The 47,526-nt window shown below is 69.5% G+C and carries 45 protein-coding genes and 2 pseudogenes (1 of these 47 only partly in view); 19 read left to right on the forward strand and 28 right to left on the reverse strand.

The window, feature by feature from the left end; genetic code table 11:
- On the forward strand, positions 1–318 hold the end of the coding sequence (locus tag ACZ6DT_RS27020; RefSeq protein WP_465600175.1) for a DUF2203 family protein. It extends 678 nt beyond the left edge of the window; the window shows 318 of its 996 coding nt (coding positions 679–996); its start codon lies off the left edge, out of view; the stop codon is at positions 316–318.
- A gap of 63 nt (positions 319–381) precedes the next feature.
- On the opposite strand, the gene ACZ6DT_RS27025 is transcribed toward ACZ6DT_RS27020, so the two are convergent.
- Positions 382–885 (reverse strand): Lrp/AsnC family transcriptional regulator, encoded by a 504-nt coding sequence (locus tag ACZ6DT_RS27025; RefSeq protein WP_465600178.1) that lies wholly within the window; start codon positions 883–885, stop codon positions 382–384.
- A gap of 46 nt (positions 886–931) precedes the next feature.
- On the opposite strand from ACZ6DT_RS27025, the gene ACZ6DT_RS27030 reads away from it, so the two are divergent.
- Positions 932–1,792 (forward strand): NAD-dependent epimerase/dehydratase family protein, encoded by an 861-nt coding sequence (locus ACZ6DT_RS27030; protein WP_465600180.1) that lies wholly within the window; start codon positions 932–934, stop codon positions 1,790–1,792.
- A gap of 4 nt (positions 1,793–1,796) precedes the next feature.
- Positions 1,797–2,621 carry an aldo/keto reductase gene (locus ACZ6DT_RS27035; RefSeq protein ID WP_465600183.1) on the forward strand — a complete coding sequence of 275 codons (825 nt, stop codon included), beginning with the start codon at positions 1,797–1,799 and terminating at the stop codon, positions 2,619–2,621.
- Here ACZ6DT_RS27035 and ACZ6DT_RS27040 read toward each other — a convergent pair whose 3' ends face one another.
- A complete protein-coding gene (locus ACZ6DT_RS27040; protein WP_465600186.1) occupies positions 2,622–3,236 on the reverse strand; it encodes a LysE/ArgO family amino acid transporter in 615 nt (204 codons plus the stop codon).
- Between the two features lie 66 nt (positions 3,237–3,302).
- On the opposite strand from ACZ6DT_RS27040, the gene ACZ6DT_RS27045 reads away from it, so the two are divergent.
- Both ACZ6DT_RS27045 and ACZ6DT_RS27050 read left to right on the forward strand, forming a co-directional pair.
- On the forward strand, positions 3,303–4,181 hold the full coding sequence (locus tag ACZ6DT_RS27045) for a LysR family transcriptional regulator ArgP (RefSeq protein WP_465600188.1): 879 nt from the start codon (positions 3,303–3,305) through the stop codon (positions 4,179–4,181).
- Positions 4,182–4,219: 38 nt separating this feature from the next.
- The gene (locus ACZ6DT_RS27050) at positions 4,220–4,807 is read left to right on the forward strand and encodes an HhH-GPD-type base excision DNA repair protein (RefSeq protein ID WP_465600191.1); all 588 of its coding nucleotides are present in this window, start codon (positions 4,220–4,222) and stop codon (positions 4,805–4,807) included.
- Here the strand turns inward: ACZ6DT_RS27050 and ACZ6DT_RS27055 are convergent, their stop codons facing one another.
- The 3 genes from ACZ6DT_RS27055 to ACZ6DT_RS27065 form a co-directional block, all read right to left on the reverse strand.
- Positions 4,808–5,374, reverse strand: a complete 567-nt coding sequence (locus tag ACZ6DT_RS27055) for a GNAT family N-acetyltransferase (protein WP_465600193.1) — start codon at positions 5,372–5,374, stop codon at positions 4,808–4,810.
- A 152-nt stretch (positions 5,375–5,526) separates the two neighbouring features.
- Positions 5,527–6,171: a spermine/spermidine synthase domain-containing protein gene (locus tag ACZ6DT_RS27060; RefSeq protein WP_465600196.1), complete on the reverse strand. Its 645-nt coding sequence runs from the start codon at positions 6,169–6,171 to the stop codon at positions 5,527–5,529.
- Positions 6,172–6,193: 22 nt separating this feature from the next.
- The gene (locus ACZ6DT_RS27065) at positions 6,194–6,880 is read right to left on the reverse strand and encodes a TrmH family RNA methyltransferase (RefSeq protein ID WP_465600199.1); all 687 of its coding nucleotides are present in this window, start codon (positions 6,878–6,880) and stop codon (positions 6,194–6,196) included.
- Between ACZ6DT_RS27065 and ACZ6DT_RS27070 the strand changes: the two genes are divergently transcribed.
- Positions 6,815–7,003 carry a DUF1918 domain-containing protein gene (locus ACZ6DT_RS27070; protein WP_465600202.1) on the forward strand — a complete coding sequence of 63 codons (189 nt, stop codon included), beginning with the start codon at positions 6,815–6,817 and terminating at the stop codon, positions 7,001–7,003. The two genes, ACZ6DT_RS27065 and ACZ6DT_RS27070, sit on opposite strands and share 66 nt — an antisense overlap.
- A gap of 3 nt (positions 7,004–7,006) precedes the next feature.
- On the opposite strand, the pseudogene ACZ6DT_RS27075 reads toward ACZ6DT_RS27070, so the two are convergent.
- A pseudogene (locus ACZ6DT_RS27075) lies at positions 7,007–7,331 on the reverse strand (MFS transporter); the annotation flags it as partial.
- A gap of 4 nt (positions 7,332–7,335) precedes the next feature.
- On the opposite strand from ACZ6DT_RS27075, the pseudogene ACZ6DT_RS27080 reads away from it, so the two are divergent.
- Positions 7,336–7,596 (forward strand): annotated as a pseudogene (locus tag ACZ6DT_RS27080) (ArsR/SmtB family transcription factor); the annotation flags it as partial.
- 130 nt (positions 7,597–7,726) lie between these two features.
- Positions 7,727–8,899, forward strand: coding sequence for an MFS transporter (locus ACZ6DT_RS27085; protein ID WP_465600205.1), 1,173 nt, complete (start codon positions 7,727–7,729; stop codon positions 8,897–8,899).
- A gap of 6 nt (positions 8,900–8,905) precedes the next feature.
- On the opposite strand, the gene ACZ6DT_RS27090 is transcribed toward ACZ6DT_RS27085, so the two are convergent.
- Positions 8,906–9,205, reverse strand: coding sequence for a DUF3017 domain-containing protein (locus tag ACZ6DT_RS27090; protein ID WP_465600207.1), 300 nt, complete (start codon positions 9,203–9,205; stop codon positions 8,906–8,908).
- 154 nt (positions 9,206–9,359) lie between these two features.
- Here ACZ6DT_RS27090 and ACZ6DT_RS27095 point away from each other — a divergent pair, with 154 nt between their 5' ends.
- Complete coding sequence (locus ACZ6DT_RS27095) at positions 9,360–12,017, forward strand: TNT domain-containing protein (protein WP_465600210.1); 2,658 nt, start codon at positions 9,360–9,362, stop codon at positions 12,015–12,017.
- A 70-nt stretch (positions 12,018–12,087) separates the two neighbouring features.
- Here ACZ6DT_RS27095 and ACZ6DT_RS27100 read toward each other — a convergent pair whose 3' ends face one another.
- The 9 genes from ACZ6DT_RS27100 to ACZ6DT_RS27140 form a co-directional block, all read right to left on the reverse strand.
- Entirely contained in the window at positions 12,088–12,675 is a 588-nt protein-coding gene (locus ACZ6DT_RS27100; RefSeq protein WP_465600213.1) for a pentapeptide repeat-containing protein, read from the reverse strand.
- A gap of 22 nt (positions 12,676–12,697) precedes the next feature.
- Positions 12,698–13,723, reverse strand: coding sequence for a reverse transcriptase family protein (locus tag ACZ6DT_RS27105; RefSeq protein WP_465600217.1), 1,026 nt, complete (start codon positions 13,721–13,723; stop codon positions 12,698–12,700).
- A 181-nt stretch (positions 13,724–13,904) separates the two neighbouring features.
- Positions 13,905–14,387 (reverse strand): VOC family protein, encoded by a 483-nt coding sequence (locus ACZ6DT_RS27110; protein WP_465600220.1) that lies wholly within the window; start codon positions 14,385–14,387, stop codon positions 13,905–13,907.
- Between the two features lie 67 nt (positions 14,388–14,454).
- A complete protein-coding gene (locus tag ACZ6DT_RS27115; protein ID WP_465600223.1) occupies positions 14,455–14,964 on the reverse strand; it encodes a hemerythrin domain-containing protein in 510 nt (169 codons plus the stop codon).
- 106 nt (positions 14,965–15,070) lie between these two features.
- Positions 15,071–18,424: an error-prone DNA polymerase gene (locus ACZ6DT_RS27120; RefSeq protein WP_465600225.1), complete on the reverse strand. Its 3,354-nt coding sequence runs from the start codon at positions 18,422–18,424 to the stop codon at positions 15,071–15,073.
- Positions 18,425–18,427: 3 nt separating this feature from the next.
- The gene (locus ACZ6DT_RS27125) at positions 18,428–18,580 is read right to left on the reverse strand and encodes a hypothetical protein (RefSeq protein ID WP_465600228.1); all 153 of its coding nucleotides are present in this window, start codon (positions 18,578–18,580) and stop codon (positions 18,428–18,430) included.
- Between the two features lie 2 nt (positions 18,581–18,582).
- Entirely contained in the window at positions 18,583–20,190 is a 1,608-nt protein-coding gene (locus ACZ6DT_RS27130) for a DNA polymerase Y family protein (protein WP_465600231.1), read from the reverse strand.
- Positions 20,187–20,861, reverse strand: a complete 675-nt coding sequence (locus ACZ6DT_RS27135; protein ID WP_465600571.1) for a hypothetical protein — start codon at positions 20,859–20,861, stop codon at positions 20,187–20,189. The genes ACZ6DT_RS27130 and ACZ6DT_RS27135 overlap by 4 nt, the downstream gene beginning before the upstream one ends.
- Positions 20,862–21,269: 408 nt before the next feature.
- Positions 21,270–21,767 carry a pyridoxamine 5'-phosphate oxidase family protein gene (locus ACZ6DT_RS27140; protein ID WP_465600234.1) on the reverse strand — a complete coding sequence of 166 codons (498 nt, stop codon included), beginning with the start codon at positions 21,765–21,767 and terminating at the stop codon, positions 21,270–21,272.
- Positions 21,768–21,949: 182 nt separating this feature from the next.
- Here ACZ6DT_RS27140 and ACZ6DT_RS27145 point away from each other — a divergent pair, with 182 nt between their 5' ends.
- Complete coding sequence (locus ACZ6DT_RS27145) at positions 21,950–22,654, forward strand: SRPBCC family protein (RefSeq protein WP_465600237.1); 705 nt, start codon at positions 21,950–21,952, stop codon at positions 22,652–22,654.
- Here the strand turns inward: ACZ6DT_RS27145 and ACZ6DT_RS27150 are convergent.
- From ACZ6DT_RS27150 to ACZ6DT_RS27190, 9 genes are all read right to left on the reverse strand, one after another.
- Entirely contained in the window at positions 22,651–23,412 is a 762-nt protein-coding gene (locus tag ACZ6DT_RS27150; RefSeq protein ID WP_465600240.1) for a hypothetical protein, read from the reverse strand. The two genes, ACZ6DT_RS27145 and ACZ6DT_RS27150, sit on opposite strands and share 4 nt — an antisense overlap.
- Positions 23,413–23,638: 226 nt before the next feature.
- On the reverse strand, positions 23,639–25,201 hold the full coding sequence (purH, locus tag ACZ6DT_RS27155; protein ID WP_465600243.1) for a bifunctional phosphoribosylaminoimidazolecarboxamide formyltransferase/IMP cyclohydrolase: 1,563 nt from the start codon (positions 25,199–25,201) through the stop codon (positions 23,639–23,641).
- Positions 25,198–25,815 (reverse strand): phosphoribosylglycinamide formyltransferase, encoded by a 618-nt coding sequence (gene purN, locus ACZ6DT_RS27160; RefSeq protein WP_465600246.1) that lies wholly within the window; start codon positions 25,813–25,815, stop codon positions 25,198–25,200. The genes purH and purN overlap by 4 nt, the downstream gene beginning before the upstream one ends.
- 76 nt (positions 25,816–25,891) lie before the next feature.
- The gene (locus ACZ6DT_RS27165) at positions 25,892–27,337 is read right to left on the reverse strand and encodes a cell division protein PerM (protein WP_465600248.1); all 1,446 of its coding nucleotides are present in this window, start codon (positions 27,335–27,337) and stop codon (positions 25,892–25,894) included.
- 142 nt (positions 27,338–27,479) lie between these two features.
- A complete protein-coding gene (locus ACZ6DT_RS27170; RefSeq protein WP_465600250.1) occupies positions 27,480–28,322 on the reverse strand; it encodes a DUF5336 domain-containing protein in 843 nt (280 codons plus the stop codon).
- Between the two features lie 346 nt (positions 28,323–28,668).
- Positions 28,669–29,556 (reverse strand): succinate--CoA ligase subunit alpha, encoded by an 888-nt coding sequence (sucD, locus tag ACZ6DT_RS27175; RefSeq protein ID WP_465600253.1) that lies wholly within the window; start codon positions 29,554–29,556, stop codon positions 28,669–28,671.
- A 1-nt stretch (position 29,557) separates the two neighbouring features.
- Entirely contained in the window at positions 29,558–30,727 is a 1,170-nt protein-coding gene (gene sucC / locus ACZ6DT_RS27180; protein ID WP_125796400.1) for an ADP-forming succinate--CoA ligase subunit beta, read from the reverse strand.
- A gap of 117 nt (positions 30,728–30,844) precedes the next feature.
- On the reverse strand, positions 30,845–31,204 hold the full coding sequence (locus ACZ6DT_RS27185) for a hypothetical protein (protein WP_465600256.1): 360 nt from the start codon (positions 31,202–31,204) through the stop codon (positions 30,845–30,847).
- On the reverse strand, positions 31,201–33,114 hold the full coding sequence (locus tag ACZ6DT_RS27190; protein WP_465600259.1) for a hypothetical protein: 1,914 nt from the start codon (positions 33,112–33,114) through the stop codon (positions 31,201–31,203). The genes ACZ6DT_RS27185 and ACZ6DT_RS27190 overlap by 4 nt, the downstream gene beginning before the upstream one ends.
- Before the next feature lie 619 nt (positions 33,115–33,733).
- Here ACZ6DT_RS27190 and ACZ6DT_RS27195 point away from each other — a divergent pair.
- Entirely contained in the window at positions 33,734–34,420 is a 687-nt protein-coding gene (locus ACZ6DT_RS27195) for a M23 family metallopeptidase (RefSeq protein WP_465600262.1), read from the forward strand.
- A gap of 686 nt (positions 34,421–35,106) precedes the next feature.
- Here the strand turns inward: ACZ6DT_RS27195 and pcrA are convergent.
- Positions 35,107–37,530: a DNA helicase PcrA gene (pcrA, locus tag ACZ6DT_RS27200; protein ID WP_465600264.1), complete on the reverse strand. Its 2,424-nt coding sequence runs from the start codon at positions 37,528–37,530 to the stop codon at positions 35,107–35,109.
- A 90-nt stretch (positions 37,531–37,620) separates the two neighbouring features.
- Between pcrA and ACZ6DT_RS27205 the strand changes: the two genes are divergently transcribed.
- From ACZ6DT_RS27205 to ACZ6DT_RS27235, 7 genes are all read left to right on the forward strand, one after another.
- A complete protein-coding gene (locus ACZ6DT_RS27205; protein ID WP_465600266.1) occupies positions 37,621–38,040 on the forward strand; it encodes a DUF1707 SHOCT-like domain-containing protein in 420 nt (139 codons plus the stop codon).
- A 168-nt stretch (positions 38,041–38,208) separates the two neighbouring features.
- Complete coding sequence (locus tag ACZ6DT_RS27210; RefSeq protein ID WP_465600269.1) at positions 38,209–38,499, forward strand: chorismate mutase; 291 nt, start codon at positions 38,209–38,211, stop codon at positions 38,497–38,499.
- A 244-nt stretch (positions 38,500–38,743) separates the two neighbouring features.
- The gene (locus tag ACZ6DT_RS27215; RefSeq protein ID WP_465600272.1) at positions 38,744–39,049 is read left to right on the forward strand and encodes a hypothetical protein; all 306 of its coding nucleotides are present in this window, start codon (positions 38,744–38,746) and stop codon (positions 39,047–39,049) included.
- Between the two features lie 338 nt (positions 39,050–39,387).
- Positions 39,388–40,641: a hypothetical protein gene (locus ACZ6DT_RS27220; RefSeq protein ID WP_465600274.1), complete on the forward strand. Its 1,254-nt coding sequence runs from the start codon at positions 39,388–39,390 to the stop codon at positions 40,639–40,641.
- 255 nt (positions 40,642–40,896) lie between these two features.
- Positions 40,897–41,742 (forward strand): hypothetical protein, encoded by an 846-nt coding sequence (locus tag ACZ6DT_RS27225; protein ID WP_465600277.1) that lies wholly within the window; start codon positions 40,897–40,899, stop codon positions 41,740–41,742.
- A gap of 219 nt (positions 41,743–41,961) precedes the next feature.
- Positions 41,962–43,578, forward strand: a complete 1,617-nt coding sequence (locus tag ACZ6DT_RS27230; protein WP_465600280.1) for a serine/threonine-protein kinase — start codon at positions 41,962–41,964, stop codon at positions 43,576–43,578.
- Between the two features lie 12 nt (positions 43,579–43,590).
- Positions 43,591–44,643, forward strand: coding sequence for a serine/threonine-protein kinase (locus tag ACZ6DT_RS27235; RefSeq protein WP_465600282.1), 1,053 nt, complete (start codon positions 43,591–43,593; stop codon positions 44,641–44,643).
- Between the two features lie 51 nt (positions 44,644–44,694).
- Here ACZ6DT_RS27235 and ACZ6DT_RS27240 read toward each other — a convergent pair whose 3' ends face one another.
- Both ACZ6DT_RS27240 and ACZ6DT_RS27245 read right to left on the reverse strand, forming a co-directional pair.
- Positions 44,695–45,363, reverse strand: coding sequence for an alpha/beta fold hydrolase (locus ACZ6DT_RS27240; RefSeq protein ID WP_465600284.1), 669 nt, complete (start codon positions 45,361–45,363; stop codon positions 44,695–44,697).
- A gap of 71 nt (positions 45,364–45,434) precedes the next feature.
- The gene (locus tag ACZ6DT_RS27245) at positions 45,435–46,367 is read right to left on the reverse strand and encodes a LysR family transcriptional regulator (protein ID WP_465600287.1); all 933 of its coding nucleotides are present in this window, start codon (positions 46,365–46,367) and stop codon (positions 45,435–45,437) included.
- Positions 46,368–46,469: 102 nt separating this feature from the next.
- On the opposite strand from ACZ6DT_RS27245, the gene ACZ6DT_RS27250 reads away from it, so the two are divergent.
- The gene (locus ACZ6DT_RS27250) at positions 46,470–47,408 is read left to right on the forward strand and encodes a DMT family transporter (protein ID WP_465600290.1); all 939 of its coding nucleotides are present in this window, start codon (positions 46,470–46,472) and stop codon (positions 47,406–47,408) included.
- The last annotated feature ends 118 nt before the right edge of the window (positions 47,409–47,526 follow it).

Raw genomic sequence — 47,526 nt, forward strand, 5'->3', positions numbered from 1 at the left:
GTGGAGGACGAAGGCGTGGACGCCGTACTGTGCGCGTCTTCGCTGCACTTCCTCGGCGCGGCCGCGCTCCGCGATTGGCTGCGGGCGCTGCGCCCGGGCGGCAGGGCGGGTTTCAGCCTGCCGCTCGCGTCGGCGTTCCGGCCGTCGGAGGCGTTCGCCGCCATCGTCCCCTCTGACCTGAAGCTGCCGGAAACCGAGGAAGAGGCGGCGGAACTGGCCTCCGAGGCGGGTTTCACCGAGGTGAGCGTGAAACGCCTCGACATCGAAACGCCGGACCGGATCCGGTCGGTGTTCGTGGTGCACGCGACCAGGCCCTGATATCTACGGCGGCCCGCGCTTCGGCAGTCGTTCCAGCCGCTCGACGACGTCGCTTCCGACGGATCACAAGGGCAGCAGCACGCGCCGCTCGATCGGGCTGGACATGACGATCGACGTCGTCGTGGCGCCCAGCGTGGACAGATCCTCCAGCAGGTCTTCCAGGTGCGTGGTGTCGCGCACGGCGATCTTGAGGATCCAGCAGTCCTCCCCCACCACATGGTGCAGTTCGAGGATCTCCGGCCGGTCCATGATCTTCCGGGTGCGCGGATGCCGGACGGTGAACCCGCTGTGCGGTGCCATCCGCACGAACGCCCGCAGTCCGAGGCCGATCCCGGAGGGCGAGACGAGCGCCGCGTAGCCGATGATCGTGCCGTCGGCTTCGAGCCGTTTGACGCGCTCGCCGACAGCGGCTGGACTCAGCGAAACGCGACGTCCGAGCTCGCTCAAGGTGATGCGGCCTTCCTCCTGGAGGAGTTCAAGGAGTCGCCGGTCGATCACATCCAGTGAGCTTTCCGTGAAACCGTGATTCGGCCGAGTTTCTTTCAGCGTTCCGGCTGATTCACCCATGGTTTCCCCTTCTAGAGCCCGGATCGCCACCGTAACACTGGTGGGCATGAAGAAAGTGCTCATTCTGGGCGGAAGCCGGTACTTCGGCCGGGAGGTGGTCGAGCGGCTGCGCGACGCCGGGCTGGACGTCACCGTCCTCAACCGCGGCTCCACCCCGGCGCCCGTCGGCGTCGCCCACCTGATCGCCGACCGCGACGACGAAGCCGGGCTGAGGGCCGCGCTGGGTCCTCGTTCCTTCGACGTCGTGCTGGACCAGGTCTGCTACACCCCGGTCCAGGCGGCGATCGCACGCCGCGTCCTCCGCGCGGAGCGGTACGTGATGACGTCCACGATCGAGGTCTACGACCAGGTCCGGACGGAGACCCCGATGGCCGAATCGCTGGTTTCCCACTCGACGGCGGAGCTCGGGCTTCCTTGGCACGACGAGGATTTCCTGGAAGCGCATTACGGCGAAGGCAAGCGGCAGGCCGAGACGGTCTTCGCGGCGGCAGACACGCCGTTCGCCTCGGTGCGGGTCGCGCACGTCGTCGGTGACGACGACTTCACCGGACGGCTGCGGCATTACGTCGAACGGCTGGACGCTGGGGAACCCGTGGAGATCCACGCGAACCCGCGGCCGTCCACGTTCATCCACGCGCGGGAGATCGCGGAGTTCCTGACCTGGACCGTGCTCGCGGACTTCACGGGTCCGGTCAACGCCGGTTCGCACGGCGAGGTTTCCGCCGTGGACATCGCCCGTGCGATTTCGGTCGAGCCCCGGTTCCGGATCGTCGAGCGGAACGCCTCGCCGTTCTCCTTCGACCGGTACGCCGTCCTGGACACCTCGCGCGCGACCGGTCTCGGTTTCACCTTCTCCACCACCACCGATTGGTTCAGTGAAGCCGTCGAAGACGCCAGAAAGGCCTGAGCACATGCGTTACCGCACCATCGGAGACGTCGAGGTGAGCGCGATCGGACTGGGCGCGATGCCGCTGTCGATCGAGGGCCGTCCGGACCGCGACCGCGCGATCGCCACGATCCACGCCGCGCTCGACGCCGGTGTCACGCTGATCGACACGGCCGACTCCTACCACTGGCACGCGGGCGAAACCGGGCACAACGAGGCGCTGATCGCCGAAGCGCTGGCGGGCCACAGCGGCTCGGACGCGGTGCTCGTCGCGACCAAGGGCGGCCGCGGCCGTCCCGGTGACGGCTCGTGGACCGTCACCGGGACACCCACGCACCTCAAGAACGCCTGCGAGGGCTCGCTGAAACGGCTCGGCGTCGACGCGATCGGGCTCTACCAGCTGCACAAACCCGACGAGAACGTGCCGTGGGCGGAATCCGTCGGCGCGATCAAGGAACTGGCCGGCGAAGGCAAGATCCGGCTCGCCGGACTGTCCAATGTGTCCAGTGCGCAGATACTGGAAGCACAGGAAATCCTCGGCGGGACACTCGTTTCGGTGCAGAACGAGCATTCGCCCGCGCAGCGGGCGCACGAACCGGAACTCGCCCTGTGCACCGAACTCGGACTCGCCTATCTGCCGTGGGGCCCGCTCCGCGGGATCGGCGGCGAGTTCCTTTCCGTGGCCGAAGAAATCGGTGTCAGCCGGCAACGGGTGTGCCTGGCCTGGCTGCTCGCGAAGTCGCCGTCGATGATCGCGATCCCCGGTTCGACGAGGTCGGCGACGATCCGTGACTCGGCGGCCGCGGCCGATCTCGTGCTCAGCGCCGAAGTGCTGGCCCGGCTGCCGTGATCAGGCGCTGATCACCAACGTCACACCGAGGGCGATCATCGTCGCGGCGACCAGGCCGTCGAGCACCCGCCACGACGACGGCTTGCGGAAGACCCCGCTGAGCAGCCGCGCGCCGAAACCGAGCGCGAGGAACCAGAGCACGCTGGCCGACACCGCGCCCACGCCGAACGCCCACCGGTCGCTGCCGTGGCCGGCCGCGATCGCGCCGAGCAGGAGAAGGGTGTCGAGGTAGACGTGCGGGTTCAGCCAGGTGATCGCCAGCGTGGTCAGCACGATGCGGCGCAGCGATCCGCCGGTCTCCGGACCACCGGTTTCCAGCGCCGCCGGCTTGAACGCGCGACGGGCCGCGAGAGCGCCGTAGCAAAGCAGGAAAGCGCCACCGACCAGGGCGACGATGGTCAGCGCTTCGGGTGAGGTCCCCACCAGGGCGCCGACTCCGCCGACGCCGAGGCTGACCAGGATGGCATCCGAGAAGATGCAGATCAGCACCACGACGAGTACCGCTTCGCGCCGGATGCCCTGCCGCAGCACGAAGGCGTTCTGCGCGCCGATCGCGACGATGAGGGCCATGGTCGCGCCGAACCCGGCGACCGCGCTGAACAGAACGTCTCCCATGTCGACCACGGTAGAAATCCAGGAGTCAACAGTACAGCTAAAGATTCTTACGTAACATTAGCGTTCGTGATGACAGATCTGCCCCTCGACCTGGTCCGCACGCTGCTGGCCGTCGCCGACGAAGGCACGTTCGACGCGGCGGCCTCGGCCCTGCACGTGACGCCGTCGGCGATCAGCCAGCGCGTCAAGGCACTGGAACAGCGCACCGGCCGGGTCCTGCTGATCCGCACGAAACCGGTGCGCCTCACCGATTCCGGGCAGGCCGTCGTGCGGTTCGGTCGTCAGCTGGCGCTGCTGGAGGCCGACACGCGGGCCGAACTCGGCCTGACCGCGGGCGACGAACCGGTCCGGCTGCCGATCGCGGTGAACGCCGATTCGCTGGCGACGTGGTTCCTGCCGGCGCTCACCCGGGTGCCGCCCGAGCAGAAGATCTGCTTCGAACTGCACCGCGAGGATCAGGACCACACCACGACCCTGCTGAGGGAGGGCCTGGTGATGGCCGCCGTGACGTCGTCACCCGATCCGGTCGCGGGGTGTTCGGTGCACCGGCTCGGGCACATGCGTTATCTGGCCGTCGTGAGCCCGGCCCTCGGCACGGACCTCGACCTCGCCGAAGCACCTGTCGTCGTCTTCGACCGCCGTGACGATCTCCAGGACCGCTTCGCCCGCGAGCGCGGCACGATCGCGCGCCCCCTGCGGCACTACGTTCCCTCGTCCGAAGGATTCTTCGACGCCGTCGCGGCCGGGATGGGCTGGGGCATGGTGCCGCTCGCGCAGATCGGCGACCGCCTGCGGGACGGCACGTTCGCCTCTCTCGACCCGGGTCACCCGATCGACGTGCCCCTGTTCTGGCAGCAGTGGAAACTCGACTCCCCCGCGCTTGCGGTGGTGTCGGCCACCATCACCACGGCGGCCGCGGACCTGCTGGTCGATCCGCACGGATGAGGGGGCGCGCGGCGGCCCGGTCGTGAGATCCTGGGCGCATGACGCGCGCATTGCACCTGGTCGGGGACGAGGAAGCGGACCGGCTGCTGACCGAAGACCCGTTCGCGCTGCTCGTCGGGATGCTCCTCGACCAGCAGTTCCCGATGGAACACGCGTTCCGGGGTCCGCAGAAGATCGCGGACCGGATGGGCGGTTTCGACCTCGAGAAGATTTACGCGATGGACACCGAGGCCTTCGTCGAGCTCTGCGTGGTCCCGCCCGCGATCCACCGCTACGGCGGCTCGATGGCCCGGCGGGTGAAGGATCTCGCCCAGCACGTCGTCGAGGTCTACGACGGTGACGCGGCGGGGATCTGGACCGCCGGCCGTCCCAAGCCGGACGGCCCCGAAGTCCTCAGGCGGCTCAAGGCGTTGCCCGGCTTCGGCGACCAAAAGGCCGCGATCTTCCTCGCGTTGCTCGGCAAGCAGCTCGGCGTTCAGCCCAAGGGCTGGCGCGCGGCCACCGGTTCGTACGGCGACCGCGGCTCACGGCGTTCGATCGCCGACGTCGTGGACGCGAAAACCCTCGGCGAGGTGCGGGCGTTCAAAAAGGCGGCGAAGGCCGCTGCCAAGGCTCCCGCGAAGTAGCTACTTCTTCGCGGCTCCCGGCCACGGTCCCGGCGTCTCGGCGGGCAGTTCGGCCTGCTCGACCTCGGTGCGGATCAGCCGGAAGCCGCGTGCCTGGTAGTTCTTGGGCGCAGCGGGGCCGTCCGTGGTGCAGGTGTGGACCGTGACGCGGCGCGTCGTCGCCTTGCCCGGCCAGCGCTCCGCGAGCGCCCACGCCTCCCGCAGCGCGACGGTCAGCAAGTGCCCGCCGACGCCCTTGCCGACGAAGGACGACATCAGGCCGAAGTAGGCGAGCTCGACTTCGCCATCCGTAGCTCCGTCGAGTTCGAAGTAGCCGCACGGTGTCCCCTGCGCGTACGCCACCCAGGTCTCGACGCCCGGCCTGTCCAGCCACTCGGTCCACTGCGTCCACGTCCAACCGAGCCTGTCGATCCAGAACCAGTCGCCGCCGACGGCGGTGTAGAGGTAGCGGTTCAACTCCGGGCTGACCAGCTCGGCGCGGGTGACCGTCACCGGGACGGAGGGCGGTTTCGCCGCGCTCAGGTCGTCCGGCGAGGTCTGTTCGAGGTGCCAGGTGGTGATCTCCATGCGGCGATCATTTCAGCCAGACGCGCAGCGGCGGCCGAGGTCGCGCCGCGCCACGCGGGTACAGCGGCGGCGTCCGGTGTGCCGACTTCCAGACCCGGCCGGTGAAAGTGCCGGCCCGGCACACCAGCGGGCATTGTCCCGTGCCGCGTCCGCTACACCCGCGCGAACCACAGCACGTCCGGTTCTCCTTGCGGTACCGGGACCTTCAGCTCCCGCACCTCCCCGAACCGCCCCCGCAGCCGCTTCGCGAACGACGGCACCGACTCGGCGCTCCACACCCCGAGCACGCCGCCGGGCCGCAGCCGCGCGGCGAGCAGGTCTAGCCCGTCGTTCAGGTACAGCTTCGCGTTGCCGTCGGTGACCGTCCACTCAGGACCGTTGTCGATGTCGAGGCACAGCGCGTCGAACCGTTCTTCCGTACGGCGCAACCACTTCACCAGATCGGCCTCGACGACGGTGACCCGTTCGTCGGACAACGCGTCGCCATGCACGTCCTTGAGTGGCCCCTCGCGGTTCCACTTGAGCACGGCAGGCTCGCGCTCGACGACCACGATCTCGCCGACACCGGGGTGGTCGAGCGCGGCGCGCAGCGAATAGCCGACACCGAGACCACCGATCAGCGTCCGCGCCTTGCCCGGCACCAGATCGGCCGCCACCGAGACGAGCAACCGTTCGGATTCACCGTTCCGGGTGTCCATCAGGAAGACGCCGTTGGCGATGACCTCGAAGTCTTCCCCGGCCCGTCGAAGCACCAATTCGCCGCTTCGCCCGGCCACCTTGTCGAGTACGTCGGTCATCCGGCCAGCCTATCGGCGACGGTCACAGCAGGCCCGCCAATTTGTACAGGACGAGACTGCCCGCGACGGCGACGTTGAGACTCGCGCCAGTACCCACCATCGGAATTTCGACGACGGTGTCGAGAAATTCGAGCGCTTCCGGTGGGATGCCCTGTCGCTCATGGCCGAGCACGGCGATCGCGCGGCCCCGTGCGGCCGGGAGATCGGCGAGGCGCACCGATTCGTCGGCGAGTTCGGCACCGACGATCGCGGTGCCCGCCGCCCGCTCCCGCGCCAGCCAGCCCGGCGGGTCGTGAACCCAATGCACACAAGCCGGGCGCCGCAACGTGTTCCCGCGGCGCAAGGCTTCCGGCACCCAGGGAAACCTCGGTACGGCAAGACAGGCACCCACCGCGTCGCAGGTCCGCAGGAGGGTGCCGAGATTCGCGCCGTGCTGCGGCCACAGTGGTGCCGCGACGAGATGTCCCCAGCAGGAGTGGGATTTCCTTCTTCTGGCCGCACGCAATTCCGAAGGCGTGCGGACCCGGATCGACGGGCTCACCGGACGTGAGGCGTCGCGCCTCCAAGGATTTCGAGGATCATGACGACACTGTAGCGGGATCGCTCCGACGCTTCTAACCTTGAAGCTTCGGAGGTGGTTCTCATGCAGGCGACCGTCGGAGACGAGATCCACGTGCACGGACGCACGGTCGGCTCGGCCGGACAGCACGGCGAAATCCTCGAGGTACGCGGTGAACACGGTGCCCCGCCGTATCTCGTCCGGTTCGCGGACGGGCACGAAGGGCTGGTCTTCCCCGGCCCCGACTGCGAAGTCCAGACTCGCGCCGAATAGGCGTCATTCGGTCAGCGCGGGCTGCTTCACGCGGCTCCGCCACCCCGGCCGCGACCACGGCCGCGCCGAGCGCGGTCGGATCGCCGCGATCTCGGGCAGCAGACGGGGGCCGCCGCTGAGCACGGCTCCCCCGACCACGCCGAAGAGACCGACGCCGAGTTAGCTCGCGGACGCGTTGAGTGAGAGGACGAGCCCGGCGTTCTGGCGGGAAAGCTCGATCAGCCGGTGCTGGATCGGCGGGTTGACCGGCCAGGTCGCCAGCCCCCAGCGGAAGAGGACGACGGCCGCGGCCGCGGGCGGTGGTCGCCACCAGCGGCAACAGCGCGAGTCCGGCCGATTCCGGCACCGAGATCTCGTGCAGCGGTTTCGACGTCGCCGTGACCAAGTGCACACTCACCCATCACCTGCGCACCCTGCGCGAAGCAGGCGTCATCATGGGCCGCCAGCAGGGGACCACCCGCTACAACTCCTTACGCCGCAACGATCTCGACGAGCTCTTCCCCGGGCTGCCCCAGGGAGTGCTCGCCGCGCGCCGCCGAGCGTGGGCAGCCTCACCCGAAACCGGGATGACAAAGGCCCCCTCAGTCGGTTGAACTGGACGCAGGACAGCGAGGCCGCACGCGCTGTCTTCTTTTATGTTTGAGACCTAAATCGATTCAGCTCCCCATCCGCGACGCTGGGGTGAGTAATCGTTTACCCAAGTACGACCCCGGAAGGAGAGCCGTGCCCGTCGCGCTGCTCGCGCTCGCCATCGGTGCCTTCGGCATCGGGACCACCGAATTCGTCATGATGGGCGTGCTGCCCGAAGCCGCCGCCGATTTCGGCGTGTCGATCCCGTCCGCCGGCTACCTCATCTCCGGCTACGCCCTCGGCGTCGTCGTCGGCGCCCCGCTGCTCACCGCCGCAGCGGTCCGGCTGCCGCGCAAGACGATGCTGCTGGCGATGATGGGGCTGTTCACGCTCGGCAACATTCTCTTCGCGCTCTCGCCGAACCAAAGTTTCGGCGTCGCCTTCCGCTTCCTCGCCGGCCTGCCGCACGGCGCGTTCTTCGGCGCCGGCGCGGTCGTCGCGTCCAGCCTGGCCAAGCCGGGCGAACGCGCGAAGGCCGTATCGATGATGTTCATGGGCCTGACGCTGGCCAACGTCGTCGGCGTGCCGCTGGGGACGCTGCTCGGCCAGAAGGTCGGCTGGCGCGCGACCTTCGGTGTCGTGGCCGTGATCGGCCTGGTCGCCATGGCCGCGATCGCGAAACTGGTCCCCCACCAGGGCAAACCGGTCGAGCCGTCGCTGCGTGGCGAACTCGGCGCCTTCCGCCGCCCGCAGGTGTGGCTCGCGCTCGCGATCGTCACCTTCGGCCTCGGCGGCGTGTTCGCCTGCCTGTCCTACATCGCGCCGATGCTGACCGACGTCACCGGTTACTCGCCGTCGCACGTCACCCTGTTGCTCTCGCTGGCCGGGGTCGGCATGACGATCGGCAACTACCTCGGCGGCAGGCTCGCCGACAAGGCGCTGATGCCGAGCCTCTACGTCTCGCTGATCGGGCTCGCTTCGGCGCTGGCGATCTTCACCTTCACCGCGAACGGCAAGGTCGGAGCGGCGGTGACGATCTTCTTCGTCGGCCTCGCCGGGTTCATGATCGGCCCGATGATGCAGGCCAGGATCATGGAGAAGGCGGGCGGGACGCCGTCGCTGGTCTCCGCCGCCGTGCAGTCGGCGTTCAACATCGCGAACTCCATCGGCGCCTACCTTGGCGGCCTGGTGATCGCCGGCGGACTCGGCCTGGTCGCGCCCAACTGGGTCGGTGCGTCGCTGGCCGTCCTGGGGCTCTCGCTGGCCGTGGTGTCCGGCGGCCTGGACCGCCGCGAAGCCCGGCTCAGCCCCGCCATGGCGTCCTGAGCCGAGTCAGGACAGAGGACCGCCGGTGATCGTGAACGCGATGAACAGGATCAAGACGGACAGCGCGCCGTAGGTCAGGACGTCGACCGGCTTGCCCCGGATCGCCAGCAGCCCGGCCTTCGCCTCGGGCAAGGCCGCCCGGAGCAGACCGGCGAGCAGCAGCGCGCCGCCGATCAGCGCGGCTCCCTGTCGCCAGTGGTACTGGCCGATCCGCAGGGCGGCGACGGCCATCACCAGCATCACCACCAGGAACGGCAGGTGATGGAGCAGTGCCCCACGGTCACGCCGCTGTCCGGCCACCGCCATCAGTCCTCGTCCTTCACGGTCTCGCGGGCAGATCGATTCACGCCGTCAGTATCCCGGGTGAGTGAGCCGGCACCAGGTCAGGGCGACTTCTGGAGGAGTCAATAGCGGCAAAACCCACATGCGGGGTGCACACGGGCGCGGATACGGTCAAAATGTGACCGTGGCACAACCGACGACTCAGCTGAACGCGACCGAGCAGGACACCCTGGTCAAACAGATCGGCCTCGCCCTGCTGCGGGCCGCGCCGCGTGATTGGCGGAAGGTGACCGCCGAGTACCGAGCCGTCGGCAGGTACCACGAAATGACCGGCGAGATCATCACCGAGGACGGCACCGCGCACGAGTGGGTCGCGACCCATGACATCGCGACGCTGTTCGGCAGGCTCCGTGCCGGCATGTATCGCGACGGCCGCGGCACCTGGTTCAACGCCCGTTACCAGCTGGATCACCCGTCCAGCTACAACCTCGAGTACAACCGCGACGAGCCCCAGTGGCGCCTCGCGCCGCCTCCGCAGGCACTCTCCGACGAACTTCGCATGTTCCCCCGCTCCGAGGAGAACGTGCCCGAATGGCTGATCCGGCGCATGTCCGGCCTCGGCCCCGAGCAGCCCGGACCGCATTTCCGCATCGCCCGCATCTTCGACACCATCGGCCCGGCCGGGCGTCCGGTGATCAACCGGCCCGACCTGGAGATCGAGGAGCAGGACAGGCTGCTCGACTACCTCGACCGCGCGCCGCTGGTGGTCACCGAACGCGGTTACGACATCGACAGGCTCGCGCAGACCCCCGAGGCCACCGTCCCGGTCGCCTTCCACAGCGACGGACAGTGGATCTGGCCCGCCGCCGTGAACTTCTACCTGCGCGAGTACGGCGTCTCACCGGAACTCGATCTGATCGACCACGTCCGGCAGAACGAGTTCACGCTGCCCGAGGTCGACGCCCCGACGCTGCAGGCCGCGGCGGGATACCTCACCCGGGGGAATCAGCCCCCGCAGCAGCGCCCCAACGGCCCGGGTGGCCCCAATGGCATGCCCGCGGGCCCGCCTCCGCAGGGTCCGCCGCAGAACGGCCCGGTGCCGCCTCAGCAGGCCGGCCAGGGCGCTCCCGGACAGCCCGGTCCCGCCGGGCCCGGTCCGAACCAGGCCGCTCAGCCGCCCGTCCCGGCGCCGCACCAGCAGGGTCCGGAGCAGGCCGCGGCGGCCGCGGCCGCGGCGGCACCGATCGCGGCGGCCGCGGCCATCCCCGCCGCCGAGTCCACCGTTCCCGATCAGGCCGAGCAGGCCCAGCGGTACGAAGAGACTTACCACACCCAGGACTACCAGGCGCAGGACTTCCACGAGGCCGCCGCCGAGCAGCAGTACGAAGGCCGCTACGAAGACCCGTACGCGCACGACGAGGCGCAGTTCCACGAGTCCGAGCAGGACGCCTACGCCGACGAGGCCCGGCAGGACGAGGCGTCGCATCAGCACGCCGAACCCGCGCCGGAACCGCGGAGGGCCGACCCGGAAGCCACCACGTACGCGCGGCCCGCGCAGGTCGACGCCTACGAGCAGCCTCACGTGGCGGAGCAGGACGCGTACGCCCGGCAGGAAGAGGACCAGCCGTACGCGCCCCCCGAGGAAGAGGCGACCACCGGTTACACCCCGGTCGAGCAGGCCGACGCCGGTCCTGAGCTGCCCCTCCTCACCCACGACGCGGAGCCGGACGTGCCGCCGCCGTCGGACAACGAGGTCACGCAGGTCGACACCCCGCCGCCGGTGCCCGTGTCCCGCCCCGAACCCGAGCCGCGGCGTGAGGAAGCCCCGCGCCGCGTGGTCCCGGAACGGCCGCGGCGCGCCGAGCACCCCGTGCCGGTGCTGAACGAGCTGCAGGCGAAGTTGGACGACCTCGACGTGCCCGAAGACGTCTACCGCATCGGCTCCTCCACTGAGCACGGCTGGAGCGTCGAGCAGGTCGACGGCGGTGGCTGGCGGGTCGGCTGGTACGACGGGAAGCTGGCCAACCCGGCGGTGTTCGGCGACGCCGAAGACGCGGCCGCGTTCATGCTCGGCAAGGTCCTGCTGAACCCGAACGGCGCTCCGCCTCCCGAGGAACAGCCCGCTGTCGAAGAGCGGGCCGTGGAGGAGCAGGCTCCGGCGCCGCCCGTGCTGGCGACGCTCTCCCCCGAGGTCGCGACCGGTTCGCATCCGGTGCCGCCGCGGGAGTCGATCCCGGCACAGGAGCAGACGGCGTTCACGACGGCCGAGGAACTGCTCGGCGACGATGTGGACGACGAGCCCGCCCCCGCACCGGTCCCGCCCGCGCCCCCGGTGCGGCCGAACCCGGTGCTGGCGAGCCCGCCGCCCCCGCCGCCGCGACGTGAACCGCCGGTGACGCCGCCTCCGCCGCCGATGCGGCGCGAGGAACCGCCCCGCCCGCCGGCCGCGGTGAACGCCGCCGGGGCGCCCGACGCCAAGCAGAACTGGCCGATCTCGCCGCTCAACGGCGAGCCGCCGCTGACGCTGTTCCGCGGCAAGGAGCTGCGTGAGCTGCCCGCGGGCAGCGAGCTGGACCGCTTCGGCGGCCCGACCGGCAACCTGACCTACGCGGCCGGGACGCCGTTCGAGGAGCGCTCGCTCGTGCCGGAGTGGGTGAACCGGCCGTACCACGTGTACCGCGTGCAGCGTCCGCTCGAGGCTCTCGCCGGGGTCGCGATCCCGTGGTTCAACCAGCCCGGTGGTGGATCCGCGTATCTGCTGCCGGCGTCCATCGAGGAGCTGCTCGCCGAGGGCGACCTCATCGAGCTGGACCCGGGCGAACCGCCGATCGACTAGCCCGCGAGCGCCATGAACGGTCCGTTCCTTGCAAATTTCGCAAGGAACGGACCGTTCCTCGCACGCGGGGTCAGTGGATGACGAGGCCGTGCGCGGCGGCGTAGGCCACCGCGGTCTCGGTGTCGACGTGGACGCCCGCGAGGTTCGCCTGCACCAGGCCATTGGCGTCGAGCCGCGCGCCGCGCAGGTCCGCGCCCTCGAGCTTCGCGCCCGCCAGCCGGGCACCGGTGAGATCCGCGCCGCGCAGGTCGGCACCGGTCAAGTCCGCTTCGAGCAGGTTCGCCTCACGCAGCCGCAGCCCACCGAGGTCCACTTTGGACAAACGCGCCTTGCTGAGCGAGACCAGCGACAGATCGCATTCGGTGAAGACGATCTTCTGGAACCGGCAGTCCACAAAGGACGATCCCAGCATCGAGCAGGAGCTCCACCGCGTGCTCGCCAGTACGCTGCGGTCGAAGGTACACGAGCGGAACGCGGACGCCTCGTGGCGAGAACCTTCGAAGTCGGCCTTGGTGAAGTCGCACTGGTCGAAGGTGCAGCCCTGGGTGCGCAGCCCGCGCAGGTCGGCTTCGGTGAAATCACAGCCGACGAAACTGCGTTTTTCCCACCATTGCTGGGAAAGGACGGCTTCTCGGTAGTCCTCGGCAGTTTCGATCACCCGTCCAGGATCGCATACCCGCTTAAGCCCAGGTGATCCCGCCGAACAAGTCGCGCAGCTTCGCGGCCCGATGCCCCGACGACGCGGCGATCCAGCCGATCCGGCCGAGCAGATGGGCGCGGAAGTCCGGATGCGCGATCCGGTTCTGCTCCTCCGGGCCGGTTCGGACGCAGTTGTGCAGCAGCGCGCGCAGGGCGTCGTAGTCGGCTCGTGCCGCGGCGGGCGCGCTGTTGACCACCAGGCCCGCGACCCGTTGCCGCTGGTGCGCTCCGGCGATCGACGTCTTGTCGTCTCGCAGCCGGAACCCCTCGTCGGTCACGATCCGCCGCACACCGGGCAGCAACCGGTGCAGCGGCAGGGAATCCCCCGAGAACGCCAGATCGTCGGCGTACCGCGTGTAGGCGGCGCCCAGTGAACACGCGAGGCCGTCGAGCCGCCGGTCGAGAGGGTGGGTGACCGCGTTCGCGACCGAGGGCGAGGACGGCGCGCCCTGCGGCAGATGCGTGGCCGCCAGGTTTCTCAGCAGCCGCACGCGCGCAGGATCCCGCCGCCCCCCGGGCACGGTGGCGAGGACATCGGGCGGAACGGCCGTGGTGAGCACGCCCGCCAGCGCCTCCGCCACGGCGGGTGGATAGCCCGCGAGAGCGAGCAGCGCCGAGATCCGGCGCGCGGACACCGTCGGGAAGAACCCTTCGAGGTCCATCCTGACCACGGTTTCCCGGCCGGTGTGCGGCGCGGCGCAGGACATCGGCGAACGTCCACGCCGGAATCCGTGCGCGGCCTCGTGCACCGGCAGCGCCTCGACGACGTGCCGCACGATCCTGCGTTGCAGTTCGGCGATCCGCGGCTTCGGCCGCTCGATGAGCCGCACGCCGCCCGAAGCGGTCGGGATCCAGCGGTAGGTGTAGTGCCGGATCGGCTCGGCCGCCCGCCTGTTCCAGCCCTTCGCGTCGGCGAACCACGAGAGTTCACCGGGCGTCAGGTCGAGCGCGGCGGCGCAGTCGTCGAAGGTCGCCCAGCGGGCCACCCGCCACCGCCAGACCGGCATGGGTTCGAGAAGCGACGCTGAGGTGACTTTTTCTCCTGTCATCCGCGCGGACCCGTACGCGAAGCATGCCGCTCTCGCGCGGGGCGCCTTGTCTCGCTGTCCTCGTACTCCCCGGGGTTGCCCCGGAGTGGGTGGTGCTCCACCGGCTCACCTCCGCGTCGCGGTCACCACCTTACCGAATTCAGCGGCTCGGGATGATCTCCGCGCTCGCCACGTAGTTCATGGCTTCGATGAACTTCGGATCGTTCATCCGGCGCTCCATCTCCGGATAGTCGAGGTCGACCACCCGGGTCTGGATCCACCACAGGTTGCCGAACGGGTCGCGGACCCGGCCGACGCGGTCGCCGAAGAAGAGTTCGGTCTGCCTCGTCACCTCTTCGGCGCCCGCCTCGATCGCCCGGCGCTGCGTCTCCACGCTGTCCTCGACGTAGAGCCGCAGGTACGCGGGGGTGTCGACCCAGTCTTCGCGCGCGTCGAACAGCATGACGACCGAATCGCCGATCCGGACCTCGGCGTGCCCGATCTTCCCGCCCTCGACGTACACCGGTTCGCCCAGCGGCTCGGCGTCGAAAACGCGCTCGAGGAAGTCGATCACGCCCGCGGAGTCGCGCGAGATGATCCACGGGGTGACCGAGTTGTAGCCGTCGGGGATCGGGTTGCTCATCGAGTTCTCCTCAGTCGTCGTGGTGCGATGAGAAGAACGATAAAGCCCATATAGGACAGATCGTGTCCTAATGGGATTTGAGCAGGAAAGGCGGCTTCTTCTCCTGCCACTCCGGCATGTCCAGCGAGTTGAGCGCCTCGACGATCCGCTTCTCCTCGTACCGGAAATGCGTCTCCATGATCGCCGTGAGCCCGTCCAGTTCCCGCTGGACATACAGGATCTCGTCCTGACTCGACTCCGGGCCGACACCGGCGACCAGCTCTTCGAGCCGCTCGAGGATCCCGCTCACGACGTCGTGGTCGTGCGCGAGCTCTTCGAGCGCGGGGCGCAGTTGCGGGAATTTCTCCGCCAGCACGAGGAAAGCGCCGCCGTCCTCCCCGGTGTGATGCCTGGTCAGCGCCGAGCAGAAGGTGAGGCAATGCGCCCGGAGATCGCGTAGCCGTTCGGCACGCCCCGCCGCGACCGACCCGAGGTCGTCGTGCAGCCTGGCCAGCTCTTTACGCAGCCAGTCGTGAACCTGAATGAGTTGATTTCCGAACGCCGTCAACCGGCCGTTCGTCCGAGAGGGGGTTTCCATGATTTCCCATGGTCCGGCGCCTCCATGCCCGCGACGGTCTCTTTGCCGGGTGCACTGCGACGCTGGAACAACTTCAGCACGACTTTCCGATGATCGTCAAGAGGGTTCAGTGGAAGTCACGGGACTTGGCGGTGATCCGCAGCGGCAGATGCCGGATCTGTTCGGCGAGGACGTTCACCACCTCGCCGGTGCGCTCGACCACACCGCGGATCAGCAGCGCGGGACTGCCGCGGGCGACGCGGTGATAGCGCTGCCACACCCCCATCGTGCAGATGACGTTGATCATCCCCGTCTCGTCTTCGAGGTTCAGGAAGGTGACGCCGCCCGCGGTCGCCGGCCGCTGGCGATGGGTCACCGCGCCCCCGGTCAGCACCCGGGTGCCGTGCGGGACCTCGCGCAGGCCCGCCGCCGTGACGACGCCGAGTCCGTCGAGGTGCTCCCGGATGAACTGGGTCGGGAAGCTGTCCGGTGACAGCCCGGTGGCCCAGACGTCCGCGGCCGCGACGTCGATTTCGTCCATTCCCGGCAGCATCGGGGCCTTGACCCCGGTGGTGAGCCCTGGCAGTTTCTCCAGGCTTTCGCCGGCGACCGCGCCCGCCGCCCAGAGCGCGCTTCGCCTGGTCTCCCCGAAACAACCGAACGCGCCCGCCGCGGCCAGCGCCTCGACCTGCGGTTTGGTCAGCCGTACGCGCCGGGCGACCTCGGCCAGATCCGCGAACGGGCCTTCGCGTTCCCGTTCCTCGACGATCTTCTTCGCCAGCTTCTCGCCGATCATCCGCACGGTGGACAGGCCACCCCGCACGGCGAGCAGCTCTCCCCCTCCCGGCAGGGGTTCCAGCGTCGCGTGCGGGAGGCTCGCGTTGACGTCCGGGCCGAGCACCCGCACCCCGTGCCGCCGCGCGTCGGCGACCAGCGATTGCGGCGAATAGAACCCCATCGGCTGCGCGCGCAGCAACCCCGCCAGGAACGCGTCCGGGTGGTAGTGCTTGAAGTACGCGCTCGCGAACACCAGCAGGGCGAAACTCAGCGCGTGACTCTCCGGGAAACCGAAGTTCGCGAACGCCTTGAGCTTGCCGAAGATCTTCTCGGCGAGCTCTCCCCCGATGTCGTTCTTCGCGGCGCCTTCGAGAAAACGTCGTTTGAGCCGTTCCATCTTCTGTTCGGAACGTTTGGCCCCCATGGCGTGCCGCAACTGATCCGCCTCGGCCGGGGTGAAATCGGCGACGTCGAGGGCGATCTGCATCATCTGTTCCTGGAACAACGGTACGCCGAGGGTCTTCTTCAGCGCTTTCTCCAGCGTCGGATGGTCGAAATCCCATTTCTCCTGGCCACTTTTCCGCCGGATGTAGGGATGCACCGAACCACCCTGGATCGGGCCGGGCCGGATGAGCGCGACCTCGACAGCCAGGTCGTAGAACTTCTTGGGACGCAAGCGAGGCAAGGTGGCCAGCTGCGCGCGGCTCTCCACCTGGAAGACGCCGATCGCGTCGGCCCGGCAGAGCATTTCGTAGACGTTCTGATCCTTGAGATCCAATTCGGAGATGTCGACCTCTTCCCCTTTGTGGTCACGAACCAGGTCGATCATATAATGCAGGGCCGACAACATTCCGAGGCCGAGTAGATCGAATTTGACCAGCCCCGCGGCGGCGCAGTCGTCCTTCTCCCACTGCACGACACTGCGATTCTCCATCCGGGCCCATTCGATCGGGACGACCTCGCTCACCGGCTGCTCGCAGATCACCATCCCGCCGGAATGGATACCCAGATGCCGCGGGAAGTCCTCAAGCGCGCAGGCGAGTTCCACGACCTCCTCGGGGATGTCGTGATCGTGGTCCTTCTCCGTGGCGCGCAACGCTCCCCAGCGGTCGATCTGCTTGCTCCACGCGTCCTGCTGGCCGGGCGAGTACCCCAGCGCCCGCGCCGCGTCCCGGACCGCGGACCGGGCCCGGTAGGTGATCACGTTCGCCACCTGCGCGGTGTTCAGCCGCCCGTACTTCTCGTAGACGTACTGGATCGCCTCCTCACGGCGGTCGGATTCGATGTCGAGGTCGATGTCCGGGTAGCCGTCGCGATCCGGCGCGAGGAACCGTTCGAAGAGCAGGCCGTAGCGCACGGCGTCGACCTTGGTGATGCCGAGCGCGTAGCAGACCGCCGAGTTCGCGGCCGATCCGCGGCCCTGACAGAGGATGTCCTTCTCCCGGCAGAACCGCACGATGTCCCAGACGATCAGGAAATAGCCGGGAAAGCCCAGTTCTTCGATGATCTCCAGTTCGTGGTCGATCAGCTTCCCGGCTTTTTCGCGGTACTCCTCGTCCTTGTTCTTCTCGTGCTCCTTCGCGCCTTTCTTGGTGAGGTACCGCAAGTAGGACGCTTCGGTGTACCCCTCCGGCACGTCGAACGGCGGCAGTTTCGGCTCGATGTGGTGGAGTTCGAACGCGCACTCCCGGCCGAGCAACGCCGCCCGCTGCACCGCGCCCGGGTACCGCGCGAAGATCTCGGCCATCTCCTCCCCCGATCGCAGGAACGCCGTCCCCGCGGCGGGCAGCCAGCCCTCCATGTCCTCCAGGCCTCGCCGGGCGCGGATGGCGCTGAGCGCGTCGGCGAGCGGGGCTCGCTCCGGCCGGGCGTAGTGCGCGGCCGTGGTCGCCACCGTCGGGAGCCCGAACTCCTCGGCCATTTCGCTCAACAGGTCGTTGTGCGTGCTGTCCAAGGGAAGGCTGTGGTCGATGAGCTCGACATAGACGTTTTCGCGGCCGAAGCAGTCGATGAGTTCCTTCAGTCTCTCGACGGCCGCGGCGGGGCCTTCGGTGACGAGCGCCTTGCGCACCGCGCCCTTACGGCAACCGGTGAGCACGACGCACTTCCCGCGGACCTCTTCGGCGACCGCGCGCAGGTCGTAGACCGGCCTGCCCTTCTCCGCCCTTTCCTTCGGGGACAACGACTGCCTGTCGAAGCCGTACAGCTGACCGGCGGTGATCGCCCGGTTGAGGCTCAGATAGCCGTCCTGTTGCTTGGCCAGCAAGAGCAGGTGCTCACCCTCGGGATCGGCGAACCCGTTCTGCGGCCCGGACAGGCCGAAACTGAGCTCCGTGCCGAAAACGGTGTGCACGCCCAGTTCCCGCGCCGCTTCGGCGAACCGCACCACGCCGTACATGCCGTCGTGATCGGTGAGCGCGATCGCGTCCAGGCCCAGCCGCGCGGCCTCCTCCACCAGTTCCTCGGGATGGCTCGCCCCGTCGAGGAAGCTGAAGTTCGAATGGCAGTGCAGTTCGGCGTACGGCACCCGGCGCGCGGTGGCCCCGTCGTCGTCACCGATCAGCCCGGACAGGTCCGCGGGCGGCTGATAACCCTCACGTTTGGCACTCCACGCGGGGCTGTCCCCGCCGTCACCGGGCGGGACCTCGCCGGCGAGCTCGCGGGCGAGGTCCTTCCACGGCCGCGGAGGGTTGTTCCAGCCCATCGGTCACCGATTCTCGGTCGAGCTTCTCGGGGCGGGGACGAACACTTCCGCGCGCGGAACGCACGCCGCCCAGGCGGTGTCCAGCTCGGCACGCTGTACCGGGATGGCCGGTTCCTCCAGCCAACGTCGCACCAGCCACGTGTACTCCTCGTCCATGTTCAGTCGTACTTCCCTTCCAGTGTCCACATCGGATTCTTGTGGTGTTCGAAGCGGAGCAGCACCGCTTCCTCTGCGTCGGCCCCGTCGGCCAGCAGCACCTGCAACCGCATCCGGGTTCCCGACCGCGCGTGCCCCGCCCCGGCCCGGACGCCGACGAACCACGGCCCCGCCCAGGCGAGGACCTCGCGTTGCTCACCCTCGAAGCTCACGAGGAACGGCACGGCGCTGACCCGGCGCCGCGCGGTGATCTCCACGGCGCGCCCGTTCTCGTCCAGTACCTGAGCGGAAACCGGCGGCACGAACACCGTGGCCGGAGAAGGTGACGGGAGCCTCCCGGCCCAGTTCGCGTCCGCCTGCGCCGACTTCTCCCGCCTGTCGCCCCACGGCACCAGCCGGACACGCTCGGCGGGAGCTCGGCCGCCGTCGAGCACCGCGGTGAAGACGCTCTCCGGGCCGAGCAGTCCCTGCACCCGCACCAGCGCGCGGCCGGCACGTTCACCGGACAGGCCTTCGTCCTCTGTGGACGGACGCAGCACGCCCGCCGCGCCCGCCTGCCACAACCCGAGCTGCAGCGACCGGCCTTCGACGGTCTCCTCCGGCTCCAGCCGCAGCCGCACCACCCCGGAATGGGGGCGGTCCTTGGCTTTCAGCCAGCCTTCGAACTGCCAGCGCACCCTGTCCGCGACACCGAGCGGGGTCAGCGGTTCGGCGCACCGCCACACCCGGCCGAGTTGTTCCCCGGTCTCGGTGATGGCGTAGATGCCGAGCCGGGTGCAGGCCAGCCCGTGTGCGGCGAGCCCGGCGTGGAAGCGTTCGCCGAGTCCTTTCGCCACGAACGCGGCGGCGTCGACCCGGTCGATCGGCGGGTCGAACGCCTTCGCGAGCGAGAGTTCCGGCGGCGGACGGCGGCGTGACGGCGGACGTTCGGACCGTCCTCGTGCCAGCCGGTGCGCGAGCACACCCTCTGTTCCGAAACGCGCGGAGACGTCGCTTTCTTCAAGCGCCGCGAAGGCGCCCAGCGTGCGAAGGCCGAGCTGCTTGAGCAAGGTGACCAGCTCGGTCCGGCCCGCTTCGGGCTGGTCGAGTTCGCGGATGGGCAGCGGCGCCAGGAATTCCGCCGTCTTACCGGGCTCCACCAGCGTCGAACGACGGGCGGCGAGCGTCGCGGCGAACAGGCCGTCGGCGACGCCGACCTGGCTTTCCACCCCCGCCGCCACGGACACCTCGTCCACCAGCCGTTCCAGGAGACCGTGCTCACCGCCGAAGTAACCGGCCGCGCCGTCGACCGGAACGGCGACGACCCCGGGGCGCACCACCTCGACGCCGACGGCCAGCTCCTCCACCGCCCGTGCGACGGACTCGAAGAGCCGGGCGTCACGGCCGTCGTCCTCACCGAAGACCGCCAGATCCGGGCAACAGGACTGGGCCTCGCGCCGCCGCATCCCGCGGCGGACCCCGTATCCCCTGGCCACCGCGGTGCACGCGACCACGCGGTTCGCCGAGAAGACCGCGGCCGGGCGGCCGACGGGTTCGCCCGCGACGGCCGCGGCGGCGACCGCCGGCCAGTCCGGGCACCACAGCACCAGCATGCGCACAGGTGGGTTCATGCCGTCCCCCACCTGGTCGCGGGGAAATCGGCTCGCTCGACTTCGCCCTCGCCGGGAAAGCGCAGCAAGGCCGACATCGGCCGGGCGGCCGCGCCCCGGCCACCGGCCCGCACCTCGACCTCACGGGCGCGCAGATGACCCGCGCCACCTCCCTCGAAGCCCGTCCAGCGCGAGCGACGGCAACTCAACTCGACCTCCGCACCGGGCCAGGAACCCAGCGAAAGCAGGACCGAACCACGATTACGCGCGCGGGCGGACAGCCGCCTCGCCACGTCGGGCCGGGCCGGGCCCGGACCGACGACCACGAGATCGAAGCCGTCGAGCAGAGCCGCGGTCACCGCCGGGAACTCGGCACCGGGACGGGGGACCAGCGCCAGCCTGCCCACCTCGACCCCGAGTTCCGCGGCGGCGACCACCCCGAGCGCGGGCAGGCCGACCGCGACCGCCCACGCACCGCCGGCGGTCGCGGCGGCCAGCAGGGTGAGCATCAGTGACGTGGACCCCAGCACCGAAACGGTGCTCCCGCGCCGGAGCCCCGCGGCGGGCAGCAGACCGGACAACGCCGGGGACACCGGGAGCACCCTTCCCGTCGTCCTCGCGTGTTCGGCCGCGGAAGCCACGCCACTGGCCGTGCTCACTCCTGGCAAAGCCGCCAGCCTCGCCAACGGCAAGGCCCGTGCCTCGACCACCTCCGCTGTCAACGGACCCGCCTCCCCACGACATCTGGACCGTCCTTTGTGGACGGCGCCGGACGCGCCGCGGGGAAGGCGGCACTTCGAACGCTTGTTCGATGGCTCCAGTAGACCGGGTGGCACAGCGGTTGTCAAGCGAGCCGGGAACGATCACCGGACCTGCCCCGTCCGGGGCCGGGAACCTAGTGGTACACGGCTGGAAACTCGCCACGCTCAAGGTTGCGAAGGCGGCTTTCGCGAGTGGCGGATCGGGTACCGGTCAGCGTCCCCAATGTCGCATCAGGGACATCAGGGACATTAGGGACATCGGACCGGCAGCGGCGAACCCACGTCACAAGGAACGCGCCGAGAACACGAAGGCGTGTTCATCGACAGGCGCGGAAGGGTTCAGGCACTCTGACGCGCTGCCTGCCGTCGCAGGAGCTCTTCGACGGCGGAGGGCAGGGTGGTCTCGAAGTCGATGAGCTTGACCCAGGTCGGTGTCACGACGACGCGGACCATGCTGTCGTAGAGCGACCGCACGTTTTCCTCCCACTCGACCCGCTGCTCGGGCGGCATTTCATAGGTGCCGTTCCACTGCAGGTACTCGTCGGGGATGCCGTCGACGTGGTCCAGTTCGACGGTGCCGCGGATGAGCAGGATCTTCGGCGGGTGGGATTCGGTGTCGATCGTCAGCGCGACGGCGGGATCGCGACGAAGCGCCGGCAACTTCTGCGCGTTCGTCGGGGTGCACAGGACGATCTCCTTGCCGTTCCAGTGGATGCCGATCGGGATCGACCGCGGCGTGCCGTCGAGCGCGGTGTAGGCCAGCCGGGCCAGGTCACGAGCCAGGAGCTCCTGGCTGAGGGGGCGGTTCAGGATCTCGTCGATCGTGCTCTGCTGCATGTCGCTCTCCTCGGGTCGCCGCCTTCGCGGACACGCCAGGGACGCCGCCGTCCCCCAGATCTCGACCTCCTCCGAATGTGACCTGCGCCACGTCGCCTTTAGCGGGCTAAACGCGATCTGTTTGTCGAAACGGCCCCCGGCCAGGCGTCGCTCTCATGAAGGCATACGAGAGAGGAACAGTCATGGCGAAGGAATCCGAGGTCCGCTTCGAGGGCTTCCTGTCCACGACACCCGCCGACACCTGGGCCGCGATCACCACGGGCAGCGGCGGCTGGCTCTGGCCGATCCGGTACGAACCCCGCGACGGTGGTGCCGAGTCCGGCCTCACCCCCAACGGCGGCATGGTGACCGTCTGGAAGCCGTCACAGCACTTCGTCACCTACGCCGAAGACGAGCACGGCTGGTTCAACACGCTCGAGTACGTCCTCGAGCCGAAGGACGGCGGCACGTACCTGCGCTATGAGCACACCACGATCCTCGACGACTGGGACGTCGAATACGACGCGTGCGAGCAGCACACGTCGTTTTACTTCCACTCGTTGGACGAGTACTTGACGCACTTCAACCGGCGCCAGGCGAAGTACTTCAAGACCGACGCGCCCGAAGCGTCCACGGCTCCGGAAGCGTTCGAAGCCGTGCGGGCGGCCATCGGTGCGACGGCCGTCGGCGACCGGGTGCGCCTCGAAGTCCTCGGCGTCGAAGGGGTCGTCGACTACCTGACACCGGTCTTCATCGGCGTCCGGACCGAAGACGCGTTGTACCGCTTCTACGGCCGGAACGTCTGGGGCCGGCCTGTCGGCATCGGACACCATCTGTTCGCCGAAGACGCCGACGCGGACAAGGCCGAGAAGGCGTGGACAGCCTGGCTCAACGGGCTGTACGGCTAGCGGGGCAGGTTCTTCGCGATCTCGGTGCCGACGGACTTCGCCGCTTCGGCGGACTCCGCCGGCGGGATCGGCGAGTTCGTGAAGAACCCCTTGTCCCAGCCCTTGTAGGTGACGATGACGACGTACACGCCCTGGGTGTACCGGAGCTCGGCGCCGCTGAAGGCGCTGTCGGTGTCCAAGGTGACGAGGACCGCCTTCTCCCCGATGCCCTGCACCTGCTGCTGACGCTCGGACGGCGCGGCCGACCCGGCGGAGGACTCCGCCGCGCGCTTCTCGGCGTCCGGCCCCTCGTGGCGGTACACCATGATCTGGAGGGAACGGTCGTGGACGTTGTCGCTCTCCGGCGGCCGCCAGGAGCAGCCGTACTGCTTGATGACGGTCTTGCCCGCTTTGATCTCGTTCTCGCGGACGCCTTGGAAGCTGGTGGTGACCGTCTTGTTCAGGACCTCCGGGGAGACCTGGCACTCGGCGGGCGGCTGCTGCGAGACCGGCGCCTCGCCGACCGATGAGTAGTACTCCGACGCGAAGATGCCGCCGGGGATGCCCAGGCCGAGCAGGACCACGCCGCCCACGATCAGGCCGACGATCAGCCCCGTCTTTTTCTTCTTGGGCGGCTGCCCGTAGCCAGGCGGACCGTAGCCGGGAGGCGGACCGTAGCCGGGCTGGGGCGGGCCGTGACCCGGCTGCTGTCCGTAGCCCTGCCCAGGTGGCGGGCCGTAACCCGACCCCTGGCCGAACCCCTGCGGCGGCTGGTGCACCGATCCTCCCCTACCGATTCGCGTACATCCGCGTCGCGTTTAGCCCGCTGAACGCGACGCGCGCCCTGGATCGCATTTAGCGGGCTAAACGCGATCCGCGGCCAGCATGGCACGACGGCCGCGGCCGGGCACCGGGAACGCCCGCGGGCACCCCCGGATCGCGATTAGGGGGCTAAACGCAAGTCCGGGGCCGGATCGCGTTTAGCCCGCTAAAGGCGAGTCGGCCTCAGTGGGCGAAGTGGCGCGTGCCGGTGAGATACAGGGTGACCCCGGCGGCTTCGGCGGCGGCGATGACCTCGGCGTCGCGGATCGAGCCGCCCGGCTGGACGACGGCGCGGACGCCGGCCTCGAGCAGGACCTCGAGCCCGTCCGGGAACGGGAAGAAAGCGTCCGAAGCGGCGACGGACCCCTTCGCCCGGTCTCCCGCCCGCGAGACCGCGAGCCGCGAGGAGTCGACCCGGTTGACCTGGCCCATGCCGACGCCGACGGTCGCGCCGTCGTTCGCCAGCAGGATCGCGTTCGACTTCACCGCGCGCAGCGAACGCCACGCGAACTCGAGGTCGGCCAGCGTCCGCTCGTCGGCGGGCGCGCCGGTGGCCAGCGTCCAGTTCGCCGGGTCGTCGCCCTCGGCGGCGATCGTGTCGACGGTCTGCACCAGCATGCCGCCGGAGATCGGCCGGAACTCGATCGGATCCGGCGACGTGATCGCGGGCAGCTTCAGCAGCCGCACGTTCTTCTTGCGCCGCAGGATCTCCAGTGCCTCGGCGTCGAAGTCCGGCGCCAGGACGACCTCGGTGAACACCTCGGAGATCTGCTCGGCGGCCTCGCGGCTCACCGGCCGGTTGGTCGCGATCACCCCGCCGTAGGCCGAAACCGGGTCGCACGCGTGTGCCTTCCGGTGCGCCTCGGCGATGTCCTCACCGACGGCGATCCCACACGGGTTGGCGTGCTTGATGATCGCGACGGCCGGAGCGTCGAAGTCGTAGGCGGCGCGGCGCGCGGCATCGGTGTCGACGTAGTTGTTGTACGACATGGCCTTGCCGTGCAGCTGTTCCGCGTGCGCGAGACCGGGCCGCGAGTGCTTGTACAGCGCGGCCTTCTGGTGCGGGTTCTCGCCGTAGCGCAGCACGTCGCCGCGTTCCCACGAAGCACCGGTGAAGTCCGGGAAGCCGGAGTCGTCCGCGGGCGCGTAGACGTTGGCGAACCACGAGGCGACGGCGGTGTCGTACGCCGCCGTGTGCGCGTAGGCCCGCGCGGCGAGCCGCTTGCGATCGGCAGGCTCGAAACCACCGGCGGCGACGCGCTCCAGCACCCACTCGTAGCGGGAGGGGTCGACCACGACGGCGACGCTGTTGTGGTTCTTCGCCGCGGCACGCACCATCGCCGGGCCACCGATGTCGATGTTCTCGACACAGTCCTCCGGGCTCGCGCCCGAGGCGACGGTCTGTGTGAACGGGTACAGGTTGACCACGAGCAGGTCGAACGGCGCGATGTCGAGCTGCTTGAGCTGCTCGACGTGCTCCGGGCGGTCGCGGTCGGCCAGCAGGCCCGCGTGCACACGCGGGTGCAGCGTCTTGACCCGGCCGTCGAGGGACTCCGGGAACCCGGTGACCTGCTCGACCGGCGTCACCGGCACCCCGGCGTTCGCGATGACCTTCGCCGTCCCGCCGGTCGACACGATCTCGACACCGGCCGCGTGCAGCCCGGTGGCGAGTTCGAGCAGACCAGCCTTGTCGGAGACGCCGATCAGCGCGCGCCGGACGGGACGCTGTCCCTGTGCGGTACTCACGAAAACCTCACCTTTCGTCCCTCGACCGCGCACCCGCTCCGGCCGAGCTTTTCGATCGTTTCCACCAGGAGCCTGCGTTCCACGGCCTTGATCCGCTCGTGCAGGACGTCTTCGTCGTCGTCGGGCTCCACGATCACCGGCTCCTGCGCGATGATCGGCCCGGTGTCGACTCCGGCGTCGACGAAATGCACAGTCGAGCCGGTGACCTTGACGGCCATCGCCAGCGCGTCGGCCACGGCGTGCGCGCCGGGGAACGACGGCAGCAACGCCGGATGCGTGTTGATCACGCGGCCGGGGAACCGCGCGAGGAATTCGGCGCCGAGGATCTTCATGAACCCCGCCGAGACGACCAGGTCCGGCCGGTAGGCGGCGACGGCTTCGGTGATCGCCTCGTCCCACGCCGCGCGGTCCGGATGGTCGGCCATCCGCACGGTGAACGACGGCACGCCCGCGCGTTCGGCCCGGGTGAGCGCCTCGATCCCGGCGCGGTCCGCTCCGACGGCGACCACCTTCGCGGGGAAGTTCGGTTTCTCGACCGCGTCGAGCACGGCCTGCAGCAGCGTGCCGGAACCGGACGCGAGGACGACGAGCTTCACCGGAGTGGGCAGGTCCAACCGACTAGCCAGAACGGGCTCCTTGCCACGGCGGTACGCACTCGGGCGTACGGCGCTTCACCTGGTCGCGACAACCCTAACGGTCGTCGCCGGGGGCGCCTGCGTCGCCGGACCCGTCGGTGGACTCGGTCACAACGATGTCCTGCTCGGACTCTGGTTCCGGCTCGGTTTCGGGCTCGGGTTCCACCGGGGTCTCGTCGGCGCCCTCCGCCGATTCTTCGGCCTCGTCGCCCGCTTCGGCTTCGGTTTCCTCTGCCGGTTCGTCGTCTTCGGGCTCGACGGCTTCTTCTTCTACTTCGGTGATGTCCTCGGGTTCACCCGGCGGTTCGGGAGCCTCGTGCGGTCCGGCGAAGAACGCGACGAACCCGCCGGGGACGACGATCCAGCAGAACGCGATCACCGACGCGACCCCGACCGGCACGCTGACCGGGTCGAACGGTCCGTCGCCGAGCCTTCCGCCGGAGAGGGTCCCGAGGATGACGCAGCCGAACGCGACGAGGGCGCCCGCGACGGCGACCGCCCGCATCCGCAGCATCGGGTCCTCGTCGATCGCGCGGATCCGCCAGCCGACCAACGCGCCGACCAGCGCGGGCAGGAGCAGCAACGCCGGCCACCAGACCGCGTGGTGCGACGGGATCCCCGCCAGCAGCGGCACCCCTGGCAGCTTGCCTTCCTGGTAGCCGAACATGCCGACGGTCAGCGAACCGACCGAGAAACCCGGTCCGGTGGTGAACGACAGCGCGGTGACGACCGCGTTCGGCAGGTAGGCAACGGAGAGCACGAACATGCCGAAGCTCACGCCGAAGCCCGGCTCGAACAGACTGTCCACAGTGGACCAAGAAAGCGCGGTGGCCGCGGTGAACACCATCGCGCCACAAGCGATCAACGCGGCGAGACCGAGCGCTCCCGCCCGCAGGCCGTGGACGGCGACCGGGTCGAACCGGTCCCGCACCGCGGCCGCGAGCCCGCAGACCTTGGCGATTCCCGCGACGGCGGCGAGTCCGGCGAGGAGCCCCGGCACGCAGAAGGCGGTCAGCGGGTTCACCCCGATCGGTGATCCGCCCGCCATCAGGGCGATGAGCACACCGAACAGCGCGTGCGCCCCGACTGTCACCGTCACCACCGGGACGGCGTCCGCCGGGGTCCGGCCGCCGAGACGACGGGCGGCACGCGCGGCCGTCCTCGCGGCGAGCCACCCGACGACGAGTGTCGGCAGCAGCGGCAGTACGCCGAGCGGATGACCGTCGAGTTCGAGTTCCACCTGCCACGAAGCGAGCCAGCCCGGACCGGCGGCGAGCAGCGCTCCGGTGGCGGAGAACCGTGACCGGTCGGCGGCGAACGACACCATGGCGAGAACGGCCGCGACGGCGGTATAGGAGGAAAGCAAAGGGAGGCAGGCCACGGCGAGCAACACACGAACCCGCTTCGCCCTGGACACCTCCGGCTCGGGGACGAGGTCGCTCACCGGCTCTTCGCCCGGCGGGCGTTCGGCGCGGGTGAGCAGCTTCATGATCCGCACCATGACATCCGGACTGGGCCGTCCGGGTGAGGCACGCCGCCGCCGGACAGCGCACGTGGCCCAACCCACCCGGTCGGGTCACCCGGAAAAACGAAACACCCGCTGTGACACGGAGAGTCACAGCGGGTGTTTCGCGTTCGGAAGATCAGCTCTGCTGGCCGAAACCGCCGGGCGGTGTACCCGGGTTCTGACCCGACTCCGACGAGGAGGACGGCGGCTGCTGGAAGAACTGGCCCTGCTGCGGCGCGTACGTCGTGGCCTGCTGACCCGGCGGCTGCGTGACCGGCGGCTGGAACCCGCCCGGCTGCGAGAACGGACCGGACGGCTCGCCCTGCTGCTGACCCTGCTGACCCTGCTGGCCCGCGCCGGGGAACGACTGGACCTGGGTGGCGGCGGGGCCCTGCTGACTCTGCTGGCCGAACGGACCCTGCGGACTCTGCTGCGGGAACTGCTGGCTGTACGGGGCCTGCGGTGCCTGCTGCTGCTGCGGCTTCGCGGCGGGCAGCTTGATGACGTCGTGCTCGAACAGCAGCGCGGCGACCGCGATCAGCATCTGCAGGATGCCGAGGATCAGCACCACGGTGAGGATGCCGGGGAGCGAGACCTCCGTGCGGCCCTCACCGCCGTCGACGGTCGGGTAGCCGACGATCAGGTCGAGCGCGCCGAACGCGCCGAGGACGCTGAACAGCGCGGCGAACGGCAGCGTCTTCGGACCACGCGGCAACGCGTGCAGCGCCGCGAGCAGACCGCCGACCAGGAGGAAGACCGAGACCTCCTTGGCGGCGTCGGCTTCGTCGGAGAAACCGATGAAGAACTGCACCAGGCCGAGGACGGTGACGGCGAGCGCGAGCAGCAGCGCCAGGTTCAGCGGGGCGGCCTGCGAAGGCGCCTGCTGCTGTGGAAAGGCTCCCGAGCCGGGGTGGGACTGAGGGGGTTGCTGGCCGCCACCCTGCTGGGGGTAGCCGGGCCCACCGCTGGGATAGGACATCCGAATGCTCTCCTGTCGTCGACCGGCACCCCGGGGCGCGCGGGACTCCCGGGACAAACGAGGCGGCTGTGATGCTCGAACGCTAGCGCACACGCGGTCACCCCACGCCTCGGGCTCTGAGACGTCTGTACACCCGATCAGGTTCCGTGCGGAACCCCTCCGCGACGACCGGATCGCGATTAGGGGGCTAAAGGCGACGCACCCCTCCGGATCGCGTTTAGCCCACTAAACGCGACACGGCCGCCGGATCGCGATTAGGGGGCTAAAGGCGATCCGGGCGTAAAGAGGCGGGCCGGGCACCGGTGGGGTGCCCGGCCCGCCGGGGAAAGCGTCAGTCTCCGAGGGATCAGAGGCTGTTGTACAGCTCGCGCGCCAGGACGGCGGTCTCGCTCGGGGTCTTCCCGACCTTGACGCCGGCGGCCTCGAGGGCCTCCTTCTTGGCGGCGGCCGTGCCGGAGGAGCCGGAGACGATGGCGCCGGCGTGGCCCATGGTCTTGCCCTCGGGCGCGGTGAAGCCCGCGACGTAGCCGACGACCGGCTTCGTCACGTTGTCCTTGATGTAGGCCGCGGCACGCTCTTCGGCGTCACCGCCGATCTCGCCGATCATCACGATGACCTTGGTCTCGGGGTCGGCCTCGAACGCCTCGAGGGCGTCGATGTGCGTCGTGCCGATGATCGGGTCGCCGCCGATGCCGACACCGGTCGAGAAACCGATGTCACGCAGCTCGTACATCATCTGGTAGGTCAGCGTGCCGGACTTCGACACGAGGCCGATCGGTCCGGCACCGGTGATGTCGGCCGGGATGATGCCCGCGTTCGACTTGCCGGGGCTGATCACGCCGGGGCAGTTCGGCCCGATGATGCGGGTCTTGTTGCCCGTCGCGACCGCGTGCGCCCAGAAGTAGGCCGAGTCGTGCACCGGGATGCCCTCGGTGATCACCACGGCGAGCGGGATCTCGGCGTCGATCGCCTCGATCACCGCGTCCTTGGCGAACTTCGGCGGCACGAAGATGACCGACACGTCGGCGCCGGTCTCCTTGATGGCCTCCTCGACCGTGCCGAACACGGTGAGGTCCTTGCCCTCGACCGCGACGGTCTGACCGGCCTTGCGGGCGTTGACGCCACCCACGATGTTCGTGCCGGACTTCAGCATCTTGGTCGCGTGCTTCATGCCCTCGGAGCCGGTGAGCCCCTGGACGATGACCTTGCTGTTCTCGTTGATGAAGATCGACATCTCACGCACCTGCCGCGGCGAGCTCGGCGGCCTTGTCGGCCGCGTTGTCCATTGTGTCCACCACGGTGACCAGCGGGTGGTTCGCGTCGGCGAGGATCTGGCGACCCTCGACGACGTTGTTGCCGTCCAGCCGCACGACGAGCGGCTTGGTGGCCTCGTCACCCAGGATCTTCAGCGCCTCGACGATGCCGTTCGCGACCGCGTCGCAAGCGGTGATGCCACCGAAGACGTTGACGAAGACGCTCTTCACGTCGGTGTCGTTGAGGATGACGTCCAGACCGGCCGCCATGACCTCGGCCGACGCGCCGCCACCGATGTCGAGGAAGTTGGCGGGCTTGACGCCGCCGTGCTTCTCGCCCGCGTACGCCACGACGTCCAGCGTGGACATCACGAGGCCCGCGCCGTTGCCGATGATGCCGACCTCGCCGTCGAGCTTGACGTAGTTGAGGTCCTTGGCCTTGGCCTTCGCCTCGAGCGGGTTCTCCGCGTCCTTGTCGACCAGGGCCTCGTGGCCCGGCTGACGGAAGGAGGCGTTCTCGTCGAGGGTGACCTTGCCGTCGAGGGCGATGATCTTGTCCTGCGGGTCACGGACCAGCGGGTTGACCTCGACCAGGGTCGCGTCCTCGGAGACGAAGGTCTCCCAGAGCTTCACGACGACGTCGGCGGCTTCGTCGACGACCTTCTCCGGGAACTTGCCCGCGGTCAGGATCTCGACGGCCTTCGCCTTGTCGACACCGATGATCGCGTCGACCGGGATCTTCGCGAGCGCTTCGGGACGCTCGACGGCCAGCTGCTCGATCTCCACGCCGCCTTCGGCCGAAGCCATCGCGAGGAAGGTGCGGTTCGCACGGTCCAGCAGGAAGGAGAAGTAGTACTCCTCGGCGATGTCCGAGGCTTCGGCCACCAGCACGCGACGCGTGATGTGGCCCTTGATGTCGAGACCGAGGATCGCCTCGGCCTTTTCCGCGGCCTCGTCCGGCGTCTGGGCCAGCTTGACGCCGCCGGCCTTGCCGCGGCCGCCGGTCTTGACCTGCGCCTTGATGACGACCTGGTTGCCGATCTTCTCGGCGGTGGCCTTGGCTTCTTCGGGGGTGTTTGCCACGGCACCCGGCAGAACCGGTACTCCGTGGGCGGCGAAGAGATCCCTCGCCTGGTATTCGTAGAGGTCCACTACTCCAGTCTCCTGACGACACGCCACTGTGGTGGTCCGTTTCCGGACCGCGCTGTCGGACCAGTCGAGGTTAGCGACCTGCGCAGAAGCCGGGCACTCCGCACCTGGTGAAGTCGGTCACCGTACGCGGTCAGACGGTGTTTCCACGGTGTGAGACCGCACACCGGAGACCCAGTTCGCCGCCTCTTCCAGGCTTTCGAAGGCGTTTTCGAACCCGCTCGGGCCGTTACCGACCGCGAAGAGGAGAACGCCGGGAAGCGTTTCGGCGAGCCCTTCCGGTTCGCTCGCACCGCGAAAGACGCCGAGGATGTCCGGATCCTCCTGTTCGACCGTCCGGACCAGTTGTTCGACGGTGTCGAGACGTCCGGCGTAGACGACCTCCGCGCCGTCGTCGCGCAGCGCCCGCCCGAGCGCGACCGCCGAACCGTCCGCGACCTCGAACTCGGCCAGCACGACCCGAAGGAGACGGCGCCTCATCCGGTCCGCCGCGCACCCGCGACGGCCATCCCGGCCGCGACGAGGGAGACGAGGACGCCGCCCAGCGCGAGCCAGAACCCGATCCCCGCCGACGAGCCGTCGTATTCCGAGCCGACGAGCGGCAGTTCCGCCGCACGCAAGCCGAGTATCAGCGCGGCACCGGCCAGTGCGGACGCCGCCGCGACCGGCCGCGAGCGCACGACGAGCGCGTACAGGCCTAACAAGACCGCGAGCGCGCCGAGCAGACCCCATGAGGCCGCGCCGAAGTTCGACCACAGACCAGAAGCGGTGTAGCCCGGCGCGGTGAACACCGGGGTGCCGAACGCGGCGATCGCCAGTACCGCCGCCGCGACGACCGGGGTCAGCACCGTGCCGTTCGCCCGCGAACCGTCCAACCCGCTGTCCGTCGCGACAACGGCGGTGTCATCGGCGTCATCGGTGTCGTCGGTGTCATCGGTGTCATCGGTGTCGTCGGTGTCGTCGGTGTCAGCAGCGACGTCGCGTTCCACCACGCCGGTGATCACCGCCGCGAGCGCGGCCACGGCCGCCAGCACGAGCGCGATGAACGTCCACGTGACGCCGGGGCCCGCCGAGAAGCCGATCTTGTCCGGCAACGGCACCGGAAGGTCGACCCCGAACAGGGCCGGGTCCACCGCCTTGTCCTCGGTCACGGACAAGGCCGCGCTCAGCACGCCCGCGCCCGCGAGGACGACACCCACCCACGTCGCCGCGACGATTCCCCTGGCGAACGCCGAGAGCCGGGGCACGAAGACGAACAGCGCGGGCACGGCGAGCACGACGGCGGCGCCGAGCAGCAGCCAGCGCGACGGCGTCTCGGGGACGGGCGTCGCACCGTTGGCCTTCAGGACCGGGGACAGCGCACCCGCGGCGGCGGCCGCGGCGGCAAGCAACCCCAGGCCACCGGTGGCCAGCCGCCACCAGAACAGCCCGGGCAGCCTGGCCTCGCCGGCGAGGTCACCGGTGACGGTCTCGCCCGCCTCCGCGACGTCGAACCTGGTGAAGGCTAGTCCGACCAGCGCCAGACCCGCGACGGTCACCACCACCGAACCCGGCGCGACCGAGAGCCGGTCCACGACCAGCCCCGCCACCACCGCCGGGACCCCGACCGCGAGCGCCGCCAGCCCGGCTCCGGCGAACCCGCCCTTGCCGACTCCGGCCGAAGGCGAATTCACCGCCACGAGCACGGTCAACGGAAGCATCGCCGCGAGCAGCAGGCACCCGGCCATCGCGACCGTCGGACCCTCGAAGGCGTTCTTGGCCAGGAGATACGCGTTGCCCGAGCCGAGGGGTGCGAGCAGCAGGCCGAGTGCACCGGCCACGCCGAGCACGGGCCCGAGCAGCCGCCAGCGACGCCGCCCGTCGAGTTCACCCGCCAGTTCCGCCTCGTCCCGGGCGGTCCCGGCCGCGAACGCCCCGGCGGCGAGGGTGAGCAAGTGGCCCACCACCAGCGGCCACAGCCCCGGCCCGGCCGGAGGCAGCGCGAGCAGCCTGTCGGCGAGGAACAGTTCCGGACGCGCGGCGAGGGATCCGTCCGCGAGCAACTGCAGGTCGAGCAGCAGCCGCCCGGGCGCGAGCGCGGTGAGCCCGAGTACCAACCCGGCCGTGAGCCCGGTGCGCCCGGTGAACAGCGCGTAGAGCACGGCCACCGCGGGCGCCAAGGCCAGCACGACCAGCAGGGGACCGGCGGTGAAACCAGGCGAACCACCCTGGATGACGGGCAGCGACGCGCCGGCGGCCAGTGCGACCGCCCCGGCCGACACCAGCCCCGCCGACAGCAGGAGCCCTCGCGAGCGGGAGCCCGGTTCGCTCCGGAGAAGTTCGGCGGACGCGGTACCGGGGACGGCTTGCCCGGCGGAGCCGCCGCCAGGGTGCCGTGAGCGCGAAGTCATCGACGGCGACGCTAGCAAGCCGGGGTCGGCGGGGCCCGGCAGCAGGGGCGCCGCAGGTCTCACCGGCGCTCAGCCAGGCACTGAAGAGTCGCTGACGATGCGCGGAAGAGGCGTGTAAGACAGGCCAGTCGGGGTAAACCTCCTTCAACACGGTCGGGCAACCACTTATTTCCCTCGTTTGCCTCCCTTCCGGCCCTTCGGTACCCCCGAATGGCCCTGTGATCTTGTAACGCAAGTCACAGATTGGTGAGTAAACCTGGTTTAACTTTGGGTAATCCCCACTGGACAACGGCCAGATCGCCGTAGCCCGATCGGCCGAGAGCGCCGCCAGATCTTGCTGTTCGGGGTGCCGCTTCGTTACTGTCCCGGGGTCCCCATTACAGTCAGATCACGAATGAGAGCACCGAACGAACCACCCCCGAGGTCGTTCACCGGGTTCCCCCGCCCGGGCTCTTGATCCGACTCCCCGAACATGGAAGGCCCCGTCTTGGCTTCACACCGCTCCCCCGGCGGCCAAGCTCCTTCCCCGGCGCTCGAGAACGCACTCGATGGTGCGGTCGTTCGCGTCCGGGGCTCGCACCGCCTGTCGCCCCCGTCCTCGGCCCTTCGCGGTCGTGTCGTGGTCGCAGCCGTCGCTGCCGGCGCCTTCGCGGCCGCCGCTGCCGGGCAGACCCTGAAGTCCGTTTCGGAATCCTCCGACGCCGCCGTCACCCCGCTGGCCAGCACCCAGGACGCGAGCGCCTCGTTCGCCCTCGGCGGCGGAGCCGGTGGTGGCGCCCCCGAGCTGCTGCCGACGAGCCAGTCGACGAACGCCTCCGCCGAAGCCCAGAAGCTCTCGGAGAACAACAGCATCACCCAGGCCCGCGTGAAGCGTGAGGCCGAAGCGGCCCGCAAGGCCGAAGAAGAGGCCAAGCGCCCCAAGACCTGTATGCCGACCAAGGGCACCTTCACCTCGGGCTTCGGTGCCCGGTGGGGTACGAGCCACCTCGGCATCGACATCGCGGCCCCGATCGGCACCCCGATCGTCGCGGCCTCCGACGGCACGGTCATCGAAGCGGGCCCCGCCAGCGGTTTCGGCCTCTGGGTCAAGGTCCAGCTTCCCGACGGTACCGTCCACGTCTACGGCCACATGAACTCGTTCTCCGTCCGCGAAGGCCAGAAGGTCAAGTGCGGCGAGGAGATCGCCGAGGTCGGCAACCGTGGCCAGAGCACCGGCCCGCACCTGCACTTCGAGGTGTGGCAGAACGGCACGAAGAAGATCGACCCGCGCCCGTGGCTCTCCGCCCGCGGTGTCAGCGTCGGCTGATCGGCGCGCGACTCTTCTTTCGACACAGCACCTATTCGCCACATCGGTGACCCCGCCCGCAGCAAGGGCGCGCCGGGCAACGACGCTCTGGCGCGCCTTCAGGACCTCCGCTTCCCCCTTCGAGACCATCGGTTTCGAGGACATCGGGAAGCGTCGTAGGCCATCCGGCCCGGAGCAGGTGTCGCCTTCGGGGCCCTCAAGCGAAGCCGTCGGGCAGCTTCCGGATGAAGTACCCCACGGCGATCTGCCATACCGTGCAGAGACCGGCCGGGCGCCGTTCGATCGGCCGCCATCCGGCGAAAAGTCCCCGGGAAAGAGTTCGGCACCCGGCTGGCCGCGGCCCGAACAGCCATCGCCGCGCGTGCCCGCATACGACGCACCGTCCGGCCCCGTCCGGTTCGTGCGTCCGCAGTAACGCGCGCCAGGCCGCGACCAGCCTGAGCACTTCCGGCGGTTCCGGACCCCGATCCGTCCCCGCCCCTTCTTCAACACCCCGCAGATATTCGAGTACCCCACTCGAGAGAACCCCAAACAAGACCCCGTCCACACCGTGCGCCCCCTCCTCCTGATCGGGGCACACCGGCTCGGTCGGCCTGCCCCAGCGCATCGAACTCGTGTTCGATGGCACAGGTATACGGGAGGGGTCCGACAGTTTTCGTACGCGGCGAGGAAACCGCAGGTCAGGGCTAGAGTTTGACCATCGGGACGCTGCCGATGAGCATCAGCCGGACCTTGCCCGCGTCGCCGAAGTCGATCGTCGCCGTGGCACGCGGGCCCGCACCGTCGCAGGCGACGACGGTCCCGAGCCCGTACTTGTCGTGACTGACCCTGTCACCGACGTCGAGTTTGAGCGCGACGGTGTCCTTCCAACCTTTACCGAAGGGACTCGTACCCGTCGACCTCGACGGCGAGGCGCCGCCACCACGGCTTCCCCAGGTCGTCGCGGCACGCGGCGAACCACCTGAGGAACCGAAACCACCGGACGACGAGGAAGGCGCGAGCCTGCGCCAATCGACCAGTTCGGCGGGAAGCTCGTCGAGGAACCGGGAAGCCGGGTTCATCTGCGGCTGGCCCCACGCGGAACGCACCATCGAACGGGAGACGTACAGCCTCTTCCTCGCCCGCGTGATCGCGACGTAGGCGAGCCTGCGCTCCTCGGCCAGTTCGGTCGGGTCACCGAGCGCGCGCATATGCGGGAAGATCCCGTCTTCCCAGCCCGTCCCGAAGACCACGGGGTACTCGAGACCCTTCGCGGTGTGCACGGTCATCAGCGTGACCACGCCCGCGTCGTGCCCGTCGCCGTCATCGCCCCCGTCGGCAGCGGGGATCGAGTCCGCGTCGGCCACCAGCGAAACGCGCTCCAGGAACGCGGGCAGCGAGCCCGGCTCCGGCACTCCGGCGTCCACGGTGTCGACGGTGTCGATTTCGGGGAGTTCACCGTCCGGACCGGCGACCTCGGCGGTGAATTCGGTGAACTCCCGCGCGACGGTGACGAGTTCCGTCAGGTTCTCCACCCGCGACGCGTCCTGCGGGTCGTCGGACTCTTCGAGTTCCGCGCGGTAGCCCGTGCGTTCCAGGACCGCTTCGAGGATGTCGGCGACTTCGGCGCCGCTCTCGACGACCTCGCCGAGTTCGTCCATCAACCCGACGAAACCGGTGATCGCCTTGGCGGAACGCGGGTTCAGCAGCGGCACCTCGCCGTCGACGGCGCCACGCAACGCCTGCGCGAACGAGACGCGCTCGCGCTCGGCGTACGTCGCGATGACCGCTTCGGCGCGGTCGCCGATGCCGCGTTTGGGGACGTTGAGGATCCGGCGCAGGCTGACCGTGTCCTCCGGGTTCGCCAGCACCCTCAGGTACGCGAGCATGTCGCGGACCTCGCGCCGCTCGTAGAACCGCACACCGCCGACGACCTTGTACGGCAGGCCGAGGCGGATGAAGATCTCTTCGAAGACACGTGACTGGTTGTTGGTGCGGTAGAAGACCGCGACGTCGGAGTAGTCCGCTTCGCCCTTGTCCGCCAGCGCGTCGATCTCGCCCGCGACGAACGCCGCTTCGTCGTGCTCGTTGTCCGCGACGTAGCCGACGATCTTCTCGCCGTCACCTGAATCGGTCCACAGCCGCTTGGCGCGCCTGTTCGGGTTTCGCGCGATGACCGCGTTCGCCGCGTTCAGGATCGTCTGGGTCGAGCGGTAGTTCTGCTCCAGCAACACCGTCCGCGCGTTCGGGAAGTCGCGTTCGAATTCCTCGATGTTGCGGATGGTCGCCCCGCGGAAGGCGTAGATCGACTGGTCCGCGTCACCCACGACGCACAGTTCGGCGGGCTCGATCACGGACTCGTTCGCCTCGGTGCCGACCAGTTCGCGGATCAGCGTGTACTGCGCGTGGTTCGTGTCCTGGTACTCGTCGACCAGCACGTGCCGGAACCGCCGCCGGTAGTACTCGGCGACGTCCGGATACGTCTGCAGGAGTTCGACCGTCCGCATGATGAGGTCGTCGAAGTCGAACGCGTTGGCCTGGTTCAACCGCCGCTGGTACTCGACGTAGACCTCGGCGACGCGGCGTTCGAGGTCGTTGCCCGCGTCGGCGACCGCCGTCTCCGGCTCGATCAGTTCGTTCTTGAGGTTCGAGATGTGCACGGCCAGCGTGCGCGCCGCGTACTTCTTCGGGTCGATGTCGAGATCGCGGGCGACGAGGGTGATGAGCCGCTTCGTGTCGTCCGAGTCGTAGATGGAGAAACTCGACGACATCTCCAGCGTTTTGGCCTCACGGCGCAGGATCCGCACGCACATGGAGTGGAACGTCGACACCCACATGGCGTTCGCGCGGCGGCCGACGAGGTCGCTCACCCGCTCCCGCATCTCCGCGGCCGCTTTGTTGGTGAACGTGATCGCCATGATCTGGCCGGGGTGCACATCCCGTTCGGCCAGCAGGTACGCGATCCGGCGGGTCAGCACCCGGGTCTTGCCCGAACCCGCGCCCGCGACGACCAGCAGCGGCGAGCCCGCGTGGGTCACGGCTTCGCGCTGTGCCGGGTTCAGGTCGTCGAGCAGGTCCGCGTGCCGGGGCTTGGCCGGACCGTCCGCTGGGAGATCGAAGAGGGTGTTCATCGCCGGTCCACGCTACAGCGCCGGGCGTAGGCGGTGTTGCCGCCTGCCGTCCGACGCGCGGACGGTGTTCGCGGCGGAGGATCGGATGCCATGGACACCAACGGAATTCCCTCCCGGCTCAGGGCCGCCGACACCGACCGGGAGCGGGTCGTCTCGCTCATCCAGGCCGCCGGCGGCGAAGGCCGTCTCACTCTCGAAGAAGTAGAAGAGCGGCTCGGCACTGTGTATTCCACCAAGTACACGGACGAACTCGCCGCGCTCACGGCCGATCTGCCCGAACCCACGCCGAAGCGGCGACCAGTCGTCTTCGGGCATCCGGCGGTGCGGGTCCACCTCGCGGTCGCCGTCGTGCTTTCGGTGCTGCTGATCATCCGCTGGACGGCTTCGGAGGCGCGGTTCTTCTGGCCGGCGATGCCGATGTTCTGGCTGGCCATGAGCGTCCTCGTGCACGCCCGCGTCCGCGGAGCGCGCCGCCGCTTCAAGCCGGAGGACGGTTTCGCTGTGGCATAATGATCGGCATGCGGCACGCGACGCGGTTTTTTTACGGGACCCGGACTCCGGCTCCCGTGATCGCATAGTGCCGCGATGCCATCACCGTAAAGCCCCGGAGTCCACGGACCCCGGGGCTTTACGCTGTTCCGGGGGCCAGCAGGGAATCCGGACCGAAGAAAGGTCCCGATGAACACCACACAGAAGCCGGACGCCGAAGAACCCACCACCGCCACGGCCGAAGAGATCGATGAGCTCCGCACGGAGATCGACTGGCTCGACGGCGAGATCCTGCGGCTGGTCAAACGCCGCGTCGAAGTCTCCAAGACGATCGGTGCGGCCAGGATGGCCGCGGGCGGCACCCGGATCGTCTACAACCGCGAAATGGACGTGCTGGCGCGCTACCGCGAACTCGGGCCGGAGGGACGGCAGCTGGCGATGGCGCTGCTGAACCTGGGCCGGGGCAGGCTGGGGCGCTAGGCGATGGCACAGGGTCGGCCCGACCGAGCCCGACGTGACCGAGCCCCACGTGACCGACGCTGAGGTGACCGAGGCCGACGTGACCAGAATCTCTTGATCCCTTGAAGTCGCGCGCCTTTCGGCCGCCAGGCCTCGCGATCGTGATGACAGGGCGCCCTCGGAGTTCACGTAACGATCAGGTGATAGTCACGCCCTGGCAGCACGATCGCGAACAGCGCGATAAAAGAACAGGCAAACTGGACACATGATTAACCTCATCGCCGTGATCATCGCGATCGCCGGTGTCCTGGCGGCACTGGGCCATCTCGGTTATCTCGCCATGCTGAACAACGCGGCGGGTAAGCGCGCGGGCGGCACGCCCATCGCCCAGTACGTCAAGACACGCTGGCCGATCGCAGCGGGTACCACCGCGGCTTCGCTTTTCGCCTGGTTGCTCACCAGTGGGGGAACGACGCTCGACATCATCGCCGTTTTACTTGCAGCGGGTAGTGGAATCACCGCCACCAAAGCCCTGCAATCGACCCAGCAGAAGTACCGCAGCGGAAACTGACCGGCTCCACCAGCACGGATAGCACTGCGTTACGTCACCAAGGCCCGTTCGGCCGCGCCCGACCGAGTGAAACATCTGCAACTTGCAGAGTGGGTGAAGACTTGCGCGTGTCGAACTTTTAGTGTGGACCTCGTGATGACCCTTGCGTCTGGGTCGGGCGATGCCCGTATGGCGCGCGGGGGCGATGGCCCCGCGCGTCCACCGTCGCATGCGCGTGCATTTGCTCACGAGAGTGCCCGGGAGTCTGCAAGCGAGGGATCCCGTGAAAGCGCTGGTCTGTTCGGCTCAACCGGTGTCACATCGCCGTCAGGGACGGCCCGCGAGGGGGTCGCTCGGACATGAACGGCTGGGCGGAACACCAGGGACGGGACGGCGCCACGCACGTGGGCCGTCACCGGGCGGGCGGTACCGAGAGCTGGACCCCACCCGTGCCGCCGAGGCGGCGGCGTCCGACCGGGCACGGGCATCACGCACATCGTGAGTTCGCCCCGCCCTCCACCGGTTCCCTGCCCTTGCCGCCACCGCGGAACGGGAGGGTGCCGAGCCCCGGCTACGCCCCGACGAGCGGCCGTCTGCCGCTCCCCCAGCCCGCTCGCGAGGTACCCGTAGAACACCCAGAACGCCCGGCCCGCGTCGAGGTCTCGTTCATCGAACCGGTCCGGCTCTCCGCCGAGGAACGGCGCGCGAAGGCCGCCCAGCGCACGAAGGTGACGCTGACCGCCCCCGCTCCCCGCCGTCCCGAGCCGGTGGAGATCGACGATCACGAGGGTGACGACGACGTCCGCGTCTACCTCGCCCCGCCCGTCGACGGCCTGAGCACCTTCGACCTCGGTACGGTGCCCGCCTCGGTGACCCCGCCCAAGACCTGGCGCAAGGCCGCCTGGTTCGCGGCGGCGGCGTCCGCGCTGGTCGTCGTCGGTCTGCTCTTCGCCGGTTCGTTCCTGGTCGGCAAACCCCTCCCGGAGCAGCAGAGCCAAGGCGGCTGGCCCGGATACCGCGGCGGCAGCCCGCTGACACAGGAAGGCCTCGCCGGCAATCCGGTCACACCGCCGCCGGGCGGTGCGGCGGGCAAGCCGTCCAGCTCCGAGACCGATTCCTCCACCAGGGACGACCGCAGTTCCGCCAACTCCGGCACCGCGTCGGACAGCGACGGCTCCGGCGGCAGCGAGTCCCATCCGGACTCGGGCGGGCCGGTCACGTCCGGGCGGCCCGCGCCGCCGCCGGGCGACCGGCCGCGGAAGCCGCCGGTCGTGCCCGCCGACCGCACCACCACGACGTCCCCCTGGTACGCGTCGCAACCGGACGCGCAGGCGATGGGCGACAACACCGAGATCTTCCTCAACAACGTCACCACCGATCCCCACGAGGCCTCTTCGGTGACCTCGGGCAGCCTGGGCGAAGAAGGCGCGCAGGGCCTTCGTGAGCGCTACGCGGACGTCGCCTACTTCGAGGTGAAGAAGGTCAGCATCGACCAGCGCCGCGGCGTCACGGTCAACACCGTCGAGGTCACCCACAAAGACGGAACGAAGACCATGGAGCAGCGCACGCTGACCTTCGGTGACGACGACAAGATCGTCGATGACGGCATGTGACCGGTCGCGCACGTGCAGGTGTCCTGTTCCTCTGCACGTGCGGTGCGATGAGCGGTCGTCCCTGGTCCGGGTGGGTGACCTAAGCTGCCGTTCGTCGTATCGCGACGGCATTCCGGCGATAGAGACTGGCCGTGAACCGTCCGTACAGGGTTACCTGGCGACTGCAAGGTTTGCACCGTTCAGAAGACGGCCGCGCGGACCAGAGGCGCCGGCCGAACGGCTCAGCGCCTGCCCCGGACCAGAGCGAGGAATTTCGTGCTTGATCGACAGCGCATACGGCGTGAGGACGCCGTACGTGTCGAGGACGTCATCCCGGAAGAGATCCTGAACGACACCCGTGTGGACCGTGAGTACCTCGAGCAGGTCTTCCGCGAGCCGCAGAAGTTCGTTCCCGCCCGCACCCGCGAAGTGCCGTCGTCGCGGCCCGAGCCCGAAGAAGAAGAGCCGGAGAGCCGCGCCGCCCGGCGGGCCAAGCTGGCCGGGCTGGTGGCCGCCGGACTGCTGGTCGCGGGCGCCGTCGTCACCGCGGGCGTGCTCGCGGGCGCCCAGCGCCAAGGCACGGCGCCGGGCGCCGCCGCACCCGAGATGATGAGCGGGGCCGCCGCGCTCGGCGGGCTCGCCGTGCCGGACTCCCCGCAGCCGCAGCGGAAGCAGGAGACGCCGACGCCCGGGAGCACCAGCACCCCGGCCCAGCCGTCTTCGGGTACCGCATCGGGCTCGCTCACGCACCAGGGTTCGGCGTCCAGCAGCGCCAGTTCACAACCGGTCTCCAAACCGGCCGCGGTCACCACGGCCGAGGACAAGATCGACGCGGTCCGGAAGTTCTACCAGACCGTCGACGCCGATCCGTCCGGCGCGATGTCGCTGCTCACGCCGGTACTGGCCAAGTCCGGAATGGGCAGGATGGTCGAGGCGTGGAGTGCCATGGACGCGATCCAGATCCAGGATCTCCGGGAGCAGGCCGACGGCACCATCCTCGCCGTGGTGACCATGCGCAACCCGGACGGCGGCCTGGTGCGGGTCACGCAGGTGCTGGAATTCGCCGACGAGACGACCGGTCTGATCACCGACGCGCGGCTGCTCTCCGCACAGCACATGTGACGGACACCCCGCGTATAACGGCTCCCCACCCAGTGCGATCAGTGCGTGCCGCGTTTGTGTGCGCAGAGTGAGCGCCTAGCCTTGTCACGAGTCGGTCTCGGAAAAGCCGGCACACAGACCACTACATGTGCATACGCTCCAACGCTGTGGCGTGCTGACGGCCGCACCGCGTGCGCGGACCACTCCGCGACGTGAAGACGGAGCCCAAAGGGAGGTCGCGTGAGCGACGAGGGTCGCCTGGTCGCCGGTCGATATCGCATCGCCGGGCGGATCGGCACGGGCGCGATGGGTGCCGTGTGGCAAGCGCACGACGAGGTACTCGGCCGCACGGTGGCGATCAAGCAGTTGCTGCTGCAACCCGGTCTTGAGGCTCACGACGCCGAAGACGCCCGCCAGCGGACGATGCGCGAGGGACGGATCGCCGCCAGGCTGCACCACCCGAACGCCATCTCGGTGTTCGACGTCGTCACCGACGACAACGGCCAGCCGTGCCTGATCATGGAGTACCTGAACTCCACCAGTCTCGCCCAGGTGCTGCAGGAGGAGCGGACGCTGCCGCCGACGGAGGTGGCCCGGATCGGCGCGCAGGTCGCGGCGGCGCTGACCGAGGCGCACGCGGTCGGCATCGTGCACCGGGACATCAAGCCCGGCAACATCCTGCTGGCGCCGAACGGCACCGTGAAGATCACCGACTTCGGTATCTCGCGGGCCAAGGACGACGTCACGGTCACGAAGACCGGGATGATCGCCGGAACCCCCGCCTACCTGGCGCCCGAGGTGGCCATCGGCGGCGACCCCGGCCCGGAGTCCGACGTCTTCTCTCTCGGCTCGACGCTCTACGCGGCCTGCGAAGGCCAGCCGCCGTTCGGCCTCAGCGAGAACACGCTGAGCCTGCTGCACGCGGTCGCGGCCGGGCAGATCATCCCGCCGCGTCAGTCCGGCCCGCTCGCCAGCGTGCTGGCCGTGCTGCTGCACCCGGAGATACGGCACCGGCCCACCTCCGAAGAGTGCGAAGAACTCCTCGCCGCTGTCGCGCGGGGCGAAACGCCGCTGGGCGGTCCCGCGGACGAGACCCTGCTCGCCGCCCCGGTCGCGGGGGTGATCGCCGGCGCGGGCGCGACCCAGGCGCTCGACAGCGAAGCGGCCGGTCACTCGGGCTCGCTCCTCGACGAACAGGCCGCGGCGGGTTCGTACTACGACGAAGACGACTACCACCAGCCGCCCGCGTCGGGTTACCCGGAAGACGACTACGACGGGTACGACAACTACGACGAGACGGCGTTGCTCGCCGAACGCGGCCACCCCGGCGGCGACCCGGCGCCCACGCGCGCCGTCCCGGTCCCCGCGGGCGACTACGACGACGATGCCTACGACGACGACTACGACAAGCCGCCTCCGCCTCCGCCGCCCACTCGGGCGCAGACCAGCCCGGTGGACGACGACGAGAAGCCGGGCGCGTGGAAGAAACCCGCGATCATCGGCGGTGTCGTGGTCGTGGCGCTGGCCGCGCTGGGCTTCTGGCTGCTGAGCCCGAACAACCCGGAGGCGCCCGCCCAGGTGGGGAACTCGTCGACGAAGCCGACTCCTTCGGCCGCGCCATCGGCTCCTGAGACGACGGAAACGCCGACGGAGACGCAACCGGCCGAGCCGCCGAAGGAGACGGCGAGTTCGTCGAAGAAGACGTCGAGCAAGGCGAGTCAGACGGACGAGCCGGATCGGCCGACCACGCCGAAATCGACCCCGAAGCCGCCCAACACACCGACTCCGCCGAAGACGACGCCCAAACCGCCGACTTCATCCGACCCGCCGGTGAGTTCGCCCCCGCCTGGCACTTGATCCGAGGCTGCATTGAGTTCTGAAGGTTCCATCGTCGGCGGCCGGTACCGCCTGGACCAGCCCATCGGGCGTGGCCGGGCGGGCATCGTGTGGCTGGCGTTCGACACGCGTCTGCTGCGCACGGTCGCGATGAAGCGCATGTACCTGCCCGTCGGCCTGCCGCCGGACCGGGCGGAGCAGGCCAAGGCCGTCGTCAGCCAAGAAGGCAAGGACGCGGCCAAGTTCGAGCACGCGACCGCCATCAAGGTGTACGACGTGCTGCCCGACGGGCCGGACGTGTGGCTGGTGATGGAGTACATCCCGTCCCGCGGGATGGCGACCTTCCTCGCCGAGCACGGCAGGCTGACCGCGGAACAGGCCGCCGGGCTCGGCATCGTGCTCGGCCGCGCGCTGGCCGCGATGCACGAGGCCGGGGTGGTGCACCGGACCGTCGAACCAGGCACGGTCCTGCTGGCCGACGACGGCGGCGTGAAGCTCACCGACATCGGCATCACCGGTGGGGGGCCGAGCCCGGCGTACCGGGCGCCCGAGGTGGCGCGCGGCGAACGGGCGACTTCGGCGTCCGACGTGTTCTCGCTGGGCGCGACGCTGTACACGGCCGTCGAAGGGGTGCCGCCGTTCGGTGAGGACGGCGAGTCTTCGGAACGGCCGCCCCAGACCGCCGGCCCGCTGGCCGGTGCGCTGCGCAAGATGTTGCGGGCGGAGCCGGATTCGCGGCCGACGATGGCCGACACGGTCCGCTCGCTGAGCGCGATCACCGAGGGCAGGCAGACGGCGTTCATCCCGCCGACCGCGCCCGCCATGCCGACGGTTCCGGCCTCGATGCCGATGCCGATGAACCAGGCGCCGCAGCAGCAGCCGGTCCCGCAGTACCCCCAGCACCAGCCGCCGCAGTATCAGCCGCCGCAGCCGCAGCCGCAGTACGCCCCGCCGGCGCGGCAGTACGCGCCCACCGCGCCGGCCGCGGCGAAGTCGCCCGACACCCGCAAGTGGCTGCTCGTGGCGGGTGCCGTCGTGGCGGCGATCCTCATCGGTGTGCTGTTCGCGGAACTGTTCCTGATCTGACCGGCCAGGCACCGCCTGCCCGTTGAGGGTGGTGGCGGGGCGAGGGCGGGGCTAGAGCCGTTCGCGGACCAGCGTCGCGAGTTCGACCGGACGGCTGAGGTACGGGCTGTGACTCGCCCGCCAGGTCACCGTCGTTTCGCAGCGCATGGCGCAGTGAGCCACCTGTTCCGGAGCGAGCGCCCGGTCTTCGGTGCAGGTGACGTACGTGCTCGGGGTATCCTTCCATGCCGCGCCATCCGACGACTCGTCGAAGATCGTGACGGGCTCGGGGCGCAGCAACGCCATGGCGCGCTCGGCGACGACGTCCGTGCAGTCGGCGTACATGGCCTCGCGGGCGGCTGCGGGGTCGAGGTGGGTCAGGCCCGCGTCGTCGAAGGTCAAGGGCACCTGGTCGGGTTCACGGCCGGTTTCCTCCTTGATCCGCTCGAGCCAGTACTGAGCGGTTTCCCCTGGCTCGCTGACGATCGCGGCCAGGAAGATCAGGTGCGAAGTCCCTTGAAGCCCGCTTGCGGTGAGCCCGCCGAAGGAGTGCGCCAGCACCACCGGCGGCTCGGCCGCCCGGTCCACGAGTTCCTGGACGGTGCGGGTGGTTTCGGCGATCGGACGCCCGCCGAGATCGGGGATGGTGACCTCGGCGCCTTCCCTGCGCAGGCGCTCGACGACATCGTCGAAATGGGCGGGCTGGTGCCAAGAGCCGTGCAGAACGATCAGGGGACGCACGGAGGTCCTTTCTCTGGCGGGATTCGTGGCTTCCCAGCCAGGTTGTCGACCGCCCGTGCGGCTGTTCGAGCTCAGCCGGTTTTCGTGCCCACTCGACCAGTCCCGCTTACCTGTCCGGCCCCTTCTCGGATCGCGCCGAGGAACCGGCGCACCGCGGGGTGCTCCCTGGCGTGCGCGGCGACGGCCGCGTGGATGGAACGGACCGGATCCGGGCGGCGGACCTTGCGGATGGCGACGCCGGGGTGCGGGGCGCCGAGGCCGAGCTCCGGAATCAGCGCGACGCCGAGGCCGGCGGCCACGAACCCTTGTGCCGTCTGGTAATCCTCGGATTCGACGACGTGGTTCGGGGCGAATCCGGCCGCGCCACAGGCGTCGAGCAGGATGTCGCGGCAGGCGCCGGGGAGACCGTCGACGCCGACCCACGGATCCTCGGCGAGTTCGCCGAGATCGAGGACGCGTTTGCGGGCGAGCCGATGGTTCTTCGGCAGGATCGCGCGGTACGGGTCGTCGAGGAGGTGGATGTACTCGACACCCTTGACGCGGGGACTGCTGCTGGGGAGCACGATCATCGCGACGTCGGCCTTGCCCGACTCGATTTCGGGCATCGAATCGTCGGGCTCGACCAGTTTCAGGTCGAGGCGGACGCCTGGGAAGTCCCGGCGCAGCGCGGCGACGGCCAACGGCACCAGTGAGGCGCCCGCCGTGGCGAAGTAGCGGATCGCGAGCCTGCCCGTGCGGCCTTCCTTGAGTTCGGTGAGCGCGGCTTCGGCCTTGGCGAGCTGCGTGCTCAGCGTTTCCGCGTGTTCGGACAGCAGCGAACCGGCGGGGGTCGGGCGCACGCCGCGGCCGACGCGCTCCAGCAGTTCGACGCCCGCTTCCCTTTCCAGGGTGGACAATTGCTGGCTGATCGCGGAAGGTGTGTAGCCGAGATTCCGGGCGGCGGCGGTGATCGAACCACTGCTGATCACGGCTCGGAGGACCTGCATGCGGCGGACGTCCAGCATGGCCCGATCTTACAGTTCTTCTTAACCCTCCCTGCAGTTATTTTCGCTTGTCCTTACGCGTCGGCGCGGCGAAGCTGAGCCAGGCATTTAAGGAGGACTGGGGTGGGCGAGACGAAGACCCTGCTGCGGATCGGCGCGCTGGCGCTCATGTGGGGATCGAGTTTCTTCTGGATCAAACTGGGGCTCGGCGCGTTCTCGCCGGTGCAGCTGGTGCTGGCGCGGGTGGTGCTCGGCGCGGCGGTGCTGATCGGGCTCTGCTACCTCGGCCGGGACCGGCTGCCATCGGGACGGCGGATCTGGGGACATCTGGCCGTCGCGGCGTTCTTCCACAACGCGCTGCCGTTCCTGCTGTTCGCGTGGGGTGAGCTGACCATCGACTCCGGGATCACCGGGGTGCTGAACTCGACGACACCCCTGTGGGTGCTGCTGGCCGCGCCGATGATGGGCGCGCGGACGAAGATGACCGCGGTACGGGTCGCCGGGCTGGTCGTCGGGCTCGCCGGGATTCTGCTGATCTTCGCGCCGTGGGAGGCGTCCGGCCTGGTCAGCTGGGGCGCGCTGGCTTGCCTCGCGGCGGCCGCGAGCTACGGGTTCGCGTTCGTGTACGAGGGCAAGTACCTCACCGGCACCGGCGACTCGCCGCTCTCACTGGCCGGTGGGCAGATGCTGCTGGCGACCGGGTTCATGCTGCTCGCGATGCCGATGGGCGGTTTCGAACCGGTGCGCCTGAGCACCGGCGCGATCGTCGCGGTCGTGATCCTGGGGATCGGGTCGACCGGGATCGCGTTCGCGCTGAACTACCAGCTCCTCGCGAGCGAGGGTGCCGTCGCGGCGTCGATCGTCGGGTACCTGCTGCCGGTGGTCTCGGTGCTGCTGGGGGCGGTGTTCCTGGCCGAGCCGCTGCACCTCCGGGTGATCGCCGGGATGGTCGTCGTGCTGGGCGGGGTCACGCTGACCCGGCTCCGCCCGAGGGAGCAAGGGACCTTTGCTATCGCCCCGGCGGAGCGCCCCCTCGCCGCCGCCGGGGACGCGGCGCCGTGACGACGACGTTGTGGCGTCCGACCGGGCCCGCCGAGCTCCGGGTGACTCGCCTTTAGCGGGGGGGGACGGGTGGGGGGGGGGGGGGTGGGGTTGAGGGGCTGTGCGTTTCCTGCCAAAA

The sequence above is a fragment of the Amycolatopsis sp. NPDC041971 genome, from assembly GCF_055588925.1.

Coding starts and splice junctions, on each gene's coding strand:
- ACZ6DT_RS27025 (WP_465600178.1), bottom strand. CDS start 885: ATGGGTGAATCAGCCGGAACGCTGAAAGAAACTCGGCCGAATCACGGT.
- ACZ6DT_RS27030 (WP_465600180.1), top strand. CDS start 932: ATGAAGAAAGTGCTCATTCTGGGCGGAAGCCGGTACTTCGGCCGGGAG.
- ACZ6DT_RS27035 (WP_465600183.1), top strand. CDS start 1,797: ATGCGTTACCGCACCATCGGAGACGTCGAGGTGAGCGCGATCGGACTG.
- ACZ6DT_RS27040 (WP_465600186.1), bottom strand. CDS start 3,236: ATGGGAGACGTTCTGTTCAGCGCGGTCGCCGGGTTCGGCGCGACCATG.
- ACZ6DT_RS27050 (WP_465600191.1), top strand. CDS start 4,220: ATGACGCGCGCATTGCACCTGGTCGGGGACGAGGAAGCGGACCGGCTG.
- ACZ6DT_RS27055 (WP_465600193.1), bottom strand. CDS start 5,374: ATGGAGATCACCACCTGGCACCTCGAACAGACCTCGCCGGACGACCTG.
- ACZ6DT_RS27060 (WP_465600196.1), bottom strand. CDS start 6,171: ATGACCGACGTACTCGACAAGGTGGCCGGGCGAAGCGGCGAATTGGTG.
- ACZ6DT_RS27070 (WP_465600202.1), top strand. CDS start 6,815: ATGCAGGCGACCGTCGGAGACGAGATCCACGTGCACGGACGCACGGTC.
- ACZ6DT_RS27090 (WP_465600207.1), bottom strand. CDS start 9,205: ATGGCGGTGGCCGGACAGCGGCGTGACCGTGGGGCACTGCTCCATCAC.
- ACZ6DT_RS27105 (WP_465600217.1), bottom strand. CDS start 13,723: ATGCCGGTCTGGCGGTGGCGGGTGGCCCGCTGGGCGACCTTCGACGAC.
- ACZ6DT_RS27110 (WP_465600220.1), bottom strand. CDS start 14,387: ATGAGCAACCCGATCCCCGACGGCTACAACTCGGTCACCCCGTGGATC.
- ACZ6DT_RS27115 (WP_465600223.1), bottom strand. CDS start 14,964: ATGGAAACCCCCTCTCGGACGAACGGCCGGTTGACGGCGTTCGGAAAT.
- ACZ6DT_RS27120 (WP_465600225.1), bottom strand. CDS start 18,424: ATGGGCTGGAACAACCCTCCGCGGCCGTGGAAGGACCTCGCCCGCGAG.
- ACZ6DT_RS27125 (WP_465600228.1), bottom strand. CDS start 18,580: ATGGACGAGGAGTACACGTGGCTGGTGCGACGTTGGCTGGAGGAACCG.
- ACZ6DT_RS27130 (WP_465600231.1), bottom strand. CDS start 20,190: ATGAACCCACCTGTGCGCATGCTGGTGCTGTGGTGCCCGGACTGGCCG.
- ACZ6DT_RS27140 (WP_465600234.1), bottom strand. CDS start 21,767: ATGCAGCAGAGCACGATCGACGAGATCCTGAACCGCCCCCTCAGCCAG.
- ACZ6DT_RS27145 (WP_465600237.1), top strand. CDS start 21,950: ATGGCGAAGGAATCCGAGGTCCGCTTCGAGGGCTTCCTGTCCACGACA.
- ACZ6DT_RS27165 (WP_465600248.1), bottom strand. CDS start 27,337: ATGGTGCGGATCATGAAGCTGCTCACCCGCGCCGAACGCCCGCCGGGC.
- ACZ6DT_RS27170 (WP_465600250.1), bottom strand. CDS start 28,322: ATGTCCTATCCCAGCGGTGGGCCCGGCTACCCCCAGCAGGGTGGCGGC.
- sucD (WP_465600253.1), bottom strand. CDS start 29,556: ATGTCGATCTTCATCAACGAGAACAGCAAGGTCATCGTCCAGGGGCTC.
- ACZ6DT_RS27185 (WP_465600256.1), bottom strand. CDS start 31,204: ATGAGGCGCCGTCTCCTTCGGGTCGTGCTGGCCGAGTTCGAGGTCGCG.
- ACZ6DT_RS27190 (WP_465600259.1), bottom strand. CDS start 33,114: ATGACTTCGCGCTCACGGCACCCTGGCGGCGGCTCCGCCGGGCAAGCC.
- pcrA (WP_465600264.1), bottom strand. CDS start 37,530: ATGAACACCCTCTTCGATCTCCCAGCGGACGGTCCGGCCAAGCCCCGG.
- ACZ6DT_RS27205 (WP_465600266.1), top strand. CDS start 37,621: ATGGACACCAACGGAATTCCCTCCCGGCTCAGGGCCGCCGACACCGAC.
- ACZ6DT_RS27210 (WP_465600269.1), top strand. CDS start 38,209: ATGAACACCACACAGAAGCCGGACGCCGAAGAACCCACCACCGCCACG.
- ACZ6DT_RS27215 (WP_465600272.1), top strand. CDS start 38,744: ATGATTAACCTCATCGCCGTGATCATCGCGATCGCCGGTGTCCTGGCG.
- ACZ6DT_RS27220 (WP_465600274.1), top strand. CDS start 39,388: ATGAACGGCTGGGCGGAACACCAGGGACGGGACGGCGCCACGCACGTG.
- ACZ6DT_RS27245 (WP_465600287.1), bottom strand. CDS start 46,367: ATGCTGGACGTCCGCCGCATGCAGGTCCTCCGAGCCGTGATCAGCAGT.